The following is a 55,587-nucleotide window of genomic DNA, read 5'->3' as shown; positions in this document are numbered from 1 at the left end:
CGTGCCGGCCTCGTAGAGCGCGTCGATCAGGGTGACGAAGCGGCGGGCCTCGTTGTAGTTCTCGGAGCCGAGGCGCGGCACCTCTTCCAGCAGGAGGACGTCGACCGCCTCGGCCACGGCGAGATAGTCGGCGGCCCCGAGGGGGCGGCCGCAGAGATCCCAGAACCGGGCCCGCGCCACGCCGCCCGCATGCCGCGGCACAGTGACGGTGCGGCCTGAGACGGTGAGCTCCAGCGGCTCGGGCGTGCCTTCGGCGAGGTCGTCCCAGACGCGGTCCATCCGGGCGCTCGCCTCGGCGTCGGCGGGCGTGAAGTAGGACTCGCCCGCCGAGGGACGGTCCTGCCGGTAATCCTGCGCCGCGTCGAGTTCGCGGACCGCGAGCCGGTGCTTGAGGAGGCGGATGAAGGGCAGGAAAACCGAGCGGTTCAGCCCGTCCTTGTAGAGGTCGTCGGGCGGGCGGTTCGAGGTCGTCACCACCACGACGCCGGCGTCGAAGAGCTTTTCGAACAGGCGGCCGACGATCATCGCGTCGGCGACGTCGCCGATCTGCATCTCGTCGAAGCAGAGCAGGCGCACCTCGGCCGCGACCTCGCGCGCGAAGGGGGCGATCGCGTCGTCGACGCCGCGGGCGCGGGCGGCCTTCATCCCCCTGTGCACCTCCTGCATGAAGGCGTGGAAATGCACCCGGCGCTTCGCGTCGATCTCGGCGGCCTCGTAGAAGAGGTCCATCAGCATCGACTTGCCGCGCCCGACGCCGCCCCAGAGATAGAGCCCCTTGGGCGGGTCGGCGGGACGGGAGAACAGCCCGCGCAGGCCGCCCTTGCGGGCCGGGCCCTCGGCCAGGGCGGCGGCGATGCGGTCGAACTCGGGCAGGACGGCGCGCTGCGCGGGGTCGGCGGTCAGCCCCCTGGCGCGGACCGTCTCGTCGTAGAGGGTGGCCATGTCCTTGGTCATGCACACCGGAGTATCGTCAAGCGGCGGTCAATGGAAGCCGGCGGCGGCCCGGCCCGCGAGGCGGCCCGTCGCGAGGCAGCCGGTCAGGAGGTAGCCACCGGTCGGGGCCTCCCAGTCCAGCATCTCGCCCGCGGCGAAGACGCCGGGACAGGCCCGCAGCATCAGGTCGTCGTCAAGGCCGGGCCAGGCGATGCCGCCGGCGGTCGAGATCGCCTCGTCCATCGGGCGGGGTCCCTGGTGGCGGAGGGTCAGCGCCTTGACCCTGTGCGCCAGCGCCTCGCCCGTGGGAAGGGGATGCGCGGCCTCGAACAGCAGGGCGAGCCGGACCGGATCGAGCCTGAGCGTCTTGCGCAGCCACTGGCCAACCGAAGCCTTGCCACGGGGGCGGCGCAGGCGCGCGGCGATCGTGTCGGTATCGAGATCGGGGAGCAGGTCCACCTGGAGCGGCGCGCCGGTGCGCAAGGCCGGGGTCAGCGGATAGAGCCCGCCGCCCTCGAGCCCGGCGGCCGAGACGACGCACTCGCCGCGACTGTGAAGCGCACCGGCGCCGAGACGCACACCCTTGAGCGGCTGGCCGAAGACCTTGGCCATCGGCCTGGACCAGGCCACGGAGAGCCCGGCATTGGCGGGCGCAAAGGGGGTGAGCGGAACGCCGCGCCCGGCCAGCCAGGGCGCCCATGCGCCGTCGGAGCCGAGCCGCGCCCAGCTGGCGCCGCCGAGCGCGAGGACGCAGACGGCGGGCCGCAGGGCGCGCGGACCGTCCGGCGTGTCGAAGGCGAAGGCGCCGTCGTCCCAGCCGTGCCAGCGCCACCGCGTGCGCAGGGCCACGCCCCGGTCCGCGAGCCGCGACAGCCATGCCCGGAGCAGCGGCGAACCCTTCATCGTCAGTGGAAAGACCTTGCCGGACGAGCCGGTATAGACCTCCTGCCCGAGGCCGCGTGCCCAGTCCATGACCTCGGCCGGGCCGAAACTTGCCACGGCGCGGCGCATCTCGGAGCTGTCGTAGTGGCTGGCGAAGGCCCCGGACGGTTCGTCCTGGGTGAGGTTCAGGCCGCTCTTGCCCGCCATCAGAAACTTGCGGGCGACGCTCGGCTTCTGCTCCGCCACGAGCACGCGGCGGCCCGCACGGGCGAGTTCCTCGGCCGCCATCAGTCCGGCCGGCCCCGCGCCCACGACCAGCGCGTCGATCCCGCCGTCCTGCGTCATCGGCGCGCCTTGCGGCCGGACGCGCGGCGGATCCAGACTGCGCCGCGATGGACGACCCCGTGTGCCCCCTGTGCGGCCGGCCGATTCCGCCGCATGCCAGGCAGAGCCTGCATCACCTCGTTCCCAAGCTGCGCGGCGGCAAGGGCGGGCCAACGGTGCTGATGCACCAGATCTGCCACAACGAGATCCACGCCACGCTGAGCGAGGTCGAACTGGCGCGGGCCTATTCCACGCCCGAGGCGCTCAGGGCGCATCCGCGGCTGGCGAAGTTCGCCTCGTGGGTGGCCAAACGGCCGCCCGAGTTTCATTCCAAGACACCCGGCGCGCGGCGCGGTCCGAAACGGCGAGGGCGCTAGCACGGTCAGATCAGCGCCTTGATCGCGGCGGCGTGGTCCGGGCTGGCCGACAGGGCGTCCTCGGCCAGGGCGGCGGCGCGGGGCAGCACCTCTTCGGTATGGCAGACGCCCTCGACGAGACCGAAGGAGAACGCCTCGTCGGCACTGAGGCGCGCGCCGCCCATCAGCAGAAGCTTGGCGCGCGCCGGCCCGATCAGCTCTTTCAGGCGGGCGGCATCCGCGGCCTGCGGCAGGTAGCCCCGCTGCATTACCGGGTAGAAGAACGTCGCATGGCGCGCCGCGAGACGGATGTCGCAGGCCATGGCCATGCCGAAGGCACCGCCGGCAAGCGTGCCGTTCAGCGCGGCTACGGTCAGGCAGGGCAGCGCCGCGATCCGGTCCGAGAGCGTCTCCCACAGCGGAGAGGTCGCGAGGCCCTGCTTCGCCTCGTCGAGATCGGCGCCGGCGCTGAAGGTGCGGCCCCGGCCGGTGATCAGGACCGCCCGCGCGGTTCCGTGGGCCTCGTCGATGCAGGCGACGAGCTGTTCCAGCATCGCCGCTGTCAGGGCGTTCGCCTTGTCCGGACGGTCGAGCGTCACCGTCCAGAGCGGGCCGTCCTTCTCGCAGGTGATCACGTCAGTCCGACCTTCTGTCGCACGCCCTCGTCGCGGAGCGAGACCTCGCCGCCGAGATAGTCGTCGGCCTCGGGCCCGCACATCCACAGGAGCGCCTTCGCCGGCCAGTCTGCCGGGATATGGTCGTCCCAGTCGAGCTGGCTGATCGGGTTGATTCCGCTCGCCTTGATCTCGCGCTGCATATCGGTGGCGACGGTGCCCGGCGACAGGCCCATGACCCGCAGCCCCTGCCCGCGCGTCTCGTGGTCGGCCGACCGGGTAAGCATCGCCGCCCCGGCCTTGGCGGCACAGTATTGCGACCAGCCCTCGACCGGGCGGTGCGCCGCGCCCGAAGAGATGTTCAGGATGGTGCCGGCGCCCTGCTGCAGCATGAAGGGCATCGCGGCGCGCATGCCGTGATAGACACCCTTGAGGTTGATATCGATCGCCTGGCCCCAGTCCGCCGGGTCGATCTCGGCCATGTGGCCGATCGGTTCGATCACGCCGGCATTGTTCACCAGGACGTCGAGGCTGCCGAAGGTCTGCACGGCGGCGTCGACCGCCGCGCGCACCTCCCAGTAGCGGGAGACGTCGCAGGGAATGGCCAGCGCCGTGTCCGGCCCCAGTTCCCCGGCGATCGCGGCAACCGAGTCCTCGTCGCGCGCCACCAGGGCGACCTTTGCGCCGGCGGCGGCAAAGACGCGGGCCGCCTCGGACCCGATGCCCCGGCTCGCGCCGGTGATCAGCACTGTCTTTCCTGTCATGTCGGGCATGCCCGTCTCCCTCGCATGGTTCCTTCGCCTTGCGGCAACCTAGTCGAGCCGACCCGGTCGTGCCAGCGACGCGCTTGACGCCGGCGGCCCCGGACGGCGAAGTATGCGCCAACAGCCCAACCGGAGAGAAGAACATGTCCGTCGCCGTCCCCTCTCGAACCGTCATCGGCCTGGCTTGCGCCGCCGGCCTCTTGCCCGCCGCACCGGCCGCGGCTCTGACGGCTGACGCCCTGTGGCAGGCCTGGCAGGACCAGGCGACCGAGAGCGAGCAGGAGATCACGGCGGCCGAGACCTCGCGCGACGGCGATGCGCTGACCCTGAGCGGCGTGCGCAGCCGCGTCACCTATCCCGACGGCAGCGCGACGGTGATGCTGGACCGCATCGTGCTGACAGAGCAAGACGATGGCAGCGTGACGGTCGACCCGTCTCCGGTGACGCGGCTGACGACCGAAGCCGCTCCCGAGGACGGCGAGTCCTCGACCACCGAGATCGAGATCGCGACGACGGACCTTTCACTGGTGGCGCGCGGCCAGCCGCCCGAGATCGACTACCAGGTCGAGGCCGGCGGTGTGGACATCACGCTGACCTCGCTGACCGTGGACGGCGAACCGGTCGAGGTCGAGGCGGGCGCGACGATGACGGGGCTATCGGGCGACTATCTCGTGGAATCCGGCGACGGGACGGGCAATCCGGCCACGACCGGGCAGATGTCGGTGGACGCCGTCGCGCTTGCCGCGACGGGCGCGGATGACGAGGGCACCGGGTTCTCTCTGGAAGCCACCTACGAGGACGTCGCCGTCGAGAGCTTCGGCACCGGCGGTCTTTTCGGAAACGCCGATGCGCTGGTGTCGCGCGATGTGACGGCGGGGGGGGCCTACAGCTACGGCGCCACCAGCAGCCGCTTTTCCGTCGAGGGGCCCGAGGGCGGCACCCTGGCGACCCAGAGCGAGGGCGGCCGCAGCGAATACGACCTGTCGGACGGCAACCTGACCGTCGACGGCGCGATGCGTAACATGACCTTCACGGCCGAAAGCCCGCAGCTGCCCGGTCCACCGGTCGAGGCCAGCATCGACGAGATCGCGACGAGATTCACCTTCCCGCTCGCCCCCTCGGACGAACAGCGCGATATCGCCCTGATGCTGAACCTCGACGGCCTGACGGTCGACGACCAGCTCTGGGCGATGGTCGATCCCCAGGGGATCCTGCCGCGCACGCCCGCCCGGCTGAAGCTGGACCTTGCCGGCCGCATGACGCTGAACGAGGCACTGTCCGAGATCGACCCAGAGGACGAGTCGGCCGCGACCTTCGACAGCCTGACGATCCGCGAGCTCGAGCTGGGCTTTGCCGGCGCCGAGCTGTCCGGGGACGGCGACCTGACCTTCCAAGCGCCGTCCGACGACGCGGCCGAGCCCCCGGAGGGAACCGACGACATGATCCCTGCCGCGCCGCCGATGCCCGAAGGCCAGATCAACCTGACCCTCAGCGGCGCGAATGCGCTGATGGACGACCTCGTGACCTTGGGCGTGCTGCCCGAGGATCAGGTGATGGGCGCGCGGATGATGCTGGGCCTGTTCGCAGAGTCGGTGGGCGACGACCTGCTGCGCTCGCGCATCCGGCTTGGCCCGGACGGACAGGTCACGGCGAACGGCCAGCGCATCCGCTGAACCGTCCGGCGGCGCTTGCGGGGGACGGGTCCGGGGGCTAGGTCCGAAGGGTCATCCGAAAGGGAGCCCCGATGTCCGACCGTCTCGCCGACCTGACCCATGCCCTGATCGACGCCGCACGCGCCACGGGGGCCGACTCGGCCGACGCCATCGCCGTCGACGGCACGTCGATCTCGATCGACGTGCGGCAGGGCGCGCTGGAACAGGCCGAACGCGCCGAACAGATCGAGATCGGCCTGCGGGTTCTGGTGGGCCGGCAGCAGGCCTGCGTGTCCGCCTCGGACATCAAGCCCGAGACGCTGCGCACGATGGCCGAGCGGGCGGTGACGATGGCGCGCGAGGCGCCCGAGGATCCCCATGCCGGCCTCGCCGATCCCGCGCAGCTGGCCCGCGACTGGGACGTGGCGGCGCTGGACCTCGCCGATCCGACGCCGGAGCCCGCCCCCTCGGCGCTGGAGGAGGAGGCGCGTCGGGCCGAGGCCGCCGCGCTTGCCGTTGCCGGCGTCAGCCAGGTGCAGTCGGCCAGCGCCGCCTACGGCCGCCGCGCCGTCCACCTCGCGGCCACGAATGGCTTTTCCGGCGGCTATGCGCGGACCGATCACGGCGTCTCCTGCGTGGCGATCACCGGCGAGGGCACGGGGATGGAGCGCGACGCCCACGGCGAGTCGCGCTTGCACTGGGCGGACATGCCCGACGCCGAGTGGATCGGCCGCCTCGCCGCCGAGCGCACCGTCGCCCGCGCCGGAGCGCGGCGGCCCAAGACCGGCGCCTATCCGGTGATCTACGACGAACGCATCGCGTCCTCGCTCGTCGGACACCTGCTGCAGGCCGCTTCGGGCAGCGCGGTGGTGCGCGGCGCCTCGTGGCTGCGCGACGCGATGGACACGCAGGTGCTGCCCTCGGGCCTGTCGATCCTCGAGGATCCCCATCGTCCGCGCACGTCGGGGTCGCGCCCGTTCGACGCCGAAGGGCTGCCGACCTCGCCCCGCGCCATCGTCGAGGACGGCATCCTGCGCAGCTGGACGCTGGACCTGGCCACGGGGCGCAAGCTTGGCCTGCCCAGCACAGCCAACGCCGCGCGCGGGACCTCGGCGCCGCCGTCGCCGTCGGTGACGAATATCGCACTGACCCAGGGCGTCCAGAGCAAGGAAGAGCTGATGGCCGAGATCGGCACCGGCTTCCTCGTGACCTCGCTCATCGGGTCCTCGATCAACCCGAACACCGGCGACTATTCGCGCGGGGCGTCGGGCTTCTGGATCGAGAACGGCGAGATCGCCTACCCGGTCAACGAATGTACGCTGGCCGGCAACCTGCACGACATCCTGCGCTCGATCCGGCCCGCCAACGACGCGCGCCCCCACCTGTCGCGCGTGGTGCCGTCGCTGCTGGTCGAGGGGCTGACACTTGCCGGCAGCTGACCTGCCCCTGCTGATCGACGCGGCGCGGGCCGCGGGCGAGATCGCCCGCCCCTACTGGCGCGCCGATCCGCAGGTCTGGGACAAGTCGGGCGGACAGGGCCCCGTGACCGAAGCCGACCTGGCCGTGGACCGCGCCCTGCGCGAGACGCTTCTCGCCGCGCGGCCCGATTACGGCTGGCTGTCCGAGGAGACCGCCGACGACGAGACCCGGCTGCACCGCAAGCGGGTGTTCATCGTCGACCCGATCGACGGCACCCGCGCCTTCGTCGAGGGGCAGGAGAGCTGGGCACATTCCATCGCCGTGGCCGAACAGGGCCGGATCACCGCCGCCGTGGTGCACCTGCCGATCCGCGAGCGGCTCTACGCCGCGGCGCGGGGCGAAGGCGCCACGCTGGACGGCACACCGATCCGGGTAAGCCGCGCCACCGACCCCGATACCGCGCTGGTGCTGGCCGCGCGGTTCAACTTCGACCCGCAACACTGGCGCACCGGCGTGCCCGGTTTCGCGCGGCATTTCCGGCCCTCGCTTGCCTACCGGCTGGGGCTGGTGGCCGAGGGCCGCTTCGACGCGATGCTCAGCCTGCGCGACGCGTGGGAATGGGACATCGCCGCGGGAAGCCTGATCGTGTCCGAGGCCGGCGGCACCGTCACCGACCGGCACGGCGCACCGATCGGCTTCAACTCGCCGCTCCGGCGCTCGTCCGGGGTCGTCGCCTCGGCCCCGGCGCTGCACACCGCACTGCGCGCACGCATGGCGTGACCGCCGGGCGCTTGAGCCTGTCTGGCACGGCCTTTACGGTAACGCCCAAGCCAACGCGCCCCAGGAGATTACACCATATGACTCAGCGCCTGCACCTGGTCTTCGGCGGAGAACTCGTCAATCCGGCGGAGAACCAGTTCAAGAACGTCGAGGACATCCACATCGTCGGCATGTTCCCCGACTACAAGTCCGCCTACAACGCATGGAAGTCCGAGGCGCAGCGCACCGTGGACAACGCCCACATGCGCTATTTCATCGCTCACCTGCATCGCCTGCGCGACGAAGAGACCGCCGCCTCGCCGACCGAGGAAATCGGGGTCTGACCGCGCCGCCGGCGGCAGACGGGCCCGCGGCCGACGCCGCGTGGCCGGAGCGTCCGCGCGGGACGCTCGTCTGGTGCCACGTGGCCGCCACGACCGGGGTCGCCGCGATCGCCGACACGCTGGAACAACTCCGCCGCAGCCGGTCTGGGCTGTCCCTTCTGGTGACGCTGGAGCGGCCCGACGACCCCGCGCGGCCGCACCTGCCCGAGGCAGCGCACGTGATGGCGCTGACCGAGCTGTCCCGCGCATCGGCCCGGCGCCTGTTCGAGCACTGGCGGCCCGACGCGATCCTCTGGAGCGGTCGGCCCCTTTCGGCGGCGGCACCGATGGCCCGGCGTAGCGGCACGCCGCAGATCGTTGTCGATGCCCATGCGCCGCAGGGGCGGTTTCTCAACCGGCGCCGCTCGGCCACCGATTTCCGCGACCTCACCGCCGTGCTGACCGAACCCGGCGCCGAGGCGGACCGCCTGCGCCGCCTTGGCGCCCCGGTCGAGACACCGGGCCGGCTGCAACCCGGCGGCAGCGCCCTGCCCTGCAACGACGAGCGGCGCGACCGGCTGAGCCGCGCACTCTCGGCGCGGCCCGCGTGGCTGGCCGTCGACGTGCCGCCAGCCGAGGTGGACGCCATCGTCGCCGCCCATCTTCAGGCCAGCCGCCTGTCGCACCGGCTGATGCTGCTGATGGTGCCGAGCGCCGAGATCGACGGCAGCGAGCTGGCCAGAGAGCTTGACGCGCGGTCGATCCGGACCGGCTGCACCGGACAGGGTGACGACTTCTCGGACGGCGCGCAGGTGCACATCGCGGACGGCGCCGGGGCGCTGGGGCTGTGGTACCGCCTCGCGCCGATCACCTTCTTCGGCGGCACGCTGTCGTCCCCCGGCGCCGGTCGCCCGCCCTTCGAGGCGGCAGCGTTGGGGTCGGTCGTGGTGCACGGGCCGAACGTGCGGGCGCACGGCATCCAGTATGCCCGCCTGACCGAGCGCAACGCCAGCATCCGCGTCCGCGACGCCGAGGAGCTCGGGCGCGCGGTCGAGCGTCTGCTGGCACCGGACCGCGCCGCCGAGATGGCGCGCGCCGGCTGGGATGTCGTGTCGGCGGGGGCGGCGGTCAGCGACCGCGTGATCGAGGTGCTGAACGACGCGCTCGACATGGCGGAGGACGCCTGATGCGCACGCCCGCCTTCTGGTACGCCAAGCCCGGCTGGAAATCCCGCGCGCTGTCTCCGCTCGGCTCGATCTATGCCCGCGCGACGGCCCGGCGGCTGCGGCGCGGCCACTCGCTCGCCGCCGCGGTTCCCGTGATCTGCGTGGGCAACATCAACGCGGGCGGCACCGGCAAGACGCCGACCGCCATCGCGCTGCTGCAACGGTTGGCCGAGCGCGGGACGGCGGCCCATGTCGTGACCCGCGGTCACGGCGGGCGAGAGGTCGGTCCGGTTCGCGTCGACCCCAAGGTGCATGACGCCGGCGATGTGGGCGACGAGCCTCTTCTTCTGGCCGCTTTCGCACCCGTGTGGGTGGCGCGCGACCGCGCAGCCGGCGTCGCGGCCGCCATCGCCAGCGGGGCGCCGGCGGTGGTGATGGACGACGGGTTTCAGAACCCCGCCGTCGCCAAGGACCTGTCGATCGTTGTGGTCGATGCGCAGACCGGCTTCGGCAACGGCCGCGTCCTGCCCGCCGGCCCGCTGCGAGAGCCCGCCGCCGCCGGGCTGGCCCGCGCCGATATCGTTCTGACGCTCGGCCCGCAGGCGGCGCAGAAGGCCTTCACGACGGAATGGGGACGGCTGATCCGTTGCCCCCGTGTCATCGGCACCCTCGCCCCCTTGCGCACGGGCATGCCGTGGGACGGGGTGCGCGTTCTGGCCTTCGCAGGGATCGGACGCCCCGAGAAGTTCTTTGACACGCTGCGCACGCTGGGGGCCGAGATCATCCATGCCGAACCGCTCAGCGACCACCAGCCGCTGACATCCGCGCTGATGACGCGGCTCGAAGCGGACGCCAGGCACCACATCGCCCAGCTCGTCACGACCGAGAAGGACGCGGTGCGCCTGCCGCCCGCCTTTCGCCAGAAGGTGCTGACGGTTCCCGTGCGGCTGGAGCTGGACGACTGGGCCCCGCTCGACGCCAAGTTGTCGGGTCTGGGTCTCTAGCGCTTCAGCTCTTGCCGGATCGAGGCGCCGTCGGCATCCAGCCCCGGCGCCGGCCGGTCCGAGACCCCGTCGCTGCGCGAGAACCGGAAGGGCGGGCGGACGCCCGGCCCGTCGCCCGCAAGGCGCAGCCCCCGCGCGACCACCTGCGGATCGGCAAAGACCTCGGCCATGTCGTTGATCGGCCCGGCGGGCACGCCCGTTCCCTCGCAGGCGGACAGGAGATCGGCCTTGCTCCACGTCTCGGTAAGGGCGTTGAGCCTGTCCGTCACCGTGGCGCGGTTCTCGACGCGGGCAGCGTTGGTCGCGGCGGTCGGCTCCGAGGCCATGTCGGGACAGCCGAGCAGCCCGCAGAGCCGCCCGAACTGCGCGTCGTTGCCCACGGCGATGACGATCCAGCCGTCGCGGCAGGGAAAGACCTGGTAGGGCACGAGGTTCGGATGCGCGTTGCCCAGCCGCCGGGGCGGCGTGCCGGTGGCGAGATAGTTCATCGCCTGGTTCGCGGTGATCGCGACGGCGGAATCCATCAGCGCCATGTCGATATGCTGGCCCAGCCCCGACCGGTCCCTCTCGTAGAGCGCCGCGAGGATGGCGTTCGAGGCGTAGAGCCCGGTGAAGATGTCGGTCACCGCGACGCCGACCTTCTGCGGCTGTCCGTCGGGCTCGCCGGTCACGGACATCAGGCCCGACATCGCCTGGATGATGTAGTCGTATCCGGCACGTCCCGCATAGGGCCCGTCCTGCCCGAAGCCGGTGATCGAGCAATAGACCAGCTTCGGATGCGCCGCGCACAGCGTCTCGTGGTCCAGCCCGTACTTGCGCAGGCCGCCGACCTTGAAGTTCTCCAGCACGACATCCGCCCGCGCGACGAGGTCGCACACCAGGGCGAGGTCGCCGGACTCGCGGAAATCCAGCGCGATCGACCGCTTGCCCCGGTTGGTGCCGTGGAAATACGCGGCGGACCGGTCGCCGCCGGTCTCGACGAAGGGCGGCCCCCAGCGGCGGGTGTCGTCGCCCTCGGGGCTTTCGACCTTGATGACCTCGGCACCCAGATCGGCAAGAACCTGGCCGGCCCAGGGACCGGCCAGGATGCGCGCCAGTTCGAGGACGCGCAGTCCTGCCAGCGGGCCGCTCACTCGCCCAGCTGCTCGTCCAGGATGCCCGAGAAGTCCTCGTAGGACATGTTCGAGTAGGTCTCGCCGTTGATGACGAAGGACGGGGTCGACTCGATGCCGTTCTCCTCGGCGTTCTGCTCGAACCAGCTGACCAGCTCCTGCGCCTTGGCGCCGTCGGTCAGGCAGGCGTCGAGCTGTTCGTTGTTCAGGCCCGCCTTGCGCCCGATGCCCCGCAGGTTGTCGGCGATCTCGGCCGGTTCGCCCTGCACCCAGTCGCGCTGGTTGTCATAGAGCATGTCGACGATGCCGAAGAACCGCATCTCGCCGCCGCAGCGGGCGACCATGCTGGCCCACAGGCCGGGGCGGTCGAAATAGACCTCGCGATAGACGAACTCGATCTTGTCGGTGTCGATGTAGTCGGCCTTGAGGTCCGGAAAGACGGTCTCGTGGAAGCTCTGGCAGTGCGGGCAGGTGAAGCTCGCATACTCGATCACCTGCACGTCGGCATCGGGGTTGCCCATCGTCATCTCGGTGATCTCGACGCTTTCGGCACCGGCCTCGGCCTGATCGCCCTGCGCGTCGGCCTCCTGCGCCTGCGCGGCCAGCGGCAGCACGTCCGATCCCGCCTGGCTGTTGAGGTAGAGCGCGCCGCCCCCGATGAGGAGCGTGGTCGCAGCGATGGCGGGCAGTAGTCGGGTCATGAATACCTCTATGTGCGTTTCTTGCCAGTAAGGACGTTGCGGCCGAGCGACTCGAGCGCGGCGCGCAGGCCCGGGTCCGACACCGGCGCGGCGGCTTCGGCGGCGCGCTCGGCGGTCTGCGGATCGGGGGCGGGACGCTCTTGCCGGGGCGCATGCTCGAACGCGGCCTGGCCCTCGGAAAAGCCCGACGGCGCGGTCTGCGTCAGGCGCACCGCGCTGATCGCGTTGTAGCCGTAGCAGGCGTTCACCCGCTCGCGGATGCGGTCCTTCTGCATCTCGAGCATCGGCGCCTGCGGCCCGGTCGTCAGCACCGTCAGCGTGGCGCCCATCCCCTTGCGGCCGTAGCCGACCTTCACCGGGCGGGCGATGCGCGCGATGTCGGCGCCGACGATCTCTTCCCAATGGGTCAACAGGCGCGAGACGGCAAAGCCGCGGCTTTCGCCGGCCTTGCGGATCCGCGCCTGCAGAAGGCCCGAGGTCAGCTGGAACCCCTTGCCCCGGCGCTGTTTCGGTGGCGTCCCGGACGGTGTCATCGGGCGCATACTATCGACGTGTCACGCAGGCGCCACCATTGCGGCCACCCGAGGGAATAAAGTTCACGTTATAAGCGCCGGGATGCCACCGGCCGGGACAGCCTGCCGCCTTGCCCCGCCGCCGCGGCGGGGCTAGCCCGGTGGCCATGTCCATGCCCGCCCTCTCGTCCGAACTGCTCGACTGGTACGACGTCCACGCCCGCGCGATGCCGTGGCGCGTCGGCCCGGAGGCGCGCCGCCGGGGCGTGCGCCCCGATCCCTACCGCGTGTGGCTGAGCGAGGTGATGCTGCAGCAGACCACGGTGGCGGCGGTGAAGGCGTATTTCGAGCGGTTCACGATGCTCTGGCCGACGGTCGCCAACCTTGCCGCGGCCCCCGACGCGGCCGTCATGGGGGAATGGGCCGGGCTCGGATACTACGCCCGCGCGCGCAATCTGCTGAAATGCGCCCGCGAGGTCGTCGAGGTGCATGGTGGCAGCTTTCCCGGCACGCGGGCCGAGCTGATGACGCTGCCCGGCATCGGCCCGTACACCGCGTCGGCCATCGCGGCGATCGCCTTCGACCAGCCCGAGACGGTGGTGGACGGCAATGTCGAACGGGTGATGTCACGCCTTCATGCCGTGCACACGCCCCTGCCCGCCGCCAAACCGGAGCTGTCCGCGCACGCCGCCGGGCTGACCCCGCAGGAGCGGCCCGGCGACTACGCGCAGGCGGTGATGGACCTGGGCGCGACGATCTGCACACCGCGCAGCCCGGCCTGCGGGATCTGCCCCTGGCGGACGCCCTGCGCGGCACGGGACGAGGGTACGCAGGCCGAGCTGCCGAAGAAGACGCTGAAGGCCGCCAAGCCCGTGCGGCACGGCATCGCCTATCTCGGCCGCCGCACCGACGGCGCCTGGCTGCTCGAGACGCGGCCCGACAGCGGCCTTCTGGGCGGCATGCTGGGCTGGCCCGGCAGCGCGTGGGGCAACGCACCGCAGGACGCGCCACCCGTGTCGGCCGCGTGGCGTGATCCGGGCATCGAGGTGCGCCACACCTTCACCCACTTCCACCTGAAGCTCGCCCTGCGTGTGGCCGACCTGCCCGCCGACGCAGAGCCCGAGCGCGGCGGCTTCGTCGCGCCCCATGCGTTTCGCCCCTCCGATCTGCCGACGGTGATGCGCAAGGCCTTCGATGCCGTCGCGGCGTCGTTCGGGCCGATTGATCGGACGGGGTAGAGCGGAGTATGACGGCATAGGCCTTTACGAGTACGCCCATGTCCCAAGCCGCCGCCCCCGCCGCAGACCTGTCGAAGATCACCCGCGCGCTGCCGTTCTGGCTGTCGCTCGGCCTCCTTCCCCTGGCGGTGGGCGTGGCGATGCAGGGCGGCTGGACGCTGGCCCTGATCCCGGTCTGCACCTGGTGGCTGTTCAGCCTGGTCGACCTGATCGCGGGGCTCGACACGTCGAACGCCGATCCGGGCACGCCGGACGACCAGCTGGTCTGGTATCGGGCGATCACCAACATCTGGTTCCCGCTGCAATTCCTGCTGGTCTTCGGGCTGATCGCCTATTCCACCCGCGCCGCCCATCTCGACGGCGGCGAGCGACTGGGGCTGTTCTTCGGCGTCGGCGTCATCACGGGCACGATCGGCATCAACTACAGCCACGAGCTGATGCACCAGCGCAACCGGACCGAGCGGTGGATGGGCGACCTGCTGTTGGCGATGGTGTTCTACTCGCATTTCCGCTCCGAGCACCTGCTGGTGCACCACCGCTATGTCGGTACTCCGCGCGACCCGGTGACGGCGCGCTACAACGAGGGCTTCCACCGCTATTTCCCGCGCGTCCTGCGCCAGTGCCTCGTCTCGGCCTTCCGCGCCGAGGGGGCGATGCTGGCGCGGAAGAACCTGCCCTGGTGGCACAGGAGCAACCCGTTCTGGCGCTACACGGCATTGCAGGCGGGGATGATCGCGCTGGCCCTGATCCTCGGCGGCTGGCAGGGCGTCGGGCTGCTGCTGTTCCAGGCGGTCGTGGCGATCTGGCAGCTGGAGCTGGTCAACTACATCGAACACTACGGGCTGACGCGAAAGCACCTGGGCGACGGCCGGTACGAGCACGTCAAGCCGCGCCATTCCTGGAACGCCTGCCACCGGGTGTCGAACTGGCTGCTGATCAACCTGCAGCGCCATTCGGACCACCATTACAAGCCCGACCGCCGCTTTCCTCTGCTGCAGACCTACGACCCGGACGAGGCGCCGCAGCTGCCCTATGGCTATCCGGTGATGACGATGGCGGCGATGGTGCCGCCGCTCTGGCGCCGGGTGATGAACCCCAGGGTGCGCGCATGGCGGCGGCAATACTATCCCGAGATCACGGACTGGCACGCCTACAACAAGGCGCGCCATCCGCTGCCCCGCTGATCAGGGGTCGTCGCCGACCCACACCAGCGTCTTGCCGAAGTTGCCGCCCTCGAGCATCTCGAGGAACTTGCCCGGCGCCGAGTCCAGCCCCTCGGCCACGTCCTCGCGCACGGCGATGCGGCCGTCGCGCACCAGCGGGCCCACCTCGCCGATGAACTCGGGGAAGCGGTGGAAATGGTCGGGCGCGAGGAAGCCCTGCACGCGCAGGCGCTGGGTCAGGATCGTGCGCCACACCGCGGGCAGCGGCATCGCCTCGTCGATGCCCTTGCCGTTGTACCAGGCGATCATGCCACAGACCGCGATGCGCCCGTTCATCGCCATGTTCGGCAGCACCGCCTCCAGCGTCTTGCCGCCCACGTTCTCGAAATAGCCGTCGATGCCGTCCGGCGCCGCCTTGCCGATCTGGTCGCGCAGGGTCGCGGCGTCCGTCGCCCGGTGATCGAGGCAGGCGTCATAGCCCAGCGTGTCGGTGGCAAAGGCGCACTTGTCGGCGCCGCCGGCCACGCCGACCGCGCGAAGGCCCTTCGCCTTGGCCAGTTGTCCGGCCAGGCCGCCGACGGCCCCCGTCGCGGCCGAGATCAGCACCGTCTCGCCCTGCTGCATCTCGATCACCTTGTTGAGCCCGACCCAGGCGGTCAGGCCCGGCATGCCCAGCACGCCGAGATAGGTGGACAGCGGCGCCACCGGATCGTCGATCTTGCGCACCGCGTCGGCCCGCGCCACCGCATGCGTCGTCCAGCCGAGCGAGCCGGTCACGATGTCGCCGACCGCAAGGCCCTCGGCGCGCGATTCGAGCACCTCGCCGACGACGCCGCCCTCCATCACCGCGTCCAGCTCGACCGGCGCGGCATAGGATTTGGCATCGTCCATGCGCCCGCGCATGTAGGGATCCAGCGACAGCCAGATCACCCGCACCAGGATCTCTCCGTCACCCGGCGCCGGCAAGGCGTGCGTCTCCTGCCGGAAGTTGTCCTGGCTCGGCGTGCCCTTCGGGCGCGAGGCGAGGACGATCGATGTGGCGTCTGTCATGGTCTGTCTCCTTGGCGGCTCGGAACGACTGTCGGTTCCTCTCCACAGGCCAATCCTGCGTCGCCACGTAACCGTTCCCCCTTGTCGCAAAAAAAGAGCCCCGCCGCCGGGGCAGATCCGGGGCGGGGCACAGTCGTGCCCGCGCGACGCCCCCGGAGGACGCCGGTTGCAGCGGGCACTGGCGGACGGTGAACTTATTGCATCTCGGCGCGGATCTGCTGGCGCAGCAGGTCGATCGGGACGGTCTGGCCGTCGCGCTTGAAGCACCAGTAGGTCCAGCCGTTGCACGAGGGCGCGCCTTCCAGCGCCGCGCCGACCTTGTGGATCGACCCCTTCACGTCGTCGGCGACGAGCGTGCCGTCGGCGCGCACCTTCGCGGCGTGGCGGCCGTTGAGCGAGGTCAGCACCTCGCCCGGCCGCAGCATCCCCCGCTCGACCAGCTGGCCGAAGGGGACCCTGGGTTCGGCGCGCTTGGGGCGCGTGACCTCGAGCGCGGCCTTGTCGTACTTGCGGATGCGGGCGAGACGCGTCTCGGCGACGCGGCGGTAATCGGCGTCACGCTCGATCCCGATGTAGTCGCGGCCCAGCATCTTGGCGACGGCGCCGGTGGTGCCGGTGCCGAAGAACGGGTCCAGCACCACGTCGCCGGGATTCGACGTCGCGATCATCACCCGGTGTAGAAGCGATTGCGGCTTCTGCGTGGGATGCGCCTTTTCGCCGTTCTCGTCCTTCTCGCGCTCGTGCCCGGTGCAGATCGGCAGCACCCAGTCCGAGCGCATCTGGACGCCGTCGTTCAGCTCCTTCAGCGCCTCGTAATTGAAGGTGTAGCGGCTCGCTTCTTCCTTCGAGGCCCAGATCAGCGTCTCGTGCGCGTTGGTCAGGCGCTTTCCGCGGAAGTTCGGCATCGGGTTGGTCTTGCGCCACACCACGTCGTTGAGGATCCAGAACTGCAGGTCCTGAAGCGCCGCGCCCAGGCGGAACACGTTGTGATAGCTGCCGATCACCCAGATCGCGCCGTTCGGCTTGAGCACCCGGCGGGCCTCGGCCAGCCAGGCGCGGGTGAACTGGTCGTAGGTCTGGAACGAGGCGAAGCTGTCCCAGGCGTCGTCGACCGCGTCGACGCGCGAGTTGTCGGGACGGTGGAGATGACCCTTCAACTGAAGGTTGTAGGGCGGATCCGCGAAGACCAGATCGACCGAGCAGTCGGGCAGCTTCCGCATCTCGTCGATGCAGTCGCCGTCGAGAATCGTGTTCAGCGGCAGCGCACCTGCGCCGGCCTTTGTCTTCGTATCCATCTCTGCCTCGTTCCCGTGGCCTTGAAGGCCTGTTGTCGGTGATTGGAAGCAGGATGAGTCAAAGGCGATTCGCGGTCAATTTATTTATGGAATCCAGACGGTTGGGCATCATCCCTCGGAAGAATTCGCTTGGCACAATATCTGGTGCACCGGTTTGAAGGACCGCCTATGGTGTGGGGTAACGCCGAAATCTCGGAGCGCCTGAAGATGCGCTTTTGTCGGGTATCCGGCGTTGCGCTCCCAGCCATAGCCCGGATGCTGTTGCGCCAAATCCACCATGATCGCGTCACGCGAAACTTTCGCCGCGATGGACGCCGCGGCGATCGACACGCACCGCCCGTCCCCCTTGATCACCGCCTCGCCGGGGCAGGACAGGGCGTCGGGGACGTGGTTTCCGTCGACCAGCGCATGCGCCACCCGGCGCGGCAGACCGTCCAGCGCACGGCACATCGCAAGGTGCGAGGCGCGCAGGATGTTGATCTCGTCGATCTCTTCCACGGTGGCATGCGCGACCGAGACCTCGGCACAGTCCGACAGCAGCACCGACAGCCGGCTGCGGTCGAGCGCGGTGATCGCCTTGCTGTCGCCCAGCCCGTCGGGGATGCAATCGGGGTCCAGGACCACCGCCGCCGCCGTTACCGGCCCGGCAAGGGGGCCACGGCCGACCTCGTCGATTCCGGCGATACGCAGGGTGCCAGAGGCGATCAGGCGGGTTTCGGTTTCGAAATCGGCGATCAGGCGTGTCATGGCGCCATGATCAATCGCGTTTCGCCCAAGGGGGCAAGGGGCACGCACGGCATCGGAGGCCCCCATCGCAAGTTGGTGTTGCCGAAACCGGTTTCGGTGGCAAAGCTATCCCCATGGGAGGAACCATCATAGACACTTCGGCCCGGCGACGGGCCGTTGCGAAGACGGCGCGCGTGACCATCGCGGATGTTGCCGAAGCCCTGGGCGTGACCAAGGGCACGGTCTCCCGCGCGCTGAACGGATACCCCGACATCAGCCCCTCGACGCGGCAGCGTGTCGTGGCGGCGGCGCGGCGCATGGGGTATTCCCCCCTCGCCCACGCGCAGGCGATCCGCACCGGCCGCGTGCGGGCCGCGGGACTGGTGCTGCAACTCGAACAGCACGACGCGCAGAAGCCATTCCTCGCCGACTTCCTCAAGGGAATCACCCAGGGCGCCAGCGTCGAGGGCTGGACCCTGACCGTCGCCACCGCGGACAGCGAGGCCGAGGGGCTGGAGACCTATCGCCGGCTGATCGATGAGCGGAAGGCCGACGGCTTCATCCTGCCGCGCACCCGGCTGGTCGATCCGAGGATCGCGCTTTTGCGCGAGGCGAACGTGCCCTTCGTCCTGTTCGGCCGCACCGGCAACCCCGAGGGCTGCGCCTGGTTCGACATCTCGAGCGAGGACGCGATGCGCGAGGCCGTGCTGCGGCTGGCCGGCGCGGGACACCGCCGGATCGGCTTCGTCGGCGGCGACACGGCCTTTACCTACGCCCATCTCCGCGCCACCGGGTTCGAGACCGGGCTGACCGAGGCGGGACTGCCGCCGGCGTCCGGCATGACGGTGACCGGTTGCACCACGACCGAGCACGGCCGCGGCGCCGCCGGCCGCATTCTGGACATGGCCGACGCGCCGACGGCGCTGGTCTGCGCGACCGACCTCCTGGCCGTGGGCGCGCTGCGCGCCGCCCGCGAGCGGGGGCTGGTCCCGGGGCGCACGATCTCGATCACCGGCTATGACGGCAGCCCCGAGGGCGCCGGGATGGAGCCGCCGCTCACCACGTTCGAGGTCGACCAGCTGGCCGCCGGCACGCGCCTGACGGCGCTCTTGATCGACCGGGTCCGCGGCACGCCGCCGGAGGAGCTTCGGGAGACCGCGCCAGCGGTGTTCCGGCAAGGTGGCACCCACGGACCGCTTGTTTCCGATAACCACAGGGAGAACCGACAATGACTCAACGACACCTCTCGCGGCTGATGGCGGGTGCCGCCGTGACCGCGCTGCTGGCAGGTCCGGCGACGGCCGACATCCGCTTCTGGACGACCGAGGAACAGCCCGAGCGGCTGGCCCAGCAGGAACAGTTGGCCTCGAACTTTGAGGAAGAGACGGGCATCGCGGTCGAAGTGATCCCGGTGACCGAGAGCGATCTGGGCACCCGCGCCACGGCGGCCTTCGCCGCGGGCGACCTGCCCGACGTGATCTACCACACACTGCAATACGCCCTGCCCTGGGTCGACGCCGGCATCCTCGACGTCGAGGCGGCGACCACCGTGATCGAGGATCTCGGCCCCGATACATTCGCCTCGGGCGTGCTGGACTTCGCGCAGACCGACGAAGGCTGGGCCTCGGTGCCGGTGGACGGCTGGACCCAGATGATCCTCTACCGCAAGGACCTGTTCGAAGAGCAGGGGCTCGAGCCGCCGACCACCTATGCCAACGTCGAGGCCGCGATCGAGGTATTGCACAACCCGCCCGAGATGTTCGGCTTCGTCGCCGCCACCAAGGTCGACGAGAACTTCATGAGCCAGGTGCTCGAACACGTGTTCCTCGCCAACGGCGCCTCGCCCGTTGGACCGGACGGCTTCACCGGCTTCGACGAGGCCAGGACGACCGAGGTGCTCGACTTCTACAAGACGATCGCCGAGGCCTCGCCGCCGGGAGAGCTTTACTGGGACCAGTCGCGCACGCTCTACTTCTCGGGCGAGGCCGCGATGATCATCTGGTCGCCGTTCATCCTCGACGAGCTCGCCGGCCTGCGGGACAGCGCGCCGCCGACGATCAACGACGACCCCACCTCGCCCGAGCTTGCCTCGAAGACCGGAATCGTGACGAACTTCGCCGGCCCGTCGAACCCCGATGGCGCGGCCTGGGCCGACATCCGGTATTTCGGCATCACCGTCGACGCCGACATCGACGAGGCGCAGCAATTCGTCGAATACTCGATGTCCGAGGGCTATACCGACACGCTGGCCATCGCGCCCGAGGGCAAGTTCCCGGTCCGCCGCGGCACCGGCGACGCGCCCGAGCAGTATATCGAGGCATGGTCCCAGCTGCCGGTGGGCGTCGACCGCAAGGCGCCGCTGTCCGAGCTGTATGATCCCGAAATGGTCGACGAGATCGTCTCGGGTCTCGACGTGGCGCAGCGCTGGGGCGCGGCGGACGGCCAGCTCGCGCTCGCGTCCAAGATCGTCAACAGCCAAGTCATCAACCGGGTCGTGCGGCAGTACATCGACGGCGGAATCGACGCCGCCACTGCCGTCCAGGAGATGAACGACGAACTGTCCGCGCTGGAATGACAGCCCGCGGGGGCGGTCCGCCGCCCCCGCCCCACCCGCAGGGAGACCGCACGATGCCGGACGCCGTTCCGCCGAAAGGACGCGGGCCGCTCGCCAAGCGCGAGGCGCGCCTTGCCTGGGGCCTGCTTCTGCCCACTCTCGCCATCGTCTCGGCGGTGGTGATCGTCCCGCTGCTGTCGATCGCCTGGATCAGCGTCAAGCCGATCGGACTGGCCGACCTTCGCCCGCCCGCGCCGGTGGCCCGCGAGAACCTGCGCGGCGAGGCCGAGGACCTGCGGCTGCAATACCGCGTCCGCAACTCGTCCCGCTCGGAACCGATCGGCGACGTGACCCTGCGCGACACACTTCCCGAGGGCCTGACGATCCGCGAGGCGGATTCGCGCTGCGAAATAAACGGCACCGCGATCTTCTGCGATCTCGGTGACCTCGACGGCGGCGGCCGGGACGAGGTCGAGCTTTTCGTCGCGCTCGACGGCGACGCCGACCCGGACGCCCTGGGCGACATGGCCGAGGCAAGCACGCCGCAGATCTCGGGCAGCGCCGACAACATCCTGACCAATGCCGAGTTCACGACCGCCAATTTCGCCCGGATCTTCGACGGGGGCGAATTCTGGCGAGTGCTGGGCGTGACGTTGTTCTACGCCTTCTTCGGCACGGTCGGTGCGCTGGCCATAGGCCTGTTCGCCGCGATGCTGCTGAACCGCTCGTTCCGGGGCCAGGGCGTGCTGCGCGGGCTCTACCTTTTTCCCTACGTGGCGCCGGTGATCGCGATGGCCTTCACCTGGGTGATCCTGTTCGACCCGTTCTCGGGCTCGGCCAACGCGCTGCTGCTGCGGATGGGGGTAACGGAGAACGCGATCAATTTCTTCGGCGATCGGCCGCTGGCGCTGATCATGGTCACCGTGTTCGAGATGTGGCGCTACTTCCCGCTGTCGTTCCTGTTCATCCTCGCGCGGATGCAGTCGATCGACGACGACATGTACGAGGCCGCGGACATGGACGGCGCCTCGCCGTTCCAGAAATTCTGGTTCCTCTCGGTGCCGCAGCTTCTGGGCATCCTGTCGGTCCTGTTCCTGCTGCGGTTCATCTGGACCTTCAACAAGTTCGACGACATCTTCCTGCTCACCGGCGGCAACGCGGGCACGCGCACGCTGACCGTGAACGTCTACGAGCAGGCCTTCGCGGTGTCGAACATCGGCGCCGGGGCGGCGGTGGCGGTGGTGATCTTCGCCTGCCTGCTGGTGTTCTCGATCTTCTTCTTCAAGTTCGTCAGCCGGGAGGAAGGACTATGAGCCGCCCCCACGGATCCCGCAGCGCGGGCTGGGCCGCGTTCCTGCATTACGGCGCCCTCACCGGACCAATCATCGGGGTGCTGTGGCTCTTCGTCGTGGCGACCACCGCCGCGGTCGCCGCCTCGTTCCTGTCAGGCGGCGCGTTCCGCCCCTCGGGGCTGGCCTCGCTGATCCTCGGCGTGGCGCTGGGGCTTGCGGCGCTGCGCCTGACGCGCTGGCCGCTGGTCGGCGTTTCCGTCGTGGTGATGGCGGTCACGATGCTGGTCGGGATCGGCCCCGTCGCGACGGGGCAGGCGCCGGGCTGGGCGTTCTGGGTGGCCGTCTTCGCCACCGGGATCGGCACCGGGCTGGGGCTGGCGAAGATGCTGCACGGCCTGCCGCTGGCCCGCCTGACCCGGCACGAGTTCGAGGATGCGGTGATCCGCTTCCTCACCGGCTTCGGCTACCTGTTCTTCACGTTCATCGTCGCGGTGCCCTTCTACGTCATGCTGATGACGAGCCTGAAGAACCAGCAGCAGCTGGTGCAGAACCCACTCGACTTCTCGCTCGACCTCTCGCAGGGCTGGCACCTGTTCGACAGCTACGTCGAGCTGATGACCACGTTCAACTTCGGCTCCTATCTCTGGACCAGCTTCTACGTCTCGCTCCTGACGGTGCTCCTGACGCTGATCTTCTCGATCCCCGGCGCCTATGCCGTGGCGCGGCTGAGGTTCCGGGGTGCGGCGATGTTCTCGCGCTCGATCCTGCTGATCTACATGGTGCCGATGATCGTGCTCGCGCTGCCGATCTACATCGCCTACTCGATGATCGGGCTGCGGAACTCGGTCTTCGGGCTGGTCCTGATCTATCCGGTCACGACCATTCCCGTGGCGCTCTACATGCTGCAGGGCTATTTCCGCGGCCTGCCCGCCGAAATCGAAGAGGCCGGCCTGATGGACGGCCTGTCGCGCCTGCGGGTGATCTGGAAGATCACGCTGCCCCTGTCGCTGCCGGCGCTGGCGAGCGTGTCGCTCTACGTCTTCATGATCGCGTGGAACGAGTTCCTGCTGGCGTTCATGCTGCTCGACGATCCCTCGAAATTCACGCTCACGCGCGGAGTGGCGATGCTGAACTCGTCCGAGATCCCGCGGCAGCACCTGATGGCCGGCTCGGTGATCGCCACGGTGCCCATCATGGTCCTGTTCCTGGGCCTCGAACGCTTCATGACAAAGGGCCTGACGGCCGGATCCGTGAAAGGATGACCATGACCGACGACGATCTGGACGCGGCCGCCCGCGCGATCCTGACCGGCAACGACCGGGGCGGCTACACGATCCCGACCGCCGGGCTCTATCCGTTCCAGTGGAACTGGGATTCCGCCTTTGCAGCCTGGGGCTTCTCGACCTTCGACCCCGACCGCGCCTGGACCGAGCTCGAGACCCTGTTCTCGGGACAGTGGGGCACCGGCATGGTGCCCCACATCATCTTCCACCGCGACGACGAGGGCTATTTCCCCGGCCCCGATGTGTGGCGGACGGGGACGACGCCGCCCAGCTCGGGCATCTCGCAGCCGCCCGTCGCCGCGATCCTCGCCCGGATGATCCATGCCCGCGCCGGCGGCACCGAGCGGCTGCGCGCGCTCTATCCCCGGCTGCTGGCATGGCACCGCTGGTGGCGCGACTGGCGCTGCGTCGAGGGCGTCGCCTGCGTGACCCATCCCTGGGAATCGGGCCGCGACAACTGCCCCGACTGGGATCCCGGCATGGCCAATGTCGACGGCTCGCAGGTGGGCCCCTACCAGCGCCGGGACACCGGCCACGTCGACGCGTCGATGCGGCCGGGCAAGGAAGATTACGACCGCTATCTCGCCATGGTCCAGTTCGGCCGCGCCTGCGGCTGGGACCAGGCGACGATCCTGAAGGACGGCCCGTTCCTGATGGCCGATCCGGCGATCACCTTCATCCTGATCCGCGCCAACCGCGACCTCGCCGCCATCGCAGGAGAGCTAGGCGAGGACCCGGCCGAGCCGCTGGCCTGGGCCGCGGAGCTGGAGGACGGGCTGCCGGGGATCTGGAACGACGACCTGCAGGCCTATTGCGCCCGCGACATGCAGACCGGCACCTTCGCGCGCTCGATCAGCTCGGGCGCGGCGCTTGGCCTTCTCGCCGGGATCGAGAACAGGGCGATGGAGGAGAAGCTCGGCGCGATCTGGGACCGCGTCCGCTATGGCATCCCCTCGAACGACCCGGCCTCGGACAGCTTCGATCCGCGGCGGTACTGGCGCGGCCCGACCTGGCCGGTGGTGAACGCGCTGATCGCGGTAGGGCTTAACAGCGCCGGACGCACGGCCGAGGAACACAGGCTCAGGGAAGAGACCGCCGCGCTGATCCGGCAGGGCGGGTTCTTCGAGTATTTCGACCCGATCGACGGCACCGCCTGCGGCGGCGACCGGTTCACGTGGACGGCGGCGATCTGGCTGGCCTGGGCAAGTCCGAATGCAGGGAGAGAATGATGGGCGCGATCGAACTTGACGGGATCGAGAAATGGTTCGGCGAGGTCCAGGTCATCAAGGGGATCGACCTCGACATCGCCGACGGCGAATTCATCGTCTTCGTCGGGCCCTCGGGCTGCGGCAAGTCCACGCTGTTGCGGATGATCGGCGGGCTCGAGGAGATCAGCCGGGGCACACTGAAGATCGACGGGCGCGACGTGACCTCGCACCCGCCCTCGAAGCGGGGCCTGTCGATGGTGTTCCAAAGCTACGCGCTCTACCCGCACATGTCGGTGCGCGACAACATGGGCTTTTCACTGAAATCCGCGGGGGCGCCGAAATCCGAGATCGACGAAAAGGTCGCCGAGGCGGCGCGGGTCCTCAAGTTGGGCGACTTCCTCGACCGCCGGCCAAAGGCGCTGTCGGGCGGCCAGCGGCAGCGGGTGGCGATCGGCCGGTCGATCGTCCGCGATCCCACCGCCTTCCTGTTCGACGAGCCGCTGTCGAACCTCGACGCCGCGCTGCGCGTCGAGATGCGCTACGAGATCGCCAAGCTGCACCAGACGCTCGACGCGACGATGATCTACGTCACCCACGACCAGGTCGAGGCGATGACCCTGGCCGACCGCATCGTGGTGCTGGAATTCGGCACCATCGCCCAGGTCGGCACCCCGCGCGAGCTGTATTCCCGGCCGGCGAACCTGTTCGTCGCACAGTTCATCGGCTCACCGGCGATGAACATCCTGCCCTGCCGCACCGAAGGGGACCGGTTCCACTTGGACGGCGGCGGCAGCGGACCCTATGACGGCGCCCGCCCCGCGACCCGCCTCGGCGCCCGGCCCGAGCACCTCGACCTCGTGGCTCCGGACGACGGGATCTGCGCTGGGACGGTGGACCTCGTGGAGTTCCTCGGCGCCGACACCTTCGTCATCGTCGACACCGGCCCCCTCGGGCGGCTCACCGTGCGGGTCGTGGGCAACAGCGACGTCGCGGTGGGCGACCGGGTGGGCCTGCGGCCGACGGTGCCGCTGCACTTCTTCGATGCGGATGGTGTGGCAGTGCGCTGAACGCGGGGGCTCTGCCCCCGTCGCCTGCGGCGACTCCCCCGGGATATTTGGGGGCAGAAGAAGGACCAGCGATGCGGGATGCGGAACGGTGGATCCTGGATGTTGAGCGGGCGGGGACGGAGGCGGGTCGGGCGCTGGCGGTGTTCGACGGGCTGGAGGCGGTAGCGCCCGACGAGATGATCGGGCGCTGGGACGGGCGCGGGATCCATACCGGGCATCCGCTGGACGGGCTGCTAGAGGCGGCGGACTGGCGCGGGAAGGCGTTTCTCGGACCCGACTTGGTGCATCCGCTGCTCGTGGGCCAGGGCGGCGCGAGCCTGGACGCGGGGCGGATTCCGCTGGGCCTGGCGCTGCGGCTGCGACCCCAGCGATGGCCGGGGGCGGGCGCGGCGATCCGGGCCTGCCGCCCGCTCTTCGCCACCGCGCGGCCGACCGCGCGTCTGCGCGAGATGCGCCACCGGGGGCGCCTCGGCGCGGCGATGATCTATGACCGGCAGCCGATCATCGACCATTTCCGCCGGGCGGGGCCGGATCTTCTGCTGGGGCTGATGGAGTTGCGCGGCACGCCGCCGCTGTTCTTCACGCTGCGGCGGCGTGCCGGAGATAAGTCGGGCAGGAGACCCTGAGGCCCCCTGCCCCTTCGCCGGTGGCTGCATTTGGAGATGTGCGACGAGATGACAGCCGGCCGGTACGAAGCTCTTGCGGGGTCAGCGGCGGCGGCCCGCCGCGACCCGATCGAAACGATAGCCTGCGCGGGCGAGGCAGCGCGGGGCGAAGACCGGGCGCTCCCGGCCATGGGCATGGATGCGGGCGGCGCAGCGCTGCGGCAGGCGCGCGGTCGGCACGCCGGCACGCTCGAGACAGGCGGCGCCGGCCCAGCGTCCCGCGCGGCCCGGCACGTCGCGCAGGCAGGCGGCCGGCAAGCTGCGGCGCGCGCCGCGGCCGCCCTTGCCGCCCCGCCCGGCGCCGTCCCGATGGCGCAGGTCGTCGCCGCGGTCGCGGTCCGTCCAGCGGTCGTGCCGGTCGTCCTCGGGCTCGGCCTCCTTCGCCTCGGCGCGGTTGTCGTGGATCAGCTTGCCCACGATGGCGAGCGCCGCGACCCCCGCGATGATCCTGCCGAGATCGTTCGGCGCGGCGCGGGCGGGCAGGCTCGCGGCCGGGGTGAGGGCCAGGGCGGCCCCGAGGATCAGTGGGATCATGCGGCGGGTCATGGCGGGTCTCCTTGCGGGATGGTCGACGATGCCCGAACCCTGTGCGGCGACCCGCCGGACAGGCAATATCGCCGCCGCGCTAGGCGATAACATCGCCCCCGGTGACGGCGTGCTATTGCGGTTCCGCGCCCGCCGACGGCATCTTGCGGCCAGACCGACCGCGCCCCGAGGAGGACCCGCCGATGCGCCCCCTGATCGTCTCCGCCGCGCTGGCCGCCACGCTCGCGCTGGCTACCGGACCCGCCGCCGCCGCGTGCTATGCCGACTACAAGGCCAAGCGCGACGACCCCCTGCGCCTGCATTACGGCGTGGCCGAACTTCGCGGCGATGCCTGCGACCCCGAGACGGCGGCCGCGGCGCTGAGGCCGAGACTGGCCGATGCGGGCTGGCAGCTCTTGAACATCGTCTCGATCTTCGGCGAGGAGGGTCTGGCCCAGCGAAAGGATACCGCCGGTGAATATTATCTCCGCTTCTGACGCGCGCCGCGGGTCGACCCGGATCGCGGCCATCGGCATCGCCGCGATTGTCGGCCTTTTGCTGGTGGCGGCGATCCTGCTGTTCCTGAACCTGCCCGACGCCAACGTGTTCAACGCGCGTGTCGAACGGCTGTTCGTCGAGAACGACGACCTGACCGGGCCGGCCGAGATCCGGCTGCTGGAAATCCTCGCCCAGTCGGGAACGACCTTCTCGGACGTGCTGACCAGCTATCGCCGGATCATCTTCGTGCTTCTGGTGTTCGCCACCGCGCTGCTGGTGGCGGCGCTGGTGTTCCTGGTTACGATCCTGGGGCTGAACCGCCGCATGGGCGAGATCGAGCGCCAGGGCATCCAGGTCGCCTCTCTGCTGATCAGCCGCGAGCAGAGCGTCGTGTATCTCAACGACATGGAGTTCAAGCTCTCCGGCGCGGCGATCGAGACGCTGGGCGTGCTGGCCGAGGCGCGGATGGACGACGACGTGCTGTCGGGCGCCGAGATCGAGTCGATGATCCAGGGCAAGCCCGCCGCAGAATGCGACGAGGCCGCCGGGGCCACGCGGATCAAGCGGCTACGCGACGGCCTGGGCAACCAGATCGTGGCCGAGCTGCTGGTCAAGACGATCGCGCGGAAGGGCTACATGCTGTCCATCGACAAGAGCGTCATCCGCATGGTCTGACGCGGCCGATTGCCGCCGAACGCGACGGCCTGTCGGACGGGGGTGTTACAAAACCGCCCGGTTCGGTAAAGGCCATGGGCGATTCCTTGAAAGCGGCTCCGTCATGCGCCTGTCCATCGTCATCCCTGCCCGAAACGAGGCCGAGAACATCGGCGCTCTGGTCGAGGGCATCGCGCAGGCCTGCGCCGCGGCGGTCCCGTTCGAGATCATCGTGGTGGATGACGCCTCGACGGACCGGACCGGGGCCGTGCTGGACGGGATGCGGGAGCGCTATCCGATGCTGCGCATGCTGCGCCACGAGACGGCCGGCGGCCAGAGCGCGGCAATCCATGCCGGGGTGAGCGCGGCGCGCGCGCCCGTCGTCTGCACCCTCGACGGCGACGGCCAGAACCCGCCCGAGGAGCTGCCGGGGCTGTTCGGGCCGCTCCTCTCGGCGGACGCCCCGCCCGAGCTGGCGCTGGTGGCCGGGCAGCGGGTCGGCCGGCAGGACAGCCGCTCGAAACGCTGGGCCTCGACCTTTGCCAACAACCTGCGCCAGTCGCTGCTGGGCGACGGGACGCGGGACACGGGCTGCGGGCTCAAGGCGTTCCGGCGAGAGGCGTTCCTGGCGCTGCCCCGGTTCAACCACATGCACCGCTTCCTGCCCGCGCTGTTCCTGCGCGACGGCTGGACGATCAGCCATGTCGACGTCAGCCACCGGCCGCGGCGGGCGGGGCGGTCGAATTACAACAACCTCCGCCGGGGGCTTGTCGGCGTCGTTGATCTTGTCGGGGTAATGTGGTTGGTCCGCCGCCGGATCACCGCCCGCGCCGCCGAACGACCGGCCGGCGACGCGGCGGCGGACGCCCCTCTGAAACGACAGGCATGATTCCCGTGGACACACTCTTTGCATGGCTGAACGTCGACACCCTGACCGAGTTCTGGTGGGTCGTCTTCGGCCTGTTCGGCCAGCTGATGTTCATGGGCCGGTTCCTGGTGCAATGGATCGCCTCTGAACGGCTGCGGCGGTCGTACATCCCGATCGCGTTCTGGTATTTCTCGATCGGCGGCGGGCTGATCCTGTTCGCCTATGCGATCCACCGCGCCGACCCGGTGTTCATCCTCGGCCAGTCGTTGGGCATCTTCATCTATTCGCGGAACCTCTACCTGATCCATATCGAGAGAAAGAGCGATGCCGCGCTCAAGTAGCGCCACCACCGCCGCCGTCTGGATCGTCCTCGCCGTCACCGCGGCGCGGATCGTCGCGCTCGCCTTCAACAAGACCGACCTGTTCGTCGACGAGACCCAGTACTGGCTGTGGGGCGAGAACCTCGACTTCGGCTATTTCTCCAAGCCGCCGCTGATCGGCTGGGTGATCCGCGCGGTCACCGAGCTGGCCTCGGACTCGGCGTTCTGGATCCGTCTGCCCGCCTGTCTGTTCCACGCGGCGACCGCGCTGATCCTCGGGCGGCTCGCGACAGAGCTGCACGACAGCCGCACCGGGTTCTGGGTTGCGGTGGGCTATGTCACGCTGCCCTTCGTGGGGCTCGGCAGCCTGCTGATCTCGACCGACACGATCATGGCGCCGTTCTATGCCGCGGCGCTGCTGTTCTACTTCCGGCTGCTGCGCGACGGGCGCCGGCGAAACGCCTGGGCGACGGGCGTCATGGTGGGGCTGGCCTTCATGGCCAAGTATGCCGGGATCTACTTCCTGATGACCGCGTTGCTGGCGGCGATCGCGCTGCGGCAGATGCGGCCGCGGCCGGCGGACGCGGCGAAGATCCTCGTGGCCTTCGCGGTGGTGGCGTCCCCGAACATCGTCTGGAACATCGCCAACGACCTGACCACCGTCAGTCACACGATGGACAACGCCCAATGGGTGCGCGAGGGGCACGGCGGGCTGCATCCCGGCGCCCTGGCCGAGTTCTTCCTCAACCAGTTCATCGTGTTCGGCCCGGTGCTGTTCGGGATGATGATCTGGCTTGTGTTCCGCCCCGACCCGGCGCCGGGCCCGGCATTGCTGTGGATGGCGTGGCCGATCGTCGTGCTGGTCTGCGGCCAGGCGCTGCTGAGCCGGGCCTATGCCAACTGGGCGGTCGCTGCGTACTTCGCCGGCATCGTCGCGGTGATGCCGGTGCTGATGCGCCACCGGGCCCTGCTGACGGCGTCGTTCGTGGTCAACGGCGCGCTGTGCCTTGCCCTGCCGGCGATCACGATGGCGCCCGGCCTGCTGACCGACGACACCGGCCGGCCCCTGATCTCGCGCTATCTCGGGCGGGCGGACATGTCCCACCAGATCCTCTCGCGCGCGACCGAGGCGCGGGCCGGCGCGATCGTCTCCGACGACCGGGCCATCCTGGCGGACCTGTTCCACACCGGCCGCAACGCCGACATGCGGTTCTTCGCGGTCCCGTCCGACGGGCCTCCGGCGCACTACTACGCGCAGGAATTCGCGCTGCCCGGGACGTTCGACGGCCTCGCCCTGCTGGTGACGACGCAAGAGCCGCCCGCCTGCGCCGAGCGCGTCGATGTCCTGACGACGCCCAAGGGCGCCTATTCCAGCCGCAGCTACGGCGCCTACCGGATCGCGCCCGCCTGTCTCGATGCGTTGCGCTGAGGCCTTGGCCCTCGCCGCGATCAGCGCCGCCACGCTGGTGCTGTTCTCGGTCTTTCCCACGCTCGACATCTGGGTGTCGCGCCAGTTCCTGTCTGAGGCGGGCTTTGCCCTGAACACCGCGCCGGCGCTGGTGACGATCCGCGCCACGATCCGGCTGTCGGTGCTGGCGGTGGGGCTCTTTTCGCTGGCGATGCTCGCGCTGTCGCTGCGCCATCCCGCGCCGCTGGGCACCCCACGCCGGGTCTGGGGCGCGATCGTGCTGCTCTATCTGCTGGGTCCCGCTCTCTTGGTGAACGGCCTTCTGAAAGAGCTCTGGGGCCGCGCCCGCCCCGCCGACACGACGCCGTTCGGCGGCGACGCGACCTTCACCCCGCCCTATGTCGTCACCGACCAATGCGCCACGAACTGCTCGTTCGTCTCGGGCGAGGCGGCGGGCGCCACGGCGCTGGCGATCTCGCTGGCATGGATGGCGCGGCCCCTGCCGTCGCGGCTGCGCCTGCCGGTGGCGACGCTCGGCGTCACGGTGGCGGTGCTGGCGGCGACGCTGCGGGTGATAAAGGGGCGGCACTTCCTGTCGGACGTGATCCTTGCCGCGCTGTTCGTCGGCACGCTGGCCGCCGCGATCGCCTGCCTGATGCGGCTCGACCGCAGGCGCTGAGATGGCGATGGCGATGGCGATGGCGACCCCGGCAGGACTCGAACCTGCAACCTATCCCTTAGGAGGGGATTGCTCTATCCAATTGAGCCACGGGGCCGGCCCGCCGCCTTTTTCTCTGCAATCGGCCGCGAGGGCAAGCGTCGAAGCCCCGAGCGCGCCGCAAAAGGCTTGGTGCCCCCCGCTATTTTGCAATATCCTTTCGGGCGATAGCACAAGGATCTCCGCGCCGTGAGCGATGCCGACCCGACCGACCTGCGCCGCCCTCTGACCCTGCGCGACGTCTCCGAGGCGTCCGGCGTCAGCGAGATGACCGTCAGCCGCGTCCTGCGCAATCGCGGCGACGTCTCCGAGACGACGCGCACCAAAGTGCTCGAGGCCGCCAAGCGGCTGGGCTACGTCCCCAACAAGATCGCCGGCGCGCTCGCCTCAAGCCGGGTGAACCTCGTCGCCGTCATCATTCCGAGCCTTTCAAACATGGTGTTCCCCGAGGTGATGACCGGCATCTCCGAGGTGCTGGACGAAACCGACCTGCAACCCGTGGTCGGCGTCACCAACTACCGCCCCGAAAAGGAAGAGGACGTCCTCTACGAGATGCTGTCGTGGCGGCCCTCGGGCGTCATCATCGCAGGGCTGGAACATTCCGAGGCCTCCCGCGCGATGCTCAAGGCCAGCGGCATCCCCGTGGTCGAGATCATGGATACCGACGGCCAGGCGATCGACGCCGTGGTCGGTATCTCGCACCGCCGCGCCGGCCGCGAGATGGCCCGCGCCATCCTCAAGCAGGGGTTCGAGAACATCGGCTTTCTCGGCACCAAGATGCCGCTCGACTACCGCGCCCGGAAACGGTTCGAGGGCTTTACCGAGGCGCTGGCGAAGGCCGGGATCGAGGTGCAGGACCAGATCTTCTACGAGGGCGGATCGGGGCTCGCAAAGGGGCGCGAGATGACGCAGGCGATCCTGCAACGCTCGCCCGACCTCGATTTTCTGTATTACTCGAACGACATGATCGGTGCGGGCGGGATGCTGTGGTGCATGGACCAGGGCATCGCGGTGCCGCAGCGCCTGGGCCTCGCCGGGTTCAACGGGGTCGAGCTGCTCGACGGGTTCTCGCGCCGGCTCGCCACGATGGAATCCGGCCGGCACGAGATCGGCCAGCTCGCCGCGCGCATCATCGCCGACCGCCTGTCGGGCGCTGAGCCGCGCGGCGGACAGCGGGTCGAGCTGACGCCGAAGCTGCAACTGGGCGACACGCTCAAGCGCTACAAGAACTGACGCGCCGTCCCGGACCGTCAGACGCAATTCACGAAACCTTAGCCGAAGCGTTACAAACCCCGCCTAGCACCGACGCGGCGCGCCCACCGGCGCGCGCGCGACGGCGGGCAGTCCCCCTGTCGCGCCACGGGACAACAAGACCTCTTGGGGGATCTCTGATGAAACGCACCTTCACCTCGGCGGCCGCGGTGCTGCTGTCGTCGTCCGCGCTGATGGCGCAGGACCTGCCGCAATCCGGCAGCGAATGGTTCACCGCCGGCCAGGACACCATCCAGCAGATGCTGGAGCGCCAGGACAACACCAACCGCGCGCTGAACGTCATCGTCATGGTCGCCGACGGCAACGGTGTCGGCACCAACTACGCCATCCGCCTGTTCGACGGTCAGTCCAAGGACATGCTGGGCGAAGAGAACGTCCTGCCCTACGAGACGCCCGCGTTCCACTCGGCGCTGGTCAAGACCTACAACATCAACTCGCAGACGCCCGACTCGGCCCCCACCGCGGGCGCGATGAACACCGGCGTCAAGCAGCGCTTCAACCTGATCAACCTGGGCGACGGCGCGGTAACCGAGGATTGCACGACCGAGGCCGCGAACGAGCTGACCACCTTCGCCGAGATCGTCTCGGGCGAGATGGACAAGTCCGTCGGCATCGTCTCGACCGCGCGCCTCACGCACGCCACCCCGGCCGCCGTCTATGCCAAGACCGCCTACCGCAACTGGGAGGATTCGGTGCCCGAAGAGTGCACCGACAGCCGTGACATCGCCACCCAGCTGATCGACCAGATGGAAGCCGGCGTCGTCGACTTCGCCATGGGCGGCGGCCGCCGCCACTTCCTGCCCGAGGATGTCCAGGACGAAGAGGGCGGCAGCGGCCGCCGCGCCGACGGCGTCAACCTGATCGAGCGTGCGCAGAACGACCTCGGCGCCCAGTACGCCTGGAACACCGCCACCGCGAACGAGCTGACGCTCGACGGGTCCGCCCCGGTGCTCGCGCTGTTCGAGGACAGCCACATGAAGTACGAGGCCGACCGCGCCGACGAGGACGAGCCCAGCCTCGCCGACATGACGCGCATGGCCATCGAGACCCTGCAGAACAACGAGAACGGCTTCTACCTCGAGGTCGAGGCCGGCCGCGTCGACCACGCCAACCACGGCGGCAACGCCTATCGCACCATGGTCGACGGGCAGGAGTTCGCGCAGGCCGTCGCCGTCGCCGACGAGATGACCGACGACGCCGACACGCTGCTGATCGTCACCGCCGACCACGAGCACTCGATCGCCTTCAACGGCTATTGCGGCCGCGGCACGGACATCCTCGGCCTGTGCTACGACATCGACAACGAAGGCGTCGAGCACAGCGACGAGCTGGTGATGGCCGACGACGGCAAGCCCTATCCCGTGATCGGCTACCTCAACGGCCCCGGCTCGGTCCTGACCGAGCAGGACGACGGCACCTATTCCGGATCGCGCCCCGATGTCACCCAGGAAGAGGCGACCGACCTCGACTACCTGCAGCAGGCGCTGATCCCCAAGTCCTCGGAAAGCCACTCGGGCGAGGACGTCGCCGTCTATGCCAAGGGCCCCTTCGCCCATCTCTTCGACGGCACGCTCGAGCAGAACGTGATCTTCCACGTCATGCACCACGCCGTCACCGGCGGCGAGCAGGCAGACGCCGCGCAGTGAGCGTGACGCCCCGATGACAGTGCGGGCGGACCTCCCCCGGGGGCCCGCCCGCTCCCTCGTTCCACCCTCCGGGCACCCCCGACCGGCCGCAGGAGACACCGATGCACCGCCGCACCTTCCTTACCCTCGCCGCCGCCGGCACGCTCGCCGCCCCGCGAATCGCCGCCGCGGCCGAGACGATCAAGCTCCGCGAGCTCTACACCAAGATGGAAGAGTTCAGCGACCTGGCCCAAGCGCTCGCCGGACAGCGCGTGACCGTCGAGGGGTTCATGGCGCCGCCGCTCAAGGCGGAATCGAGCTTCTTCGTGCTGACGCAGCGGCCGATGGCCACCTGCCCGTTCTGCGAATCCGAAACCGAATGGCCGAGCGACATCCTCGCCGTCTACACCAAGCGCGTGATCGACCCGACGCCGTTCAACGTCGGCATCGACACGACCGGCGTGCTCGAACTCGGCACCTATACCGACCCCGAGACCGGGTTCGTCAGCCGCGTCCGCCTCACCGACGCGACTTATTCCTGACCCATGGCGCTCGCACTCTCCGTCTCGGATCTCAGGGTGGTCGCCGCAGGCGGGCGCACCCTGCTCGACATCCCCGCGCTCGACCTGCCGCCCGGCGCGGCCCTGGGCATCCGCGGCCCCTCGGGCGCGGGCAAGACGACGTTCCTGCATGCCGTGGCCGGCCTGATCGACAGGTCCGCGGGCCGCATCGCCTGGGGCGACACCGACCTTGCCGCGCTGTCCGCCGGCGCGCGAGCGCGGTTCCGCGCCGGCAATGTCGGCATGATCTTCCAGGACTTCCTGTTGTTCGACGAGCTCACGGCGCTCGATAACGCGGCGATCCCGGCGCTCTTCGCCCCGAGGGGCCGCCGCGCCGGGCTGCGCGAGGCCGCGCGCGCCAACCTCGCGCGGCTGGGGCTGACCGATCCGGTGCGCGACGTCTCGACCTTTTCGGGCGGTGAGCGGCAGCGCGTCTCGGTCGCGCGGGCGCTGGCCAACCGTCCCGCCATCGTGCTGGCCGACGAACCCACCGCCGCGCTCCACCGCGAGGCGGCGGATCGGCTGATCGCCGACCTCGTCTCGGTCGCCCGCGACGGCAACCGCACGCTCGTCGCGGTCAGCCACGATCCCCGGCTTCTGGACGCGATGGACCGCGTCCTGACGATCGAGGACGGCCGACCGGCCGAAAGGCAGGCCGCCTGATGCGCGATCTCTGGCTCGGCCTTCCCGTTCTCGCCCAGGACCTGCTGCTCCTGCTGGCGCTTCTGCTGCCGCTGGGGCTGATCGGCCTCGCCGTCCTGCGTGGCTTCGCCCCCGCGCCGCTGGTCCGCGCGATGCTCTGGCGCTTTCGCTGGGCCAATGCGCTGTTCGTCCTGCTGATCGCCGTCTCGGTCGGGCTCGGCATCGGCCTTCTGGCGCAAGAGCGCGGCCTGCGCGCCGGCACGGCACAGGCCGCCGACAAGTTCGACATGATCGTCTCGGCCCCGGGCAGCGAGATCACGATGATGATGGCGGCGGTCTATCTTCAGCCGACCTCGGTGCCGCTCGTGCCCGGCGACACCTACGCCGAGATCGCCGACCACCCCTCGGTCCGGATCGCGGCCCCCCTCGCCTTCGGCGACAGCCACGACGGCGCGCCCATCGTCGGCACCACCGCACCCTTCGTCGCGCATCTCTCGGACGGCGCGCTCGACGGCCGCGCTTTCGGGGCCGAGGGCGAAGCGGTGATCGGCGCGCGCGTCCCGCTGGCCCTCGGCGCGCGGCTCGAACCCGCCCACGGCACCGGCGACGCCGCCGAGCACGGCGCGCACGAGGGCACCGAGTTCACCGTCGTCGGACGCATGGCGCCGCTCGGCAATCCGTGGGACAACGCCATCCTCGTCCCGGTCGAAAGCGTCTGGGCCACCCACGGTCTTGCCAGCGGTCACGCGCCCGACAGCCCGACGCAGCTCGGCCCGCCCTTCGACGCCCGCTACTTTCCCGGAACGCCGGCCATCGTGGTCAAGGCCGACAGCCTTGCCGCCACCTACGGCCTGCGCAGCCAGTTCGACCAGCGCGCCGACACGATGGCCTTCTTCCCCGGCACCGTGCTGACGCGGCTCTACACGGTGATGGGCGACGTGCGGCAGGCGATGTCGGTGATGGCGGTGGTGACGCAGGGTCTCGTCGCGCTCTCGGTGATGGTCGGCCTGATGATCCTGACCCGTCTCTTCCGGCGCAACATGGCCCTGCTGCGGGCGCTCGGGGCGCCGGGCCGGTTCGTGTTCGCGACGGTCTGGTCCTATGCCGCGACGCTTCTGGTCAGCGGCGCGGTGCTCGGGCTCGCCGTCGGGCAGGTGGCGACACTGGTGCTCAGCCGCGTCGTCTCGGCCCGGACCGACATCGCCATCGCCGCGCCGCTCGGCTGGCCCGAGATCCACGCCGCCGCCGGCTTCACCAGTCTCGCCGCCGCACTGGCGCTGCTGCCCGCGCTCACCGTCCTGCGGCAGCCGATCATCGCGGGACTGCGCGCCTGATCGTATGCCGCGTTGTGCACGCCCTGTGCACGGGTGGTGCACGCGGCGTGTCACCGTCATTTCATGTCCGGTTGCTACCATATCGGGAAAACCGAACGGTCGAGCGGTATCATGCGAGTGCCCCAACTGTCCCTGAGCCTGACCGGCGCGACCGTGTTGCGGAACGGTCGAATGCAGCGGGATACAGTCAGCCTCGACGCCGGCCGCATCGTCGACACCGCCCTGCCATCGGCCGATTTCGGCGGCCATCTCCTTCTGCCCGGCATCGTCGACATCCACGCCCATGCCCCTGAGACGTCGCTTGACGACTACGGGAAAACCGCATCACCCCAAGGCGTTACGACCACCTTCCTCGCCCAGCGCTGGACCGGCGACACCGCAGCATCCGTCGAGGCTGCGCTCGACTCCCTCGCCCGCCCCTGCGCCGACGCCCCGGTCGAGATGCACGCCCACCTCGTCGTCGATCTCGCCACGGCCGACACCGCCAACCGCCTGCTCGCCGCCATAGCCCGGCACCGCCCCGCCGCCGTTCTCTTCGCCGACACGCCCCGGCACGACCCCTGCAAACCCCGCTACATCTGCCGCATCGCCAACACCTGCGACCGCCACAAAATCCCCTACGGCTCCCTCGCCGACCCCGACGGCGAGACCCGCGAACGTTACGCGATGCTCGGCGCCCGCCTGTGCGCGTTCCCCCGCTCCCGCGCGGCCGCAGCGCTTGCCGCGGCGGTGGGCGATCCGGTCATCCTGGCGGCGACAGACGTCTGCGCGCCCGCCCGCAGCGACGCGCCGTGGTCCGCACAAAGTGCAGTGAATGCAGGCCATTGCGCCGCGCTGGCCTCGGTTGACGACGCCGGCACGCTGCACCGGGCGGCGCTGCATCTGGCACAGCTGCGCGCGCTGGACCTGCCCCGCGCCTGGGCGCTGATCTCGTCGCGCCCGGCCCGGATAATGGGGCTGTCCGACCGTGGTACGCTCGACCCCGGACGCCGCGCCGACCTCGTGGCCGTCCGCGCCGCCACCGGGCGGATCGAGGCCACGTTCCAGGCCGGCCGCCCGACATATCTGACCGACGAGGCCACCCGCCGCCTCGTCGCCGCCTGCCCCGACACCGCCGCCGCTCTCGTCGCCTGAGCGACACCGGAGCACATGAAAAGGCCCCGCGCCGGAGTGTCCGGGCGGGGCCTTGGAGCCGGTGAGCGGGCGTTCAGAGACGGTCGATCGAGAAGAACATCGTCTCACCCGAGTGATCGTCGACACCGTCGTTGTCGGTCGACACCCAGGCGGTGCCGTCCGGCTGGATGGCCAGCCCTTCGACCTTGTCCAGAACGAAGCCGCCCGTCGCGGTCAGGTCGGGGATCAGGTCGCGGACCTCTTCTTTTTCCACAACCTTCAGCTGCTCACCCAACGGCGCAGGCTGCATGTCTTCTTCGTCAATGCGATAGATCTTCTTGACCCGCGCCGCCTCGCCGATCTGGTTGTCGCGCTCGACCACGAAGAAGGCGCCGTCGTGGTAGGCGATCTCGCTCAGGCCGATCCAGCCGGTCTCGGCTGCGGCCTTTTCATAGTGGACGGCGCCCCATTCGCCGCTCTCGGTGTTATACGAGATCAGCTTGGACATGTTCTCGGGGTCGTCGTCCCAGGCGCGCTGGATGGCGATCCAGAGCGTATCTCCGACCCGCGCAATGCCCTCGGCCGCATGGCGCCGCGCCACGTCGCTCAACCCTGACGGGAACGGCACCTCGTCCTGGATCGAGCCATCGGCGCCCACGTGGTACAGCGCATGCGGAATACCATCCTCCGCGTCCCCCTCGTTGGCCACCCAGAAGCCGCCTGCGCCATCCAGCGCGATGCCTTCCATGTCCATGTGCTGCGCCGGTTCACCGTCGCGGGTCACGCGGATCGCCCGCGTGATCCGAGCCGGAGAGTGCGAAGGGTCGATAGCGAAGATCGTGGGTTGCGCGCTGTAGTAGCTGTCGTTGACCGCATAGATCGTGCCGTCCTCGTCGGCGACCATCCCGCTGATCGCGCCCCAGCCGGTCAGCTCGTCCATGCCGGCGCTCGTCAGGTGCGGATAGACGGCCCCGCCCTGCTGATACTCGAACAGCATGACATGCGCCCGCGCCCCGCCGTCCTCGACAAGGTCTTCCTCGTTGGCCGAGACCAGAAGCCCGCGCGAGGGAATGGTGACATAGCCCTCTGGCCCGATCCCCGAAGGCAGAAGCTGCGTCAGCTGCGGAGAGGCCGGGTCGGTCACATCGTAGACGCCCACCACGCTGGCGCGCTCGGAGCCCACAAAGACCAGGGGCGTGCCGTCGTATTCTCCGAAGGTCACGCTTTCGGGCTCGACGCCCTTCGCATCCGACCGGCCTTCGGGATAGTGGCCGATCCGGATGATCGCCTCCTCGAAGCTGGTGCCGCTTTCGTAGACGACCTCGCCCTCCTGGCTGAAGATCGTCCAGCCGCGGCTGCCGCCCTCGTAGTCGCCCTCGTTGGCGATGGCGAAGTGGGTCTCGTCGATCCAGGCCACGGCGTCGGGCTCGCGCTTGCGTCCCTCCTGGCTCTCGTCGAAGGCCAGCTTGCCGTCCTCGGTGGCGTCGATCCCTTCGAGGTCCACGGCACCGGCAGAGAAATCGGCCAGCACCTCGCCCTCGCGCGAGACGACGACGAGGTGGTTGTTCTCCTGCAGCGTGACGACGGTTTCGCCCTCGGTGTTGATGTCGACATATTCCGGCTCGGGGTCGCTGGGTGCGACGTCGGCCAGGCCGGTCAGGTCCACCGTTCGCAGGCTTTCGCAATCCAGGCCATTGTCGGTCACGTCGATCATCACCAGGTTACCGGCCGGCATCTGGGGTATTTCGCCGTCGTCGAGATCCTCGTCACGCTCGTTCTCGATGGCGACCGAAATGAAGCTGCCGTCGGGAGCTGTGGCCACCGCGTCAGGCTGTCCGCCGAGATCGCAGCTGGCCAGCTCTTCGCCCTCGGGGATCGAGATCACCCGCAGCTCGCCCGACGGGTCGGTGAAGCTCTTGGAGGTGTTCACGCCGACATAGGCGGTGGAGCCGATCACCTTCACGCTGGTGGGCTCGCCCTGCATGTCGATATTGCCCAGCGGCGCGGGATTGGCCGGATCGCTGATGTCGACCATGCCCAGCACGCCGAGCGGGCTGTCGGTATAGACCAGCGTCATGCCGTCCTCGGTCGCGTCGATGATCTCGGCCGATGTCGGCCGCGAAGTGTCGGAACCGTCGGCCATGTTGCCGACCGTCGGGAACGAGGCGATTCGGTTGAAGTTCTGGGCCGTGGCCGGAAGCGAAAGCGCCATGACCGCGGCCGAGCCAAGCAGGATCGTTCTGATCGACATATTGTCTCCCTTCTCGTGTGACGAGTGAGGAGGTCGCCGATACAGGTGACACCACGGTGACACTCGGGCGGTTTTCCGTGCCCGGCACCCGGACCCGCGACCCCGACACCCCGCCGCAGAGGCGGAGCGACACAACCGGAGGGCTAACGGGAAAGGCCACCGACGAGGCATGCGCCCGCCGCGGCCGAGGCAATAATGTCATGCGTGGCAATACGATAGTTAGAGCGTCACATTTAGGCCGCATCCGGGGCGTACGAGATCTGCCGGAGTTGGCGCAGTTCGTCTGAGTTGTAGAACTCAGGCGGATAGGATCGGGGCGGAATGCCCATCTCGCCGGCAAACGTGAGGGCGTGGGAATTGATTAAAGCAGAGCAACGCAGCATTCCGGAAAAAATCCGGAAGGCCGCTGACACATTGACGAACCGGGCCGTGGCGAGCGAACGCACGCAGTTGGAGCGGCAGGCCAAGACCGCGGAGGTCGCCTATCCGCTCTTCAAGCGGACATACGAGACCGACTTCGAGGCCGACGCCGCATATCGCGACACGCTGCCCGATCTTCAGAACGGACCCGAATCGCTGATCAAGGGCGCGCGGCGCTCGATCCAGCACGTCGGCATCAGCAATTTCCGCCTGCCGATCCGCTTTCACTCGCGCAATGCAGAGGACCTCACGCTCGAGACCTCGGTCACCGGCACCGTCAGCCTGGAGGCCGAGAAGAAGGGCATCAACATGAGCCGCATCATGCGGTCGTTCTACCGCTTTGCCGAAAGCCTGTTCAGCTTCGAAGTCGCCGAGGGCGTCATCGACGCCTACAAGGCCGACCTCGGCAGCTTCGACGCGCGGCTGCAGATGCGGTTCTCGTATCCGATGAAGGTCAGCAGCCTGCGATCGGGGCTAGAGGGGTACCAGTATTACGACATCGCGCTCGAAGTGGTCGAGCGGAACGGCCACCGGCAGAAGATAGTGCATCTCGACTACGTCTACTCGTCGACATGCCCCTGCTCGCTCGAACTGAGCGAACACGCGCGGCGCACCCGGATGCAACTGGCGACGCCGCACTCGCAGCGGTCGGTCGCCCGCATCTCGGTCGAGCTGGCGGACGAGGCCGGCTTCTGGTTCGAGGACCTTATCGAACTGTGCCGTCAGGCGGTTCAGACCGAGACGCAGGTCATGGTCAAGCGCGAGGACGAACAGGCCTTCGCCGAGCTGAACGCGGCCAACCCGATCTTCGTCGAGGATGCGGTGCGGCTGTTCGGAGAGGCGCTGGCGGGCGACGACCGGATCGCCGATTTCCGCGTCATCGCCAGCCACCAGGAAAGCCTGCACAGCCACGATGCAGTGAGCGTCCTGACCGAAGGCGAGACCTTCGCGCAGGCCAGTTTCGATCCGCGGCTGTTCTCGACGCTGTTCCATGTCGGGTGATAGCGCCATGTCCGAACCAAGAGACGGAGTCATCTACGTTGCGACCGGCGACGATTACCGCGACCTCGCCTTCGCGTCGCTGCGGTCCCTGCGCCGGCACAACCCGGACCTGTCGGTCGACCTGTTCACCGACCGGCTGGATTTCGAGGGCGCCGACCTGTTCGACCGGGTCCACCTAGTACCGCGGGTGCATCCGCGCGCCAAGCTGGACTGCATGCCGCTCAGCCGGTTCGAGCGCACGCTCTACCTCGACTCCGACACGCTGATCATCGCGCCGTTCGCCGACCTGTTCGACCTGATGGACCGTTTCGAGCTGGCGCTGGCGCATGACGTGCGCCGCGCCTCGTCGCTGGTGCAGCAGGGCGCGGGCGTGGCGACGCCTTATGCCTTTCCGCAACTGAACTCGGGCGTGGTCCTGTATCGCAAGTCGGACAAGACCGAGACCTTCTTTGCGGAGTGGCTCGATCGCTATGCCAACTCGGGGCTCAAGCGCGACCAGCCTGCGCTCAAGGACATCCTTTGGTCGTCCGACATCCGGTTCTACGTCCTGCCGCCCGAGTTCAACCTGCGCCGCGTGACCATGCTGGATGCGTGGGAGCCGCAGGACGCGCGGCCGACGATCATCCACTCGCATCGCCTGCTCGACCACCTGCTCGAGGCGCGGGGCGCCCGGTGCCAGGACCTGCCGACGCTACTGGTGCGCGAGCGCGAGGCGCTCGACGACGAGTGGAGCCGGATCGGCGCCACGGAAGCGGACCGGCAGGACCTGAGCGTTCTGCTCGACGGCATCTCCAAGGGCCTGATCTCTCCGAAGGCGTTGCCCGAGACGGACCGCGACACGAGCCGATCCCGCGAACGCGCAGCCTACGAGCGGTATCACCGCCGGCAAATGTGCGCCTGACGACGGACCTGTCAGGCGGCCGCGGCCAGCCCCGACTGACCCACGCCGACCGTCGGCGCAAACGGCAGCACGATCGTGAAGGTCGAGCCGACGCCAAGCGTGCTCGTGACTTCCAGCGTACCGCCGTGCTGCTCGACGATGGCCTTGGTGATGCTCAGGCCCAGCCCGGTGCCGCCGCGCTTGCGGTGGGCCGAGCTGTCCACCTGGTGAAACCGCTCGAAGATCGCCTGCATCTTGTCGTCGGGGATGCCGATGCCCGTGTCCCGCACCGCGATGCGGATCGCATCGTCCGAGCGGGTCGCCGTCACCGTGACCTCTCCGTGCGGTTCCGAGAACTTCACCGCGTTCGACAGCAGGTTCGCAAGCACCTGCCCCAGCCGCTGCCGGTCCACGTTCGCCAGCAGGTTCCGCTCGAGCCCGCCCTCGCGGATGGTGATGTCCTGTTTCGCGGCGTAATTGGCGTTGGCCTCGATCGCGTCGCGCACCAGTTCCGAGACGTCCAGTCGCTCGCGCTTGAGCGCGAGTTGCCCGGCCTCGGCCCGGTCGATCTCGAGCAGGTCGTTGATCAGCGCGGACAGGCTTTCCGAGTTGGTATAGGCCATTTCGATCAGTCGCTGAGCATCGGGTTGCAACTCGCCGGCCGCGCCACCGCGCAGCAGGCCCAGCGACCCCTTGATCGACGTCAGCGGCGTGCGCAGCTCGTGATTGACGACCGAGATGAACTGCGCCTTGGCCTCGGCCGCCGCGCGCGAGGCCTTCAGCAGCCTGAATGTCTCCATCGAGACCCGGCGGTGCCGCCGTGCCTCGAGTCCGACGAGAACCACGCAAAGCATCAGCACGACCACCAGCAGGCCGGTCAGAAGCGCGGATTTCTGCGCCACGTTCAGCAGCCTTTCCCGGTAGCGCTGCGATTGCTGCGACGTCGCCTCCAGCGTCTCGAGCGTGAGATCGCGCAGCGGCTCCTCGAGCGCGTTGAAGGTGGCGATCGTCTCGTCCAGCTCCGCGGGGCTCGCCTCGCCGATCGACAGAATGTCGTCCTCCTGCTGCTTCAACGTGTCGAGCGTCCGCTGGATCGGCGAAAGGTCGATGTCGAACTCGCTCAGCAGCTCACCGGTGGTGGCCGAGGTTGCCACGTCCAGACGGCTCCAGAGGATGTCGAAACGCAGGGACAGCTCTTCCTCGGACAACTCGCCCATCCTGTACGCCGCCAGCGCCCGCTGGAAGCGCAGAAGATCGAACTCCACCCGGCTGACGATCCAGGCGGGCTTGCTGCGCTCGCTCGTGCGAATGTCCGACACCAGGCCCGTGAGGTTGACGAGGCTCACCGCGGTGATGGCCGTGATGATGAATACGCCCACCGTCACGGCGATCCGAAGGAAGTACATTCGTTTCAAGCGCGACTCCTCGTCAGTCGAAGCTTCGTCACCTCGCCGCCGGCGAAGGTCGTCAAGGTCCACGCGATCCCAACCATACCCGCAATCATGGCGAGAGTAAGGATGCGAGGGCGCACCTTAATGTTGAACCAGGGACGTTGCGGAATAGTCAGCTTGTCGGCTAGGCAAGCGGACGATCCCAATCCGAATAGTTACAGGACAGCCATGCATATGGTCGAAAGGGGGCGGGTGTGCAAATGGCGCCGGTGAAGAACTGGGCGGCTCTCCTGCTGCTAAGCGTCATCGGAGGCGTCACGTTCCTGGGGATCGAGATCGCGCTCCGGGGGCTGACGCCGATCTGGGTCGCGGCGATCCGGATCTCGCTGGCCGGCATCGTCATGCTGGTCATCTGGCGCCGGATGGGCGGACGACTGTTCGAGAGCCCGCTTGGGCCCCGAACCGGGACCATGCTGCTGGCGATCAGCCTTCTCAGCACCGTCGTTCCGTTTTCGCTGATCAGCTGGGGGCAACAGTTCGTGACGTCCGGCTTCGCCAGCGTCGCGCTTGCCTCGACCGCCCTCATCGTCAGCCCGCTGGCCTATTTCTTCGTGCCGGGCGAGGACATGGGCGTGCGCCGCGCGGCGGGCATGGTGCTGGGCTTTTCGGGCGTGGTGATCCTGATCAATCCCAGCGGCGCGGTCGGCCCGACACTGGTCGGCAGCCTGGCGGGAAAGCTCGCCTGTCTGTCGGCAGCAGCCTGCTATGCGACGAGCTCGATCATCGTGCGGCGGCTGCCCGAGGTGAACCCGATCGGGCTAGTCGCGGTGATGCTGTCGATCGGCGCGACGCTCATCGTTCCCGCCGCCTTCGTGATCTCCGGCCCACCCGGACAGCCCGGCGCGCAGGCGCTGACCGCGGTCGTTCTGCTCGCCCTGCTGTCGACCGGCGGGTCGAACATGCTGGGCGTGCTCATCATCCGCAGCGCCGGTCCCACCTTCATGGCCTACTCGAACTACCTCACGCCGGTCTTCGCCGTGGTGTTCGGGGCGGTCATCCTGGACGAGATCGTGACGCGTCAGATGCTGTGGGGCTTTGCCCTCGTCGCGGCGGGCCTGGCGATGGCGCAGTCGCACAACAGGGCCGCACGGGCGGCCAACCGCTCGGCCGAGCTTCCGGCCGAGGGATGAGGCGGGCGGTTACTGCAGGCGGATCTTGGCGAGCTGCCAGATGAGACGGTCGTTGTAGCTCGCCTCTTGCAGCTCGGGGTTGTCGTCCATCGGGTAGATCACCCAGACCGGCCCCTTCTCGCGCACCGACATGCGCTCGCCGTTCATCAGGATGGCGAGGATCACCTCGTAGTCCAGAACGTCGGCAGCGGGAACGGTGACGGAATAGTCGTTGAGCGCCGTCAGGACCAGCTCGTCCCCGGCCTCGATCGCGCCTTCCTCGAACAGCTCGGTGACGCGCGGGCCCGAGAACGTGGTGACCTCCTCGACATAGTCGTTGTCCGTCGTCACCTCGGTCTGCGGCAGGGCCGAGAGCTCTTCGAAGGTGTACTCGGTCTCGACGTCCGCGCCGTCGGGGCCTTCGTGAATGGCGGTCAGAACGACCTGTGCCGCGGCCAGACCGGGAACGGACAGCGCCAGGACGAGTGTCAGAAGTCTGATAACGTGTGTCATGCCGATCTCGCGTCTTGTGGACAGGATCCCGCCGAGCACCGCGCGCGGAAGGTTGCCCATCCTTTTCCTCAAGCGATCCGGCGAAAGCAAGACCTCTTCGCGGCGCCGCAAGGGCGTCCGCCGCACCCTGGCGGGACACGGTGCACCGCTCTTGTGCGGCCCCCGCGCGCCTCATCGGCTGCGTTCGGCGCATGAGGGGGTCCGGCGGCGCGGCCCGGCGCCGCCGCCCCTTTCAGGTTCGGCTCACCCCTTCACACCCGAAGAGATCATCACGGCCTCGGTCACCCGCTTCTGGAAGATGAGGTACGCTATGGCCACCGGAGCAGCGCCGAGCAGCGCGACCGACATGAGCCGGGCGTAGAACACCCCGAAGGCATCGTTCACCTGGGTGATGCCCACCGGGATGGTCATCATGTCCTCGGTGGTGACCACGAGGAAGGGCCAGAAGAACTGGTTCCACGACATGATGAACGTCACGATGGCGAGCGCCGTGGTGATCCCCCAGTTGAGCGGCAGGTAGATGCGGAAAAGCAGGGAATACTCGCCTCCGCCATCCAGCACGACCGCCTCGCGCATCTCCTTGGGGACGGCGTCGAAGAACTGCTTGTAGACGATGATCACCACCGGGACGATCAGCTGCGGCAGGATGATCCCGGTCCATGTGTTGATCGCCCCGAGCGTGTCCATGAGGATGAACTGCGTCACCACGAGCGCCTGGGTCGGCACCATGAAACTGCCCAGCACCACCACGTACAGAAGGCGCCGCCCCGCGAATCGCAGCTGAGAGATCGCGTAGGCGCACATCATCCCCGAGATGATCACCACAACGGTGATGACCACCGAGGTAACGATCGAGTTCAGGTACCAGTTCAGCATCTGCGTGTTGAACAGCGCGTCGATGTAGGACCCGAGGTTGAACTCGTCCGGAATCAGGCCGGCCTCGTCGCTGACCACCCGGTCCTCGGACCGGATCGAGGTGACGAAGGCCCAGTAGATCGGAAAGAACCAGATCGCCGCGCCGAGGCAGGTCAGCCCAGTCATGATCAGGTTCTCGATGCGTCGCGTCGTGGTCATTGCCGTTTACCTCCCGCACGCAGGAGCTGGAACTGGAGGACGGAGACCACCACGATCACGAGGAAGAGCACCAGCGCGATGGCAGAGGCGTAGCCGCCGTGGTTGAGCTGGAAGGCCTCGCGGTAGACCATCAGCAGCAGCACGTAGGACGAGTTGAACGGGCCGCCGTTGCTGAGCAGATAGACCTGGTCGAAGATCTTCAGCTGCAGGATCAGCTGCAGGGTCAGCACCAGTGTCGTGACGGGCCAGAGCAGCGGCCAGGTCACGCGGAAGAACTGCTGCCGCTTGGTGGCGCCATCCAGCGCCGAGGCCTCGTAGAGCTCGGACGGAATGTTGCGCAGCCCCGCGATGAACAGCAGCACGTTGAAGCCGTTGGTCCACCAGATGGTCACCACCGCGACCATCGGCATGACCCAGCTGGGGTTCTTGAAGACAGGGACCGGCTTGCCGGTGAAGAAGGCGAAGACGGGCTGCAGGATCCCGAACTGGAAGTCGAGCATCCAGGCCCAGATCATCGTGACCACCGAGACAGGCAGGATGTAGGGCAGGAAGAAGATCATCAGCATCACCGCCTGCAGCCGCCCCGAGAGACGGTTGACCGCAAGTGCGATGAGCAGCGCGAGAACGGTGGTCGGCACCACGGTGAGCAGCACGAAGTAGCCGTTGTTCTTCAGCGACGTGTAGAAGAGGTTGTCGGTCAGCAGCTCGCGATAGTTTTCCAGCCCGATCCACTGCCCCTGCCCGATCAGCGGCCCTTCGGTGAAGCTGAGCTGCACCATGCGGATGGTCGGATATAGGAATACCAGCGCGAAGATCAGCACGAATGGTGCGATCAGGCTCATCGCGACGACGAAGTTCTTCCGGCGGTTGGTGAGCATGGCCAAGGGGAATCCCTCCTCGTGGAATGGTCCGCGCCCCCGGCCGGAAAGCCGGGGGCGCGGTCACCGACGATCAGTCCATGACGTCGGTGAGGGAGGACTTGATCTGCTCTGCCGCCTGCTGCGGGTCGAGATAGCCGTGGATGGCGGGCGAGATGATGTTGATCGCCGCGTCATAGACAGGAGAGGCCACGCCCGCGACCTCGGACCGGGGATCGTAGCTCGCCGTGTCGGCCAGCGACGAGTAGGTCGCGTTCGGCTCCATGCTCTGGAACTCGTCGCTCTCTGCCACTGGCAGGTACGCCGGGATGTGGCCGGCATCGGCCCAGCTGATGGCGTTCTCTTCCATCCAGCCGATCACGGTCATCACGGCGTCGCGTTTCTCTTCGGACATTTCCTCGTCGCCCTGGACCGGAATGGCAAATGCGTGGGAATCGGCCCAGGTGGTCTGGGTGTCCATCAGCGTGGGCACCTGCACGGCGCCCCACTCGAAGCCGAGCGTGCCTTCCTCGGCCATGTCGGTCATCGTGGGCACTTCCCAGACGCCGTTCATGTGGAAGGCCGACTTGCCGGAGGTGAAGAGCGCGACTGAGGCCTCGTACTCGGCCTGCTCGGGCTGCCAGCCCTCTTCGGTCCACTTGGTCATGATCTCGATGGCGCGGACCGCCTTTTCAAGGTTGTCGCCGGCCAGGGGTTCCCCGTCCGTGATCAGTTCGCCGTCCTGCTGGCGCAGCAGGGTGAAGAACACGCGATAGGTGCCGCCGTCGTCGCCGGTGGCATAGGACACCGGAGCTTGCGAGCCGTTCTCCTTCGCCAGCGCCAGGGCCTCCTCGAAGTCCTCGAGGCTCTCGATGCCGGTCAGGTTGCCCTGGTCGTCGAGGAAGCGCGACCCTTCAAGGAAGCTCTTGTTGTAGTAGAGCACGATGGAGTGGATATCGAAGGGCACTGCGTAGAGGTCGCCGTCCGGCCCGCTCGCCGCGTCGATCGCCCGGTCGTAGAAGTCGTCCTTCGACAGGCCGGCGGTCTCCAGATCCTCATCGGTGATCTTGGTGAGCACGCCCTCCTCGAGCCCGAGCGGCAGGCGAGATAGGTGGTAGGTCATCACGTCGGGGCCCTGCCCCACGGCGGCCGAGGTCCGCACCTTGGTGTAGAAGGGCACGCCCCATTCCAGCGTGGTGCCGGTGATCTGGATGTCGGGATGCTCCTCGTTGAAGCGCTCGATCAGGGCCTTCATCCGGACGCCGTCGCCGCCGGCCAGGAAGTCCCACCAGACCACCTCCTGCTGCGCCAGCGCCGGAAGGGCGCAGAGCGACAGGGCGGTACCGGTCAGCAAAGTCTTGATCGTATTCATCTATCTTCCTCCCTAGAGTTGACGCCGCCCCTCCCCGGGCGGTGGTTGCTTCGTTCAGCTGCCGTCAGCGCATCCGCTGGCCCGTGTCACCGTCGAAGACCAGGACATCGGCGGGATCGGCCTCGATGCCGATGGTCGCACCGTCCAGATTCTCGCGCGAGCGGTGCCGTTCGACGATGATCTCGCGGCCGTCCGGCATGCGCGTGTAGAGATACGAGACATCACCGAGCTCCTCGGCGACTTCGACGCGCACCCGCAGGCCGCCCTCGACGACCCGCAGATGTTCGGGCCGGATGCCGAGAAGCACCTCGGCCCCCTCTCCCGGCAATTCACCGGACAGCCGCACCTGCTGCGTCGCCCCCTCGCCGCCTTCGGGGCTGCAGGTGATCATGCCATCCGCCGACCCGCTGACCCGCGCCGGCAGGAAGTTCATCGAGGGCGATCCGATGAAGCCGCCGACGAACCGGTTGTCGGGATTGTCGTACAGCTCCAGCGGCGCCCCGGCCTGCTGCACCTCGCCGCTGCGCAGCACGAAGATGCGGTCGGCTAGTGTCATGGCCTCCACCTGGTCGTGCGTCACGTAGATCATCGTGGTGCCGAGCTGCCTGTGCAGACGTGTGAGCTCCAGCCGCATCTGCACCCTCAGTTCCGCATCGAGGTTCGACAGCGGCTCGTCGAACAGGAACACCTTGGGCTGCCGCACGATGGCGCGGCCGATGGCGACACGCTGGCGCTGGCCGCCCGAGAGCTGCGCGGGTTTCTTGTCGAGCTGCTCCTCGAGCTGAAGGATGCGCGCGGCCTCATGCACCATCTCGCGGGTCTTGGCCTTGGGCGCGCGAGCGAGCTTCAGGCTGAAGGCCATGTTGTCGTAGACCGAGAGGTGCGGGTAGAGCGCGTAGCTCTGAAACACCATGGCCACCTCGCGGTCTGCCGGCTCCACCGCGGTGACGTCGCGGCCCTCGATCTCGATCTTGCCGCCGTCGGTCTGTTCGAGACCGGCGATCATGCGCAGAAGTGTTGACTTGCCGCAGCCGGAGGGGCCGACGAAGACGCCGAAGCCGCCCTGCGGGATCTCCATGGAGACCCCGTGGATGACATCGAGGCCTCCAAAACTCTTGCGGACGTCGGTGAGGCGAACGCTCATCTCTGCCCCTCAGCTCACGGCCAGACGGACCACGTGGTAGGAGAGCGGCGCGAGCCGGCCCTTTAGCGCGCCGTCCTCCACGCCGACCCCCTGCCCCGGCACCGGGGCCACCCGGTCGGGGGTGTCGGGTCCGTTGGTGGTGGTCAGATCGTGTCCCTCCATCACGTGATGCTCGACCAGCTTGGCCCCGGCGAAGCCGTGCAGCCCCACATCGAGATCGGCCGTCTCCTCGGTGTGACGGTTGAGGATGAAGAGCGTGACCGTGCCCGTCTCCGCGTCATGGACGCCCGCCACGTCGAGATAGCTCACGTCGTGAGCGACCGCGCAGTCATAGGTCGGCGCGTCGACGGCGATGTTCAGCGCCGTGCCCCGGCCATAGAGCGAGGCCATCTGGTAGGGGTAGTAGATCGTCTGCCGCCACGCCGGTCCGCCGGGTTCTGCCCGGATCGGCGCGATGACGTTCACGAGCTGCGCGATACAGGCGATGCGAACGCGGTCACTGCGTCGGATGAATTCGTTCAGCAGGCCACCGATGAACAGCGCGTCCTCGAAGTTGTAGCTTTCCTCGAGCAGATGCGGCGCCTCGGGCCAGTCCCATTGGCTGATGCGCTTCGAGTCCTCCTCGCGCTCGTGGTACCAGACGTTCCACTCGTCGAAGCAGATGTAGACGTCGTTCTTCGCCCGCTTCTTCGCCTTCACGAAGTCGATCACGCCGCCGATCGCCTGGATGTAGCGACCGGTCTCCTCGATCTTGGCAAAGTAGTTGAGCGTGTTCTTGGAGTTGTTGCCGAAGTACTTGTGCAGCGAGATGTAGTCGACGTTCTCGTAGCACTCCTCCAGCACCTCGCGCTCCCACTCGGGATAGGTCGGCATCTGGTCGTTGGACGAGCCGCAGACCACCGCCTCGATGCTCTTGTCGAAGCCCTTGAAGGCCTTGGCGGTCTCGTTGGCGAGCCGCCCGTATTCGGTCGCGACCTTGTGGCCGATCTGCCAGGGGCCGTCCATCTCGTTACCCAGGCACCACATCTTCACGTCGTAGGGGCTCTCGACGCCATGGCTGCGGCGCAGGTCCGACCAAGCGGAGCCCTCGGGGTGATTCACGTATTCGAGGAAGTTCCGCGCATCCTCCAGCCCGCGGGAGCCGAGGTTGACCGCCAGCATCATCTCGATACCGGCCTGATCGGCCCAGTGGGCGAACTCGTTGATGCCCACCTGGTTCGTCTCCTTGGAGCGCCATGCCAGGTCGAGCCGAACGGGCCGGTCCTCCTTCGGGCCGATCCCGTCCTCCCAGTTGTAGGCCGAGACGAAATTTCCCCCTGGATAGCGGATAGCGGGGACCTGGAGGTCCCGCACCAGCGCCATGACGTCCTTGCGGAAGCCCTGATCATCCGCCTGCGGGTGGTCCGGCTCGTAGATGCCGCCGTAGATCGCCCGGCCCATGTGTTCGATGAATGCCGAATAGAGCCGCGGATCGATCTCACCAATCGTGAAATCCCGATGTACAGCGACGCGCGCCTTCATGTTGCCTCCCTCGGTAGCAAGCGATGCGTACCCCTATCCTCGATACACATCATATTTACCGATAAGAATGCAGACTGACGTGATCCGGTCAACAGTTGACCTGCGCCGCGCCGCCGCATCGGCGGCGGTCACAGCCGGGCACCCTCAGAATTTCGTGTGGAATCTCATCACGATATCCTGGTCGTAGTTTCCGAAACCGCGGCCGAAGATATTGACGCCGCCCGGATGGCGCGCTTCGCGCTTCACTTCAACCTTGAGTCGAATCGAGCGATGCGAATCCACGTCCAGATCGGCGAGCGTGATTCCGGAGATCTTCATCCCGTCCACGAACGTGCCCGTGCCGTTGACCGTCCAGCTCTTGAGCATGCCGTACTGCGACCCGCTGAGCTTCCACCAGGATGGGGTGTAAACCCCTCTTTTATCGCCGAAATCTCCCGGCGACGTCCATGTACCCAGCTCGGTGCCGTTGACCGAGAGCGTGATGTCCGAGGGCCAGTCGGCGTTCGTTCCGGGAACTTCCGAGCTTACTTCCATCGAGATCTCGATTGCATCGAGTTCCGAGCCGCGAAGCTTGGCGTTGTTGGGAAACTGATACTCGACGTAGCCGCTGGTGAACCACAGCAGCGCCGCCTTCATCCGGTCCGGATCGAGGAAGGTGTCGGGTACATCCAGCAGCCCGATTACCCCCTCGGTCGAACAGATACCGCAAGGACCGTTGACCTCGCAGCTGGTGTAGAGGCCCAACGGCATGGCGACGGTGACATCCGTGTCCCCCCGGTCCATGCCGTCCCGCCCGAGCGAGACGATGAACTCGTCATAGACACAGTAACAGACTTTCTGGTTTCCTTTCCGCGCCTTGCGACCGACCGTCCGAACCAGCCCCGCGTCCTCGAGAAGCCGGATGTTGGACGAGACCGAGGATTGCGGCAGCCCCAGCTCGGCGGCGATGTCGTTGACGTTCACGCCATCCCGTTCCTTCAGAAGGTTCAGGATGCTGATACGCGCTTGCGACCCGAGAGCCTTGAGCACCTCGATATCCGACACGGGGTCTATGATCAGGATGGAGGGATCCACGCACTTCTCCGTTTGGCTCCCGCATTTATATCTGAAAACCTGATAATGAAAAGCGGGTGAGCCAAGGTACTACCGATGGAGGGGCGTATTGCGTCATGGCGATGAGACGGCGGCGCTTTCCACCGCCTTGTCGCGTTTGGCGACGCGTCGAACATTCCCGAACTCGTGGAAGCCGTGGCCGAACTGTGTGCGCGACAGCGTGCGATCCTGGCCGAGCCGCGCCTCGGGCACGAAGCGCTCAAGGGCCGCTCAAATCCATGGCCAAGCATCCGACTCAGGACTAGGGTCAGGACCCATAAACCGAGTTGAGAGACTGGTGACTGCGTGATTCAAGCTGCTTCGATTGGAGGCGGTATGAGCGAGCACTTCTGGCTGAGCGAGGCGCAGATGGAGCGGTTGAGGCCGTTCTTCCCCCGGTCACGAGGCGTGGCGCGCGTCGACGGTCGCAGAGTGCTGAGCAGAATCATTCACGTGCATTGAACCGCTCCGGCTTGCCCAGAGGGCATAACTCTCAGAGGATGCTCTCTCATGGACAGGAAGAAGAACACGACGAGCCCGTATCCGGCCGAGTTCCGCGAACGGGCGGTATAGATGGTCATCGACCATTTCGACAGCTACGCGACACTGACGGCGGCGGTGCGTGACATCGCGAGTAAGCTTGGATGCTCACCCGACAGCCTGCGGGTCTGGTACAAGCAGGCGCAGCGTGATGCGGGCAAGGAAGCCGGGCCGACCAGCGTCGAGAAGGCTCGGATCAAGGAACTCGGGCCGGAGTGACTGTACCCGTGGTCATGATCCAGGAAGCTGGACTGGACGGGTTCTGGATCCATCGCGCACTGGTTGCAGCCGGCATCGAGAGCCATGTGGTCGACCCAGCATCAATTGCCGTCTCTCGGCGACACCGCAGGGCCAAGACGGACCGCATCGACGGTGAAGCGCTCGTTCGCACTCTCATGGCCTGGAGGCGCGGCGAACCCCGGGTGTGCGCAATGGTGCATGTGCCGACCCCGGAAGAGGAAGATCGTCGCCGCGTTTGCCGGGAACTGAAGAGCTTGATCGGAGAACGCATCCGGCACGTGAATCGAGTGAAGGGGGTCCTTTTCGCGCAGGGCATTGGAGATTATGAGCCTCGCAACAGGGACCGCCGGGATCGGCTCGAGGAACTGCGCACCGGAGATGGGCGCCCCCTGCCACACCATCTCAAGGCGCTGGTCTTGCGCGAGCTGGACATCATCGAGCTCTTGAACCGTCAGATCGAGACAGTGAAGTCGGAGCGCGACGCACTGCTTGCCGAGATGCAGACCATCGGTTCGACGCCGACCCCAGTGCGCATGTTGCTCGGCCTCAAGGGCATCGGCCCGGGCTTTGCCGGCGCCCTGTGGTCCGAGGGGCTGTTCCGGAACTTCCAGAACAGGCGCCAGGTCGCGGCCTATGCCGGGCTTGCACCGACACCTTGGAAGAGCGGCACGATCAACCACGAACAGGGCGTCTCAAAAGCAGGCAATCCCCGCCTGCGTGCCATTGCCGTGGAAATGGCTTGGCTTTGGCTGCGGCATCAACCGGGATCTGCGCTCGCCCGGTGGTTCCACAACCGGGTCCGTCGGCTTGGATCACGTGCCAAGAAGGTCACGATTGTCGCGCTGGCGAGGAAACTGCTGGTTGCCTTATGGAAATACGTGACCAGCGGCGTTGTGATCGAGGGCGCGGCCATGAAGACAGTGTGAAGCCGAGCTCGAAATTCAGGAACTTCGACGTTCCACCGGGGAATGATCAGCCTCGGCGGATCCGGGTGGACGGACCGGCGTAGGGTATGGCCCAAAACAGCCGTAGTTAAGAATGGTCCCGTCTTCTCGAGGCCCAACCGCAGGATGCGGGATGATGGTGCAGTCGGTATCACCGGCGACCGTATGTGAGCTTGAGCGCGTTGGTCCATGACACGCGTTCCAACCAAGGGCCGGACCCGAGATCCGAAATGCCAGGGGAGCGGAACCGATGATTTGAAGAAGCCCACTTGATCCAATCCTCCTCATGTGAGCCTTACGTGAAGCGGGGTAAAACCGATGGCGAGGAGGACCGTGGCTGCGGTGCAGCCGCGTAAGCCGACGAGCGATGCCGAAGCCATTTGCGAAGCGGTGACACGCCCGACGATGCGCTTCGTGCCGGTGAAGTCGGCGGAGCGGCAGGCGGCCCTGCTCGATCACAAGGCAAGGGACTTCCTGGTCCGGCAGCGGACGCAGATCGTAAACGCGATCCGCACGCACCTGGGCGAGTTCGGGGTCGTCGTGGCGAAAGGCATACACAACGTTGATCGCCTTCTCGACGCCGCCTGCGACATGCCCGATCCAGCGCTCCCGGCACTGGATATGCTGTCCGATCAGCTGCGCGACACACAGGCTCGGATCGAAGAGGTCACCGCGCGGATCGGCGAAATGCAGGGCGAAGACGCGCTGGCACGTCGACTGGCGACAGTGCCCGGAGTGGGCGCGATTTCCTCTCGAGCCGCCTGTTCCAGCGGAGCGACGAGACAAGAGCGACGCCGATGATCGCCGTGCCGATCAGGCCGGTGATGATCTCCGAGATATGCGCCAGCGATTGCGCGTACATGATCAGCGCCAAGACGAGGATGGCGTAGAACGCGCCGCCGCCCCAGCGGCTGAAGGGGTCATTCGGTCTTTACACCGATAACGCTAATGCATTAGTGCTTCAACCCGTGTCGCAGCGACAGGGAGGCAAGCATGACGACCCAGGACTTCAGTGAATCCACCAGGCAGAAGCTGAAAGGCGTCAGCACGGCGACCCTGGCGACGCTGCTGTTCAAGCGCGGGCTCCGGAACCAGTTCATCCAGAACGTCCACCCGCTGCGGCAGCGCGACGAGAACATGGTCGGCCCGGCCTACACGCTGCGCTACATCCCGGCCCGCGAGGACCTGAACGAGATCGCGGTCTTCCGCGACCCCGAGCACCCCCAGCGCAAGGCCGTCGAAGAGGCGCCGTCGGGCGCCGTCATGGTGTTCGACAGCCGCAAGGACTCCCGCGCCGCCTCGGCGGGTGCGATCCTGGTGACCCGCCTGGTGGTGCGCGGGCTGGAAGGGGTGGTGACGGATGGCGGCTTCCGCGACAGCCCCGAGATCGCCGCGCTCGACATCCACGCCTATCACGAGCGGCCCTCGGCCCCGACGAACCTGACCCTGCACCAGGCGCTGGACATCAACGTGCCGATCGGCTGCGGCGACGTGGCCGTCTGGCCGGGCGACATCCTGGTCGGAGACGGCGACGGCGTCATGGTGATCCCGCGCGACATCGTCGACGAGGTCGCCGAG

General features: G+C 68.3%; 54 protein-coding genes, 1 tRNA gene and 3 pseudogenes (1 of these 58 only partly in view). 36 read left to right on the top strand and 22 right to left on the bottom strand.

The annotated features are described in order from the left end of the window. Both zapE and BMZ25_RS14910 read right to left on the bottom strand, forming a co-directional pair. Positions 1–954 carry the 5' portion of a cell division protein ZapE gene (zapE, locus tag BMZ25_RS14915; RefSeq protein WP_092695010.1) on the bottom strand. Its footprint begins 123 nt before the window's first position, so the window shows 954 of its 1,077 coding nt (coding positions 1–954); the start codon lies at positions 952–954; the stop codon falls past the left edge of the window. Between the two features lie 27 nt (positions 955–981). Further along, positions 982–2,160, bottom strand: coding sequence for a TIGR03862 family flavoprotein (locus BMZ25_RS14910; protein WP_092695008.1), 1,179 nt, complete (start codon positions 2,158–2,160; stop codon positions 982–984). A gap of 47 nt (positions 2,161–2,207) precedes the next feature. Here BMZ25_RS14910 and BMZ25_RS14905 point away from each other — a divergent pair, with 47 nt between their 5' ends. Next, positions 2,208–2,516, top strand: a complete 309-nt coding sequence (locus BMZ25_RS14905; RefSeq protein WP_092695006.1) for an HNH endonuclease family protein — start codon at positions 2,208–2,210, stop codon at positions 2,514–2,516. 5 nt (positions 2,517–2,521) lie between these two features. Here BMZ25_RS14905 and BMZ25_RS14900 read toward each other — a convergent pair whose 3' ends face one another. Both BMZ25_RS14900 and BMZ25_RS14895 read right to left on the bottom strand, forming a co-directional pair. Beyond that, complete coding sequence (locus tag BMZ25_RS14900; RefSeq protein WP_092695004.1) at positions 2,522–3,130, bottom strand: enoyl-CoA hydratase/isomerase family protein; 609 nt, start codon at positions 3,128–3,130, stop codon at positions 2,522–2,524. Next, positions 3,127–3,882 carry an SDR family oxidoreductase gene (locus BMZ25_RS14895; RefSeq protein WP_092695002.1) on the bottom strand — a complete coding sequence of 252 codons (756 nt, stop codon included), beginning with the start codon at positions 3,880–3,882 and terminating at the stop codon, positions 3,127–3,129. The genes BMZ25_RS14900 and BMZ25_RS14895 overlap by 4 nt, the downstream gene beginning before the upstream one ends. Before the next feature lie 134 nt (positions 3,883–4,016). Here BMZ25_RS14895 and BMZ25_RS14890 point away from each other — a divergent pair, with 134 nt between their 5' ends. The 6 genes from BMZ25_RS14890 (at position 4,017) to lpxK (ending at position 10,196) form a co-directional block, all read left to right on the top strand. Continuing rightward, complete coding sequence (locus tag BMZ25_RS14890) at positions 4,017–5,546, top strand: hypothetical protein (RefSeq protein ID WP_092695000.1); 1,530 nt, start codon at positions 4,017–4,019, stop codon at positions 5,544–5,546. A gap of 71 nt (positions 5,547–5,617) precedes the next feature. Further along, on the top strand, positions 5,618–6,964 hold the full coding sequence (locus tag BMZ25_RS14885) for a TldD/PmbA family protein (RefSeq protein WP_092694998.1): 1,347 nt from the start codon (positions 5,618–5,620) through the stop codon (positions 6,962–6,964). Continuing rightward, positions 6,951–7,724 carry an inositol monophosphatase family protein gene (locus BMZ25_RS14880; RefSeq protein ID WP_092694997.1) on the top strand — a complete coding sequence of 258 codons (774 nt, stop codon included), beginning with the start codon at positions 6,951–6,953 and terminating at the stop codon, positions 7,722–7,724. The genes BMZ25_RS14885 and BMZ25_RS14880 overlap by 14 nt, the downstream gene beginning before the upstream one ends. Before the next feature lie 77 nt (positions 7,725–7,801). Further along, positions 7,802–8,047, top strand: coding sequence for a DUF4170 domain-containing protein (locus tag BMZ25_RS14875; protein WP_092694995.1), 246 nt, complete (start codon positions 7,802–7,804; stop codon positions 8,045–8,047). Further along, positions 8,044–9,213, top strand: coding sequence for a 3-deoxy-D-manno-octulosonic acid transferase (locus BMZ25_RS14870; RefSeq protein ID WP_268874224.1), 1,170 nt, complete (start codon positions 8,044–8,046; stop codon positions 9,211–9,213). Before BMZ25_RS14875 ends, BMZ25_RS14870 begins: the two co-directional genes overlap by 4 nt. Then, on the top strand, positions 9,213–10,196 hold the full coding sequence (gene lpxK / locus BMZ25_RS14865; RefSeq protein WP_092694991.1) for a tetraacyldisaccharide 4'-kinase: 984 nt from the start codon (positions 9,213–9,215) through the stop codon (positions 10,194–10,196). The genes BMZ25_RS14870 and lpxK overlap by 1 nt, the downstream gene beginning before the upstream one ends. On the opposite strand, the gene BMZ25_RS14860 is transcribed toward lpxK, so the two are convergent. Genes BMZ25_RS14860 through BMZ25_RS14850 form a run of 3 tightly spaced genes read right to left on the bottom strand, consistent with a single transcriptional unit; the run spans position 10,193 to position 12,542 of the window. Beyond that, positions 10,193–11,329, bottom strand: a complete 1,137-nt coding sequence (locus BMZ25_RS14860; protein ID WP_092694989.1) for a CaiB/BaiF CoA transferase family protein — start codon at positions 11,327–11,329, stop codon at positions 10,193–10,195. The two genes, lpxK and BMZ25_RS14860, sit on opposite strands and share 4 nt — an antisense overlap. Continuing rightward, positions 11,326–12,009 carry a DsbA family protein gene (locus tag BMZ25_RS14855; protein WP_092694987.1) on the bottom strand — a complete coding sequence of 228 codons (684 nt, stop codon included), beginning with the start codon at positions 12,007–12,009 and terminating at the stop codon, positions 11,326–11,328. The genes BMZ25_RS14860 and BMZ25_RS14855 overlap by 4 nt, the downstream gene beginning before the upstream one ends. 8 nt (positions 12,010–12,017) lie before the next feature. After that, the gene (locus BMZ25_RS14850; protein WP_092695252.1) at positions 12,018–12,542 is read right to left on the bottom strand and encodes a DUF721 domain-containing protein; all 525 of its coding nucleotides are present in this window, start codon (positions 12,540–12,542) and stop codon (positions 12,018–12,020) included. A gap of 146 nt (positions 12,543–12,688) precedes the next feature. Between BMZ25_RS14850 and mutY the strand changes: the two genes are divergently transcribed. Further along, positions 12,689–13,759, top strand: a complete 1,071-nt coding sequence (gene mutY / locus BMZ25_RS14845) for an A/G-specific adenine glycosylase (RefSeq protein WP_092694985.1) — start codon at positions 12,689–12,691, stop codon at positions 13,757–13,759. Between the two features lie 38 nt (positions 13,760–13,797). Beyond that, a complete protein-coding gene (locus BMZ25_RS14840) occupies positions 13,798–14,943 on the top strand; it encodes an alkane 1-monooxygenase (RefSeq protein WP_092694983.1) in 1,146 nt (381 codons plus the stop codon). Here the strand turns inward: BMZ25_RS14840 and BMZ25_RS14835 are convergent, their stop codons facing one another. From BMZ25_RS14835 to BMZ25_RS14825, 3 genes are all read right to left on the bottom strand, one after another. Then, on the bottom strand, positions 14,944–15,972 hold the full coding sequence (locus tag BMZ25_RS14835; protein WP_092694981.1) for an NADP-dependent oxidoreductase: 1,029 nt from the start codon (positions 15,970–15,972) through the stop codon (positions 14,944–14,946). A 194-nt stretch (positions 15,973–16,166) separates the two neighbouring features. Next, positions 16,167–17,267, bottom strand: a complete 1,101-nt coding sequence (locus BMZ25_RS14830; RefSeq protein ID WP_092694979.1) for a site-specific DNA-methyltransferase — start codon at positions 17,265–17,267, stop codon at positions 16,167–16,169. Positions 17,268–17,375: 108 nt separating this feature from the next. Further along, the gene (locus tag BMZ25_RS14825; RefSeq protein WP_092694977.1) at positions 17,376–18,014 is read right to left on the bottom strand and encodes a ribonuclease HII; all 639 of its coding nucleotides are present in this window, start codon (positions 18,012–18,014) and stop codon (positions 17,376–17,378) included. 173 nt (positions 18,015–18,187) lie between these two features. Between BMZ25_RS14825 and BMZ25_RS14820 the strand changes: the two genes are divergently transcribed. From BMZ25_RS14820 to BMZ25_RS14790, 7 genes are all read left to right on the top strand, one after another. Continuing rightward, entirely contained in the window at positions 18,188–19,225 is a 1,038-nt protein-coding gene (locus tag BMZ25_RS14820) for a LacI family DNA-binding transcriptional regulator (RefSeq protein ID WP_235859890.1), read from the top strand. Further along, complete coding sequence (locus BMZ25_RS14815) at positions 19,222–20,568, top strand: ABC transporter substrate-binding protein (protein ID WP_092694973.1); 1,347 nt, start codon at positions 19,222–19,224, stop codon at positions 20,566–20,568. Before BMZ25_RS14820 ends, BMZ25_RS14815 begins: the two co-directional genes overlap by 4 nt. A 53-nt stretch (positions 20,569–20,621) precedes the next feature. Further along, positions 20,622–21,860, top strand: coding sequence for a carbohydrate ABC transporter permease (locus tag BMZ25_RS14810; protein ID WP_092694971.1), 1,239 nt, complete (start codon positions 20,622–20,624; stop codon positions 21,858–21,860). Next, on the top strand, positions 21,857–23,101 hold the full coding sequence (locus tag BMZ25_RS14805; RefSeq protein WP_092694969.1) for a carbohydrate ABC transporter permease: 1,245 nt from the start codon (positions 21,857–21,859) through the stop codon (positions 23,099–23,101). Before BMZ25_RS14810 ends, BMZ25_RS14805 begins: the two co-directional genes overlap by 4 nt. A gap of 2 nt (positions 23,102–23,103) precedes the next feature. Next, positions 23,104–24,351, top strand: a complete 1,248-nt coding sequence (locus BMZ25_RS14800; RefSeq protein WP_092694967.1) for an MGH1-like glycoside hydrolase domain-containing protein — start codon at positions 23,104–23,106, stop codon at positions 24,349–24,351. Continuing rightward, positions 24,351–25,397 (top strand): ABC transporter ATP-binding protein, encoded by a 1,047-nt coding sequence (locus tag BMZ25_RS14795; protein WP_092694965.1) that lies wholly within the window; start codon positions 24,351–24,353, stop codon positions 25,395–25,397. Before BMZ25_RS14800 ends, BMZ25_RS14795 begins: the two co-directional genes overlap by 1 nt. A 71-nt stretch (positions 25,398–25,468) precedes the next feature. Then, positions 25,469–26,023 carry a GXWXG domain-containing protein gene (locus BMZ25_RS14790; RefSeq protein WP_092694963.1) on the top strand — a complete coding sequence of 185 codons (555 nt, stop codon included), beginning with the start codon at positions 25,469–25,471 and terminating at the stop codon, positions 26,021–26,023. 81 nt (positions 26,024–26,104) lie between these two features. Here BMZ25_RS14790 and BMZ25_RS14785 read toward each other — a convergent pair whose 3' ends face one another. Further along, positions 26,105–26,608, bottom strand: a complete 504-nt coding sequence (locus BMZ25_RS14785; RefSeq protein ID WP_092694961.1) for a hypothetical protein — start codon at positions 26,606–26,608, stop codon at positions 26,105–26,107. A gap of 182 nt (positions 26,609–26,790) precedes the next feature. Here BMZ25_RS14785 and BMZ25_RS14780 point away from each other — a divergent pair, with 182 nt between their 5' ends. From BMZ25_RS14780 to BMZ25_RS14755, 6 genes are all read left to right on the top strand, one after another. Further along, positions 26,791–27,084, top strand: coding sequence for a hypothetical protein (locus tag BMZ25_RS14780; RefSeq protein ID WP_092694959.1), 294 nt, complete (start codon positions 26,791–26,793; stop codon positions 27,082–27,084). Then, on the top strand, positions 27,062–27,760 hold the full coding sequence (locus BMZ25_RS14775; RefSeq protein WP_092694957.1) for a winged helix-turn-helix domain-containing protein: 699 nt from the start codon (positions 27,062–27,064) through the stop codon (positions 27,758–27,760). The genes BMZ25_RS14780 and BMZ25_RS14775 overlap by 23 nt, the downstream gene beginning before the upstream one ends. A gap of 103 nt (positions 27,761–27,863) precedes the next feature. After that, positions 27,864–28,628, top strand: a complete 765-nt coding sequence (locus BMZ25_RS14770) for a glycosyltransferase family 2 protein (RefSeq protein ID WP_092694955.1) — start codon at positions 27,864–27,866, stop codon at positions 28,626–28,628. Next, complete coding sequence (locus BMZ25_RS14765) at positions 28,625–28,948, top strand: lipid-A-disaccharide synthase N-terminal domain-containing protein (RefSeq protein ID WP_092694953.1); 324 nt, start codon at positions 28,625–28,627, stop codon at positions 28,946–28,948. Before BMZ25_RS14770 ends, BMZ25_RS14765 begins: the two co-directional genes overlap by 4 nt. After that, positions 28,932–30,356, top strand: coding sequence for an ArnT family glycosyltransferase (locus BMZ25_RS14760; RefSeq protein ID WP_092694951.1), 1,425 nt, complete (start codon positions 28,932–28,934; stop codon positions 30,354–30,356). The genes BMZ25_RS14765 and BMZ25_RS14760 overlap by 17 nt, the downstream gene beginning before the upstream one ends. Continuing rightward, positions 30,343–31,014: a phosphatase PAP2 family protein gene (locus BMZ25_RS14755; RefSeq protein ID WP_092694949.1), complete on the top strand. Its 672-nt coding sequence runs from the start codon at positions 30,343–30,345 to the stop codon at positions 31,012–31,014. Before BMZ25_RS14760 ends, BMZ25_RS14755 begins: the two co-directional genes overlap by 14 nt. Positions 31,015–31,034: 20 nt before the next feature. Here the strand turns inward: BMZ25_RS14755 and BMZ25_RS14750 are convergent. Then, positions 31,035–31,111 (bottom strand) — tRNA-Arg (locus BMZ25_RS14750). Positions 31,112–31,242: 131 nt separating this feature from the next. Here BMZ25_RS14750 and BMZ25_RS14745 point away from each other — a divergent pair. From BMZ25_RS14745 to BMZ25_RS14720, 6 genes are all read left to right on the top strand, one after another. After that, entirely contained in the window at positions 31,243–32,286 is a 1,044-nt protein-coding gene (locus BMZ25_RS14745; RefSeq protein WP_092694947.1) for a LacI family DNA-binding transcriptional regulator, read from the top strand. Positions 32,287–32,444: 158 nt separating this feature from the next. After that, on the top strand, positions 32,445–33,971 hold the full coding sequence (locus BMZ25_RS14740) for an alkaline phosphatase (RefSeq protein WP_092694945.1): 1,527 nt from the start codon (positions 32,445–32,447) through the stop codon (positions 33,969–33,971). Positions 33,972–34,072: 101 nt separating this feature from the next. Next, positions 34,073–34,492, top strand: coding sequence for a hypothetical protein (locus tag BMZ25_RS14735; protein ID WP_092694943.1), 420 nt, complete (start codon positions 34,073–34,075; stop codon positions 34,490–34,492). A 3-nt stretch (positions 34,493–34,495) separates the two neighbouring features. After that, a complete protein-coding gene (locus tag BMZ25_RS14730; RefSeq protein ID WP_092694941.1) occupies positions 34,496–35,173 on the top strand; it encodes an ABC transporter ATP-binding protein in 678 nt (225 codons plus the stop codon). Then, complete coding sequence (locus tag BMZ25_RS14725) at positions 35,173–36,486, top strand: FtsX-like permease family protein (RefSeq protein ID WP_092694939.1); 1,314 nt, start codon at positions 35,173–35,175, stop codon at positions 36,484–36,486. The genes BMZ25_RS14730 and BMZ25_RS14725 overlap by 1 nt, the downstream gene beginning before the upstream one ends. Before the next feature lie 171 nt (positions 36,487–36,657). After that, a complete protein-coding gene (locus BMZ25_RS14720; protein WP_092694937.1) occupies positions 36,658–37,620 on the top strand; it encodes an amidohydrolase family protein in 963 nt (320 codons plus the stop codon). Between the two features lie 73 nt (positions 37,621–37,693). Here BMZ25_RS14720 and BMZ25_RS14715 read toward each other — a convergent pair whose 3' ends face one another. Continuing rightward, positions 37,694–39,850, bottom strand: coding sequence for an esterase-like activity of phytase family protein (locus BMZ25_RS14715; RefSeq protein WP_092694935.1), 2,157 nt, complete (start codon positions 39,848–39,850; stop codon positions 37,694–37,696). Positions 39,851–40,207: 357 nt separating this feature from the next. Here BMZ25_RS14715 and folE2 point away from each other — a divergent pair, with 357 nt between their 5' ends. After that, a complete protein-coding gene (gene folE2 / locus BMZ25_RS14710; protein ID WP_408033442.1) occupies positions 40,208–41,272 on the top strand; it encodes a GTP cyclohydrolase FolE2 in 1,065 nt (354 codons plus the stop codon). Between the two features lie 7 nt (positions 41,273–41,279). Beyond that, positions 41,280–42,173: a putative nucleotide-diphospho-sugar transferase gene (locus tag BMZ25_RS14705; protein ID WP_143071543.1), complete on the top strand. Its 894-nt coding sequence runs from the start codon at positions 41,280–41,282 to the stop codon at positions 42,171–42,173. A gap of 11 nt (positions 42,174–42,184) precedes the next feature. On the opposite strand, the gene BMZ25_RS14700 is transcribed toward BMZ25_RS14705, so the two are convergent. After that, positions 42,185–43,558, bottom strand: coding sequence for a sensor histidine kinase (locus BMZ25_RS14700; RefSeq protein ID WP_092694931.1), 1,374 nt, complete (start codon positions 43,556–43,558; stop codon positions 42,185–42,187). A gap of 245 nt (positions 43,559–43,803) precedes the next feature. On the opposite strand from BMZ25_RS14700, the gene BMZ25_RS14695 reads away from it, so the two are divergent. Beyond that, on the top strand, positions 43,804–44,733 hold the full coding sequence (locus BMZ25_RS14695; RefSeq protein WP_092694929.1) for a DMT family transporter: 930 nt from the start codon (positions 43,804–43,806) through the stop codon (positions 44,731–44,733). 9 nt (positions 44,734–44,742) lie between these two features. Here BMZ25_RS14695 and BMZ25_RS14690 read toward each other — a convergent pair whose 3' ends face one another. The 7 genes from BMZ25_RS14690 to BMZ25_RS14660 form a co-directional block, all read right to left on the bottom strand. Continuing rightward, positions 44,743–45,225, bottom strand: coding sequence for a putative pterin-binding protein (locus BMZ25_RS14690; protein ID WP_092695250.1), 483 nt, complete (start codon positions 45,223–45,225; stop codon positions 44,743–44,745). 243 nt (positions 45,226–45,468) lie between these two features. After that, the gene (locus BMZ25_RS14685) at positions 45,469–46,299 is read right to left on the bottom strand and encodes a carbohydrate ABC transporter permease (RefSeq protein ID WP_092694927.1); all 831 of its coding nucleotides are present in this window, start codon (positions 46,297–46,299) and stop codon (positions 45,469–45,471) included. Beyond that, positions 46,296–47,177, bottom strand: coding sequence for a carbohydrate ABC transporter permease (locus BMZ25_RS14680; protein WP_092694925.1), 882 nt, complete (start codon positions 47,175–47,177; stop codon positions 46,296–46,298). Before BMZ25_RS14680 ends, BMZ25_RS14685 begins: the two co-directional genes overlap by 4 nt. A gap of 73 nt (positions 47,178–47,250) precedes the next feature. Continuing rightward, positions 47,251–48,528: an extracellular solute-binding protein gene (locus BMZ25_RS14675; protein ID WP_092694923.1), complete on the bottom strand. Its 1,278-nt coding sequence runs from the start codon at positions 48,526–48,528 to the stop codon at positions 47,251–47,253. 64 nt (positions 48,529–48,592) lie between these two features. Next, the gene (locus BMZ25_RS14670) at positions 48,593–49,672 is read right to left on the bottom strand and encodes an ABC transporter ATP-binding protein (RefSeq protein WP_092694921.1); all 1,080 of its coding nucleotides are present in this window, start codon (positions 49,670–49,672) and stop codon (positions 48,593–48,595) included. Positions 49,673–49,681: 9 nt separating this feature from the next. Next, on the bottom strand, positions 49,682–51,193 hold the full coding sequence (gene arfA, locus BMZ25_RS14665; protein ID WP_092694919.1) for an arabinosylfuranosidase ArfA: 1,512 nt from the start codon (positions 51,191–51,193) through the stop codon (positions 49,682–49,684). A 144-nt stretch (positions 51,194–51,337) separates the two neighbouring features. Then, the gene (locus BMZ25_RS14660) at positions 51,338–52,267 is read right to left on the bottom strand and encodes an ArsR/SmtB family transcription factor (RefSeq protein ID WP_092694917.1); all 930 of its coding nucleotides are present in this window, start codon (positions 52,265–52,267) and stop codon (positions 51,338–51,340) included. 354 nt (positions 52,268–52,621) lie between these two features. Between BMZ25_RS14660 and BMZ25_RS20525 the strand changes: the two are divergent. The 4 genes and pseudogenes from BMZ25_RS20525 to BMZ25_RS21180 form a co-directional block, all read left to right on the top strand. Beyond that, a pseudogene (locus BMZ25_RS20525) lies at positions 52,622–52,744 on the top strand (IS5/IS1182 family transposase); the annotation flags it as partial. A 114-nt stretch (positions 52,745–52,858) separates the two neighbouring features. Then, entirely contained in the window at positions 52,859–53,044 is a 186-nt protein-coding gene (locus tag BMZ25_RS14655; protein WP_092694916.1) for a hypothetical protein, read from the top strand. Next, a pseudogene (locus BMZ25_RS14650) lies at positions 53,032–53,991 on the top strand (IS110 family RNA-guided transposase); the annotation flags it as partial. The gene BMZ25_RS14655 and the pseudogene BMZ25_RS14650, both read left to right, overlap by 13 nt. Positions 53,992–54,342: 351 nt before the next feature. After that, entirely contained in the window at positions 54,343–54,810 is a 468-nt protein-coding gene (locus tag BMZ25_RS21180; protein ID WP_235859897.1) for a hypothetical protein, read from the top strand. A 16-nt stretch (positions 54,811–54,826) separates the two neighbouring features. Here BMZ25_RS21180 and BMZ25_RS21175 read toward each other — a convergent pair. Continuing rightward, positions 54,827–54,871, bottom strand: a pseudogene (locus tag BMZ25_RS21175) (hypothetical protein); the annotation flags it as partial. A 131-nt stretch (positions 54,872–55,002) separates the two neighbouring features. Here BMZ25_RS21175 and BMZ25_RS14640 point away from each other — a divergent pair. Next, on the top strand, positions 55,003–55,587 hold a 585-nt coding region (locus BMZ25_RS14640), incomplete at its 3' end, for a ribonuclease activity regulator RraA (RefSeq protein WP_092694912.1).

It is taken from the genome of Tranquillimonas rosea, from assembly GCF_900111315.1.
GTDB classification, from domain to species: Bacteria; Pseudomonadota; Alphaproteobacteria; order Rhodobacterales; family Rhodobacteraceae; genus Tranquillimonas; species Tranquillimonas rosea.
This window is presented reverse-complemented; position numbering and strand designations above follow the sequence as displayed.

Bases quoted from the DNA above. Each gene is read 5' to 3' on its own strand.
- BMZ25_RS14705 (WP_143071543.1), top strand. From the start codon at position 41,280: ATGTCCGAACCAAGAGACGGAGTCATCTACGTTGCGACCGGCGACGAT.
- BMZ25_RS14670 (WP_092694921.1), bottom strand. From the start codon at position 49,672: ATGAGCGTTCGCCTCACCGACGTCCGCAAGAGTTTTGGAGGCCTCGAT.
- BMZ25_RS14680 (WP_092694925.1), bottom strand. From the start codon at position 47,177: ATGCTCACCAACCGCCGGAAGAACTTCGTCGTCGCGATGAGCCTGATC.
- BMZ25_RS14805 (WP_092694969.1), top strand. From the start codon at position 21,857: ATGAGCCGCCCCCACGGATCCCGCAGCGCGGGCTGGGCCGCGTTCCTG.
- BMZ25_RS14905 (WP_092695006.1), top strand. From the start codon at position 2,208: ATGGACGACCCCGTGTGCCCCCTGTGCGGCCGGCCGATTCCGCCGCAT.
- BMZ25_RS14695 (WP_092694929.1), top strand. From the start codon at position 43,804: ATGGCGCCGGTGAAGAACTGGGCGGCTCTCCTGCTGCTAAGCGTCATC.
- mutY (WP_092694985.1), top strand. From the start codon at position 12,689: ATGTCCATGCCCGCCCTCTCGTCCGAACTGCTCGACTGGTACGACGTC.
- lpxK (WP_092694991.1), top strand. From the start codon at position 9,213: ATGCGCACGCCCGCCTTCTGGTACGCCAAGCCCGGCTGGAAATCCCGC.
- BMZ25_RS14765 (WP_092694953.1), top strand. From the start codon at position 28,625: ATGATTCCCGTGGACACACTCTTTGCATGGCTGAACGTCGACACCCTG.
- BMZ25_RS14910 (WP_092695008.1), bottom strand. From the start codon at position 2,160: ATGACGCAGGACGGCGGGATCGACGCGCTGGTCGTGGGCGCGGGGCCG.
- BMZ25_RS14700 (WP_092694931.1), bottom strand. From the start codon at position 43,558: ATGTACTTCCTTCGGATCGCCGTGACGGTGGGCGTATTCATCATCACG.
- BMZ25_RS14655 (WP_092694916.1), top strand. From the start codon at position 52,859: ATGGTCATCGACCATTTCGACAGCTACGCGACACTGACGGCGGCGGTG.
- BMZ25_RS14850 (WP_092695252.1), bottom strand. From the start codon at position 12,542: ATGACACCGTCCGGGACGCCACCGAAACAGCGCCGGGGCAAGGGGTTC.
- BMZ25_RS14760 (WP_092694951.1), top strand. From the start codon at position 28,932: ATGCCGCGCTCAAGTAGCGCCACCACCGCCGCCGTCTGGATCGTCCTC.
- BMZ25_RS14685 (WP_092694927.1), bottom strand. From the start codon at position 46,299: ATGACCACGACGCGACGCATCGAGAACCTGATCATGACTGGGCTGACC.
- BMZ25_RS14725 (WP_092694939.1), top strand. From the start codon at position 35,173: ATGCGCGATCTCTGGCTCGGCCTTCCCGTTCTCGCCCAGGACCTGCTG.
- BMZ25_RS14890 (WP_092695000.1), top strand. From the start codon at position 4,017: ATGTCCGTCGCCGTCCCCTCTCGAACCGTCATCGGCCTGGCTTGCGCC.
- BMZ25_RS14735 (WP_092694943.1), top strand. From the start codon at position 34,073: ATGCACCGCCGCACCTTCCTTACCCTCGCCGCCGCCGGCACGCTCGCC.
- BMZ25_RS14780 (WP_092694959.1), top strand. From the start codon at position 26,791: ATGCGCCCCCTGATCGTCTCCGCCGCGCTGGCCGCCACGCTCGCGCTG.
- BMZ25_RS14770 (WP_092694955.1), top strand. From the start codon at position 27,864: ATGCGCCTGTCCATCGTCATCCCTGCCCGAAACGAGGCCGAGAACATC.
- BMZ25_RS14785 (WP_092694961.1), bottom strand. From the start codon at position 26,608: ATGACCCGCCGCATGATCCCACTGATCCTCGGGGCCGCCCTGGCCCTC.
- BMZ25_RS14815 (WP_092694973.1), top strand. From the start codon at position 19,222: ATGACTCAACGACACCTCTCGCGGCTGATGGCGGGTGCCGCCGTGACC.
- arfA (WP_092694919.1), bottom strand. From the start codon at position 51,193: ATGAAGGCGCGCGTCGCTGTACATCGGGATTTCACGATTGGTGAGATC.
- BMZ25_RS14835 (WP_092694981.1), bottom strand. From the start codon at position 15,972: ATGACAGACGCCACATCGATCGTCCTCGCCTCGCGCCCGAAGGGCACG.
- BMZ25_RS14895 (WP_092695002.1), bottom strand. From the start codon at position 3,882: ATGCCCGACATGACAGGAAAGACAGTGCTGATCACCGGCGCGAGCCGG.
- BMZ25_RS14690 (WP_092695250.1), bottom strand. From the start codon at position 45,225: ATGACACACGTTATCAGACTTCTGACACTCGTCCTGGCGCTGTCCGTT.
- BMZ25_RS14795 (WP_092694965.1), top strand. From the start codon at position 24,351: ATGGGCGCGATCGAACTTGACGGGATCGAGAAATGGTTCGGCGAGGTC.
- BMZ25_RS14720 (WP_092694937.1), top strand. From the start codon at position 36,658: ATGCAGCGGGATACAGTCAGCCTCGACGCCGGCCGCATCGTCGACACC.
- BMZ25_RS14790 (WP_092694963.1), top strand. From the start codon at position 25,469: ATGCGGGATGCGGAACGGTGGATCCTGGATGTTGAGCGGGCGGGGACG.
- BMZ25_RS14715 (WP_092694935.1), bottom strand. From the start codon at position 39,850: ATGTCGATCAGAACGATCCTGCTTGGCTCGGCCGCGGTCATGGCGCTT.
- BMZ25_RS14810 (WP_092694971.1), top strand. From the start codon at position 20,622: ATGCCGGACGCCGTTCCGCCGAAAGGACGCGGGCCGCTCGCCAAGCGC.
- BMZ25_RS14855 (WP_092694987.1), bottom strand. From the start codon at position 12,009: ATGACCCGACTACTGCCCGCCATCGCTGCGACCACGCTCCTCATCGGG.
- BMZ25_RS14800 (WP_092694967.1), top strand. From the start codon at position 23,104: ATGACCGACGACGATCTGGACGCGGCCGCCCGCGCGATCCTGACCGGC.
- BMZ25_RS14730 (WP_092694941.1), top strand. From the start codon at position 34,496: ATGGCGCTCGCACTCTCCGTCTCGGATCTCAGGGTGGTCGCCGCAGGC.
- BMZ25_RS14675 (WP_092694923.1), bottom strand. From the start codon at position 48,528: ATGAATACGATCAAGACTTTGCTGACCGGTACCGCCCTGTCGCTCTGC.
- BMZ25_RS14840 (WP_092694983.1), top strand. From the start codon at position 13,798: ATGTCCCAAGCCGCCGCCCCCGCCGCAGACCTGTCGAAGATCACCCGC.
- BMZ25_RS14885 (WP_092694998.1), top strand. From the start codon at position 5,618: ATGTCCGACCGTCTCGCCGACCTGACCCATGCCCTGATCGACGCCGCA.
- BMZ25_RS14755 (WP_092694949.1), top strand. From the start codon at position 30,343: ATGCGTTGCGCTGAGGCCTTGGCCCTCGCCGCGATCAGCGCCGCCACG.
- BMZ25_RS14740 (WP_092694945.1), top strand. From the start codon at position 32,445: ATGAAACGCACCTTCACCTCGGCGGCCGCGGTGCTGCTGTCGTCGTCC.
- BMZ25_RS14825 (WP_092694977.1), bottom strand. From the start codon at position 18,014: ATGACACGCCTGATCGCCGATTTCGAAACCGAAACCCGCCTGATCGCC.
- BMZ25_RS14875 (WP_092694995.1), top strand. From the start codon at position 7,802: ATGACTCAGCGCCTGCACCTGGTCTTCGGCGGAGAACTCGTCAATCCG.
- BMZ25_RS14830 (WP_092694979.1), bottom strand. From the start codon at position 17,267: ATGGATACGAAGACAAAGGCCGGCGCAGGTGCGCTGCCGCTGAACACG.